This is a genomic window from Microcystis sp. M44BS1 (genome assembly GCF_020244875.1).
Taxonomy (GTDB): domain Bacteria; phylum Cyanobacteriota; class Cyanobacteriia; order Cyanobacteriales; family Microcystaceae; genus Microcystis; species Microcystis panniformis.
On record NZ_JADBVM010000131.1, the window covers coordinates 1 to 48,356 of the forward strand.

At 42.4% G+C, this 48,356-nt stretch carries 33 protein-coding genes and 1 tRNA gene; 18 read left to right on the plus strand and 16 right to left on the minus strand.

Going from position 1 to position 48,356, the window contains the following annotated elements:
• Positions 1–324: REP-associated tyrosine transposase (locus IM515_RS10540; RefSeq protein ID WP_502881972.1), on the plus strand; the 324-nt coding region annotated here is incomplete at its 5' end.
• 16 nt (positions 325–340) lie between these two features.
• On the opposite strand, the gene IM515_RS10545 is transcribed toward IM515_RS10540, so the two are convergent.
• The 3 genes from IM515_RS10545 to IM515_RS10555 form a co-directional block, all read right to left on the minus strand.
• A complete protein-coding gene (locus IM515_RS10545; protein WP_287633279.1) occupies positions 341–652 on the minus strand; it encodes a hypothetical protein in 312 nt (103 codons plus the stop codon).
• 259 nt (positions 653–911) lie between these two features.
• Positions 912–16,316: a putative Ig domain-containing protein gene (locus IM515_RS10550; protein ID WP_287633277.1), complete on the minus strand. Its 15,405-nt coding sequence runs from the start codon at positions 16,314–16,316 to the stop codon at positions 912–914.
• Positions 16,317–16,602: 286 nt separating this feature from the next.
• A complete protein-coding gene (locus IM515_RS10555) occupies positions 16,603–16,764 on the minus strand; it encodes a hypothetical protein (RefSeq protein WP_287697986.1) in 162 nt (53 codons plus the stop codon).
• 217 nt (positions 16,765–16,981) lie between these two features.
• On the opposite strand from IM515_RS10555, the gene IM515_RS10560 reads away from it, so the two are divergent.
• The gene (locus IM515_RS10560) at positions 16,982–17,479 is read left to right on the plus strand and encodes an HNH endonuclease (RefSeq protein ID WP_002759301.1); all 498 of its coding nucleotides are present in this window, start codon (positions 16,982–16,984) and stop codon (positions 17,477–17,479) included.
• On the opposite strand, the gene IM515_RS10565 is transcribed toward IM515_RS10560, so the two are convergent.
• From IM515_RS10565 to IM515_RS10575, 3 genes are all read right to left on the minus strand, one after another.
• Entirely contained in the window at positions 17,476–17,829 is a 354-nt protein-coding gene (locus tag IM515_RS10565; RefSeq protein ID WP_287627176.1) for a hypothetical protein, read from the minus strand. The genes IM515_RS10560 and IM515_RS10565 overlap by 4 nt on opposite strands.
• 90 nt (positions 17,830–17,919) lie before the next feature.
• Positions 17,920–19,029: a hydrogenase formation protein HypD gene (hypD, locus tag IM515_RS10570; protein WP_287627177.1), complete on the minus strand. Its 1,110-nt coding sequence runs from the start codon at positions 19,027–19,029 to the stop codon at positions 17,920–17,922.
• A 115-nt stretch (positions 19,030–19,144) separates the two neighbouring features.
• On the minus strand, positions 19,145–19,408 hold the full coding sequence (locus IM515_RS10575) for a HypC/HybG/HupF family hydrogenase formation chaperone (RefSeq protein ID WP_287627178.1): 264 nt from the start codon (positions 19,406–19,408) through the stop codon (positions 19,145–19,147).
• A 369-nt stretch (positions 19,409–19,777) separates the two neighbouring features.
• On the opposite strand from IM515_RS10575, the gene IM515_RS10580 reads away from it, so the two are divergent.
• Both IM515_RS10580 and clpB read left to right on the plus strand, forming a co-directional pair.
• The gene (locus tag IM515_RS10580; RefSeq protein ID WP_193959084.1) at positions 19,778–21,679 is read left to right on the plus strand and encodes a thiamine pyrophosphate-binding protein; all 1,902 of its coding nucleotides are present in this window, start codon (positions 19,778–19,780) and stop codon (positions 21,677–21,679) included.
• 419 nt (positions 21,680–22,098) lie between these two features.
• Entirely contained in the window at positions 22,099–24,717 is a 2,619-nt protein-coding gene (clpB, locus tag IM515_RS10585; protein WP_287627179.1) for an ATP-dependent chaperone ClpB, read from the plus strand.
• Positions 24,718–25,495: 778 nt separating this feature from the next.
• Here clpB and IM515_RS10590 read toward each other — a convergent pair.
• Positions 25,496–26,440, minus strand: a complete 945-nt coding sequence (locus IM515_RS10590; RefSeq protein WP_287627181.1) for a hypothetical protein — start codon at positions 26,438–26,440, stop codon at positions 25,496–25,498.
• 190 nt (positions 26,441–26,630) lie between these two features.
• Here IM515_RS10590 and IM515_RS10595 point away from each other — a divergent pair, with 190 nt between their 5' ends.
• Positions 26,631–27,587 (plus strand): glycosyltransferase family 2 protein, encoded by a 957-nt coding sequence (locus IM515_RS10595; protein ID WP_287627182.1) that lies wholly within the window; start codon positions 26,631–26,633, stop codon positions 27,585–27,587.
• 125 nt (positions 27,588–27,712) lie between these two features.
• On the opposite strand, the gene IM515_RS10600 is transcribed toward IM515_RS10595, so the two are convergent.
• Both IM515_RS10600 and IM515_RS10605 read right to left on the minus strand, forming a co-directional pair.
• Positions 27,713–28,906, minus strand: coding sequence for a glycosyltransferase family 2 protein (locus tag IM515_RS10600; protein WP_287627183.1), 1,194 nt, complete (start codon positions 28,904–28,906; stop codon positions 27,713–27,715).
• A gap of 9 nt (positions 28,907–28,915) precedes the next feature.
• Entirely contained in the window at positions 28,916–29,791 is an 876-nt protein-coding gene (locus tag IM515_RS10605) for a glycosyltransferase (RefSeq protein ID WP_287695742.1), read from the minus strand.
• 571 nt (positions 29,792–30,362) lie between these two features.
• Between IM515_RS10605 and IM515_RS10610 the strand changes: the two genes are divergently transcribed.
• The 3 genes from IM515_RS10610 (at position 30,363) to IM515_RS10620 (ending at position 33,861) form a co-directional block, all read left to right on the plus strand.
• Positions 30,363–31,379 carry an Npun_R2821/Npun_R2822 family protein gene (locus IM515_RS10610; protein WP_287627185.1) on the plus strand — a complete coding sequence of 339 codons (1,017 nt, stop codon included), beginning with the start codon at positions 30,363–30,365 and terminating at the stop codon, positions 31,377–31,379.
• A 271-nt stretch (positions 31,380–31,650) separates the two neighbouring features.
• Positions 31,651–32,796, plus strand: a complete 1,146-nt coding sequence (locus tag IM515_RS10615) for a glycosyltransferase (RefSeq protein ID WP_287627186.1) — start codon at positions 31,651–31,653, stop codon at positions 32,794–32,796.
• Positions 32,797–33,228: 432 nt separating this feature from the next.
• Positions 33,229–33,861, plus strand: a complete 633-nt coding sequence (locus IM515_RS10620; RefSeq protein WP_287627187.1) for a Uma2 family endonuclease — start codon at positions 33,229–33,231, stop codon at positions 33,859–33,861.
• 137 nt (positions 33,862–33,998) lie between these two features.
• Here the strand turns inward: IM515_RS10620 and IM515_RS10625 are convergent.
• A tRNA-Leu gene (locus IM515_RS10625) sits at positions 33,999–34,079 on the minus strand.
• Positions 34,080–34,152: 73 nt separating this feature from the next.
• On the opposite strand from IM515_RS10625, the gene lgt reads away from it, so the two are divergent.
• Entirely contained in the window at positions 34,153–35,004 is an 852-nt protein-coding gene (lgt, locus tag IM515_RS10630) for a prolipoprotein diacylglyceryl transferase (RefSeq protein WP_287627188.1), read from the plus strand.
• Between the two features lie 12 nt (positions 35,005–35,016).
• The gene (locus IM515_RS10635) at positions 35,017–35,967 is read left to right on the plus strand and encodes a branched-chain amino acid ABC transporter permease (RefSeq protein WP_002757675.1); all 951 of its coding nucleotides are present in this window, start codon (positions 35,017–35,019) and stop codon (positions 35,965–35,967) included.
• A 6-nt stretch (positions 35,968–35,973) separates the two neighbouring features.
• Here the strand turns inward: IM515_RS10635 and IM515_RS10640 are convergent, their stop codons facing one another.
• The 3 genes from IM515_RS10640 to IM515_RS10650 all read right to left on the minus strand — a co-directional run bounded on the left by IM515_RS10640 (position 35,974) and on the right by IM515_RS10650 (position 38,318).
• A complete protein-coding gene (locus IM515_RS10640; protein ID WP_287627189.1) occupies positions 35,974–36,972 on the minus strand; it encodes a Gfo/Idh/MocA family protein in 999 nt (332 codons plus the stop codon).
• Between the two features lie 133 nt (positions 36,973–37,105).
• Positions 37,106–37,381, minus strand: coding sequence for a hypothetical protein (locus IM515_RS10645; protein WP_002757677.1), 276 nt, complete (start codon positions 37,379–37,381; stop codon positions 37,106–37,108).
• 376 nt (positions 37,382–37,757) lie between these two features.
• Positions 37,758–38,318 carry a DciA family protein gene (locus IM515_RS10650; RefSeq protein ID WP_002766932.1) on the minus strand — a complete coding sequence of 187 codons (561 nt, stop codon included), beginning with the start codon at positions 38,316–38,318 and terminating at the stop codon, positions 37,758–37,760.
• A 79-nt stretch (positions 38,319–38,397) separates the two neighbouring features.
• On the opposite strand from IM515_RS10650, the gene IM515_RS10655 reads away from it, so the two are divergent.
• From IM515_RS10655 to IM515_RS10670, 4 genes are all read left to right on the plus strand, one after another.
• Positions 38,398–39,294 (plus strand): hypothetical protein, encoded by an 897-nt coding sequence (locus IM515_RS10655; protein ID WP_287627190.1) that lies wholly within the window; start codon positions 38,398–38,400, stop codon positions 39,292–39,294.
• A gap of 22 nt (positions 39,295–39,316) precedes the next feature.
• Complete coding sequence (locus tag IM515_RS10660) at positions 39,317–39,973, plus strand: PspA/IM30 family protein (protein WP_002766930.1); 657 nt, start codon at positions 39,317–39,319, stop codon at positions 39,971–39,973.
• Between the two features lie 550 nt (positions 39,974–40,523).
• Entirely contained in the window at positions 40,524–41,297 is a 774-nt protein-coding gene (locus IM515_RS10665; protein ID WP_002766919.1) for a PspA/IM30 family protein, read from the plus strand.
• Between the two features lie 381 nt (positions 41,298–41,678).
• Complete coding sequence (locus IM515_RS10670; RefSeq protein WP_287627191.1) at positions 41,679–41,912, plus strand: PspA/IM30 family protein; 234 nt, start codon at positions 41,679–41,681, stop codon at positions 41,910–41,912.
• A gap of 17 nt (positions 41,913–41,929) precedes the next feature.
• Here the strand turns inward: IM515_RS10670 and IM515_RS10675 are convergent, their stop codons facing one another.
• Both IM515_RS10675 and IM515_RS10680 read right to left on the minus strand, forming a co-directional pair.
• The gene (locus IM515_RS10675) at positions 41,930–42,169 is read right to left on the minus strand and encodes a hypothetical protein (RefSeq protein ID WP_002797307.1); all 240 of its coding nucleotides are present in this window, start codon (positions 42,167–42,169) and stop codon (positions 41,930–41,932) included.
• A gap of 35 nt (positions 42,170–42,204) precedes the next feature.
• Entirely contained in the window at positions 42,205–42,429 is a 225-nt protein-coding gene (locus tag IM515_RS10680) for a hypothetical protein (protein WP_287627192.1), read from the minus strand.
• A 513-nt stretch (positions 42,430–42,942) separates the two neighbouring features.
• Here IM515_RS10680 and IM515_RS10685 point away from each other — a divergent pair.
• The 3 genes from IM515_RS10685 to IM515_RS10695 all read left to right on the plus strand — a co-directional run bounded on the left by IM515_RS10685 (position 42,943) and on the right by IM515_RS10695 (position 46,019).
• On the plus strand, positions 42,943–44,091 hold the full coding sequence (locus IM515_RS10685) for a Re/Si-specific NAD(P)(+) transhydrogenase subunit alpha (RefSeq protein WP_002745773.1): 1,149 nt from the start codon (positions 42,943–42,945) through the stop codon (positions 44,089–44,091).
• A 225-nt stretch (positions 44,092–44,316) separates the two neighbouring features.
• On the plus strand, positions 44,317–44,613 hold the full coding sequence (locus IM515_RS10690; RefSeq protein WP_002785583.1) for an NAD(P) transhydrogenase subunit alpha part 2: 297 nt from the start codon (positions 44,317–44,319) through the stop codon (positions 44,611–44,613).
• Positions 44,610–46,019, plus strand: coding sequence for an NAD(P)(+) transhydrogenase (Re/Si-specific) subunit beta (locus IM515_RS10695; protein ID WP_002766910.1), 1,410 nt, complete (start codon positions 44,610–44,612; stop codon positions 46,017–46,019). The genes IM515_RS10690 and IM515_RS10695 overlap by 4 nt, the downstream gene beginning before the upstream one ends.
• A gap of 59 nt (positions 46,020–46,078) precedes the next feature.
• On the opposite strand, the gene IM515_RS10700 is transcribed toward IM515_RS10695, so the two are convergent.
• Complete coding sequence (locus IM515_RS10700; protein WP_043995489.1) at positions 46,079–46,318, minus strand: hypothetical protein; 240 nt, start codon at positions 46,316–46,318, stop codon at positions 46,079–46,081.
• Positions 46,319–46,552: 234 nt separating this feature from the next.
• On the opposite strand from IM515_RS10700, the gene IM515_RS10705 reads away from it, so the two are divergent.
• Positions 46,553–48,025: a leucyl aminopeptidase gene (locus tag IM515_RS10705; protein WP_287627194.1), complete on the plus strand. Its 1,473-nt coding sequence runs from the start codon at positions 46,553–46,555 to the stop codon at positions 48,023–48,025.
• The last annotated feature ends 331 nt before the right edge of the window (positions 48,026–48,356 follow it).

Genomic DNA, 48,356 nt, shown 5'->3' on the forward strand with positions numbered 1-48,356 from the left:
AGATTGCGATTGATTAAAACGTATGTTACCAAGCATTATGCAGAACAATTAGGTGTTAACCGAGAAGTTTCTCAGTCACGAATAAACCGAAGAGAGCGCAATCTTTGGCAGCGTCGTTATTGGGAACATTTGCTTCGAGATCAAAGAGATTTTGCTCTGCATTGTGATTATATTCATTATAATCCCGTAAAACATGGATTATGTGCGAATCCGCAAGATTGGCAGTTTTCAAGCATCCATCGGTTTATTGCTCAGGGAATTTATCCGCCTAATTGGGGGAGCGATGGAATAAAAGAAATACCAACAGCAATTTGGGATGAGTGATTTAATTATCAATATTCTAGTAATAAAATGTAGGGTGCGTTAGACGGTAATAATCTTTGCTTTTGCTTAGATCTAGCAATCCGTCGTAACGCACCAATTTAATAATCAAGTTGGTGCGTGGGGCGCGAATTATTAATTTGTTTTTATCAGAGATAATCGCCGCCAACAAAAACATAAATTGTAGGGTGCGCCATTCGATAGCGTAACGCACCGGTTTAATGATAAAGTTGGTGCGTGGGGCGCGGATTATTAATTTGTTTTTATCAGAGATAATCGCCGCCAACAAAAACATAAATTGTAGGGTGCGCCATTCGATAGCGTAACGCACCGGTTTAATGATAAAGTTGGTGCGTGGGGCGCGGATTATTAATTTGTTTTTTTGCCAGAGATTGTCGCCGCCTAACGCACCCTACAAGATCGGCGATCGCACTAATACACCTGAAACAGTCCAGTAGGGTGCGAAGCGCGATAGCGTAACGCACCAATTTAATGGTGAAGTTGGTGCGTTACGGCGGATTGTTAATTTGTTTTTTTGCCAGAGATTATCGCCGCCTAACGCACCCTACAAGATCGGCGATCGCGCTATATTAAAACCCAATACCCAACCCCTTTGAAATAGGATTGCTTACACCCTGACCATTTGATAATTTGTTTCTCCGAAGTTGTGCTTCCAATAATTTTGTAAGCTCTGGATTTGTACTTATATCGCTAGTAGCCCACTTATATTTTGGGATTCCTGCTCGTTCAAGTGCTTGTCCCGTCCTAGTATTCACAATATATTTTGTCCCATCCTTAACAATAATTCCAACGGGAACATCACTTATCTTAAGTACCCCTTCTCTGATAGCTAATGCAAGCTCATTAATCGTATTAATATTTCTTCCAGCCTTTAGTGAGTATTCCCAAAAACCTCCATATGATATTGTTTCGTAATACCATTTTTGAGCATATACACCACCCGATGCCCCGCCCAATACAATTCTGCCACCAATATAAGATACTAATATTTCAAATAATACTGCTAACGCATTATCAACAGTAGGTTCATAGATGAATGTACCAATAGAATAGCCAAGAAAGAAGGCATTGATTCCATTTAGTACTTCTAACAGTGTGAATTTTCCACTAGGATCAATTCCATTAATTGGATTAGCATTTCCATAAAGATATTTGTGTAGTGTAATCGGATCTTTGTCAAACCCAGGAAAACTATCGCGGCTCACAAACCTTCCTGTACTAACATCTAAATACCTCGCTCTCAAATAATCTAATCCTAAACTTGGATCGCGTTGTTCCCCTGCAAACAAATACAAATTCTTCGTATTTCCTAACTGCTTAATAATCTCCCCAAACGCTTCATAAGCATAACGATCGCTCACCAAACCATTAATATCCGTTAACGCTCTTGTACTTCCCAATCCATCCACATGATAGAAAGAACGCTGACTATTACGCAGTTGAGAAATCAAATCATGTCCATAAACATAACTCGCCTTAATAATCTTACTCGGAGTATATTCTTCCAACACCTGAGCATAATCGCGATTTTTATCCACTAAGAAACGAGTTTCATCGCCGTTAACTGTTTGACTAATTCGGATGCCATCACTATCATATTTATTAGTGACATCATTAACACCATCCCCATTATTATCCAAACCAATTAAGCGATTTTCCGCATTCCATTGATAGTTAACTTTATCCGTTCCAGTGGTCTTAGATAAGGTGTTACCATTATTGTCATAAGTGTAGGTAGTTGTTACCCCATTGGTGACTTCTTTTAATAAACGATCATTCCGATCATACTCATAAGTAGTATTACCTTCTACCGAATCATTGCGGGTTAAACGGTTGCTAACTGGATCATAAGTATAGCTAATCCTGCGGGTTGTTCCATCAATCACTTCCTCTTCTAAGAGACGATAAATATCATCATATTCGTAGTTAACTTTCCGTCCATCTTGTTCGACAACTGCCAGACGATTACCCACCTTATCTAAGGTATAACGGAAACTGTTAATAACGCCATTGCTATTACTGTTTTGGAGATACAGCAGACGATTTAACAAATCATATTCACGGGTTTCTATTGTTCCATTGGGTAGGGTTGTTTTGCTCAGATTTCCAGCTAAATCATAAGTATAAGTTGTTACTCCGTTATTGGGATCTGTGACTGTTTTCAGGCGATTTTGCTCATCAAAAGTATAGCTAGTTTTACCAGAAGGAATGTTAACAGAAGTGCGGTTTCCTGCTGCATCATAAGTGTATTCAATTTTCACCCCATCAGGATCGAGGCGAGATAACAGGCGATCGCGGCTATCATATTGATAGGTTATCGTCCCATTACTATCGGTTTCTGTTGCTCGTTGACCTGTTAAGGTATAAGTATAGACAACTTGTTCATTATTGGGTAAGGCTTTCCTGATTAGTCGGTTGCGTTCATCGTAGATAAATGTAATAATTTCACCGTTAAAATCAGTCGTACTAACAATATTACCTACTTGGTCATATTGGGTGGTAGAATGCTGATTTAGGGGCAATTGGGTAGCAATTCGGCGACCTATACCATCATATTCATACTTAGTAATATTGGCTTTGGCATCTTTTTGAGTGATGAGATTGCCTAGTTCATTATAACCGTATTCAGTGCGATTATTTAGCGCATCAATTACTGCTGTTAATTGCCCTAATGCGTTATACTCATATTTAGTTTTGTTCCCTTCTTGATCGATTTTAGCAATCACCCGACCCGCTTGATCAAAAGTAGTAGAAATGCTGGTATTATCGGCAAAAATTTGACCCGTAGAACGACCTAAATTATCATAGATAAATTCAGTTTTACGTCCCAATGGATCGGTTTGACTAATTTGACGACCTAAAGCATCATAGGTAACAAGTATTCTGGGGTTGTCTGTATCATTATTGGGGGTACTATCAGGAAGAATAGTTTCTGTTCTCCTTCCTGCATCATCATAGATGTAACGAGTAATATTACCCCGTTCATCGACTTCTGCAATAACACGTCCAGCTTTATCATAACGGGTTTCTTGGCGCGGATTGTCGGTGTTATCATTGGGGGTTAAGTCAGGATAAATAGTATAAATTAAACGTCCTAACGCATCATATTGGTATTGGGTAGGTCTTCCTAATTCGTCAATGTCTGCTGTTACTCGATTCGCTGCATCATATTCCTTGCGAGTCCGAGGATTATCACTATCATTATTCGGTGTTGCATCAGGATAAATTGTTTCTAACAGTTGTCCTCCCTCACTATAGACATACTTAGTGACCCGACCTAAAGCATCAATCTCTTTGATTTTTTGTCCTGCTGCATCATAAATTGTTTGGCTAATGTTCCCTTCCGCATCGGTGACTTTAATGATATTACCTTTGCTATCATATTCAGTCTTGGTAACGAGGGTACGAATACCATTAGTAGTAGTTACTTTGCGAGTTTCTGTTAGGCGATTACCATTGCCATCATAAGTATAGGTTATTTCCTGGCCAAGGGGATTAATTTCTTTGGTAATATTGCCTCGGAAATCATATTCATATTTGGTTGTTCCTTCACCAGTGGTTAACTGAGTTAATAATCCATTATTGTTGTAAGCGAGGGTAACAGTTCCATTACTTAATCCAGTGATAGAGAGTAAATTGCCTCGACTATCATAAGTATTGGTAGTAACATTTCCTAGCGCATCAGTTGTCGTTAAAAGGTCATTGTTGCTATTGTAATTATAGCGAGTGACATTACCTAAAGCATCGGTTTCGCTTAATTTATTGCCCTTAGTATCATAAGTATAGGAGAGTTTTTCCCCTTCATGATTGGTTTCACTGAGAAGATTGTTCCTGTCATCATAAGTGCGTTTAATAATGCCACCATTAGCATCGATTTCCGTGATAATATTACCCCTTGCATCCGATTCGTAAGTGGTAGAATTGCCAAGAGGATCTTTAACGCTATAGACAAAATTATCAGGATTGTATTCGAGTTGAACTGCTTTACCTTCCCCATTAAAAACTTTCGTTAAGCGTCCATTTTGATCATATTCATTTTTAATACCAGTTCGTCCCAAGGGATCGATAATCTCATCTAAGTAGTGAGGTTGAGCATTATTATACTTAAACTGAGTGGTATTATTTTCTCGGTCAGTAACTTTAATTAAATCTCCTTTACTATCATATTCATATTTAATCTGTTTACCCATCGGATCGGTAACAGTAGTAATACGACCTTGAGTATCTCTGCCAAAGGTTACTTTTAGTCCATTACTGCTGGTAATTCCCGCATCAGTAAAGGTTAGTTTATCGCTGTTGCGATTGGTAATACTATTAATATCTCCTGTGGTAGCATCAATGTCGTAAACAATGCCTTCTTTGGTGGTTAATTGATAGTAATTACCCCAATCTTGCGGATGGTAATGAGCAAAAGCAGAACCTCCACTAAAGGGAACGACTTGACCATTTTGTCCTCGAGTTAAGACGACTCCTGCTGTTTCTACACTTAAGGTACTGGTAGAACCTTTATCCGCGACAAATGTAGGAATAAATAAGGCACGGTTTCCCATCAGTGCTGTTAAAGGAATACCCATTACTTTCATTGGTTCTAACTTGAAGGTAAATCTTTCCCGTTTACCCCCTGGTAGTGTGATATAAACCGCATCCCCTTCTTTAAAACCCACACTGCGGAAACCTAATTCTTGATAAAGTTCATCTTTGGGTAAACTGGTTCGCACATCGGCATCTCGAAATTCCATGCGCCAACCAAAGCCAAAATCGTCTTTATTATTACTATTTAAAGTGTTATATGTACGGGTTAAAGTAATGGGAATACCACCAACAGGAATCTCTAAATCAGTGAAGGAGAGTTGGAAATTCCCTAGCTTTAAATCCCCACTAACATCTAATAATTCTGCGACTCCATTACCTTTACCATTGACATCGTAGGCAACCAGACGGACTTGATAGGTATCATTAGGCAACAAGGTGGGATCTAATACTCCTAATACGCCATTGGTAACTGGAGTTGTGCCTCGGAACATTTCTTTGAAAGGTGCGCTACCATCAGCCGGAGCAACTTCAAGCGCATAATAAGCTAGGTTAGTATCGTTAACTGTGCCTTTAATGGGTGTGGGTGCGGTAATTTCAAAGTTAGCAATTCCTGATAAGTCTAAACTAACACTAGGTGCTTCCGTATCGGTGGGATCGAGAACATTAACGGTAGTAGTAGCTTCAGCTTTGTTTCCAGCAGCATCAAAGGCTAAAGCTTTAGCGGTAATAACTCCAGGATTTGTCGGTGTGAAAGTAGCGACTCCATTGCTATCAATTACGACGGGAGTATTATTAATGAGTAATTGCAGGTTGGCAATACCGACATTATCTGTTGCACTCACCTGGAAAGAAACTGCTTCCCCTTTATTGGTAAAGTTCTTATTACGATTAATAATAACTTTCGGTGCAGTAGTATCGGGTGCGACGGTGAGATTAAAGCTTTGAGTAACCTTGCCTCCTGCTGCATCGGTAATGGTTAAAGTAATGGCATGGATTCCTGTTTGAGAAGTGGAAGGAGTCCAGCTTAAACGTCCTCTTTCATCTAGGGTTATCCCTTTAGTTTGAGAAGCTGCATCTAAACTATAATTCAGAATACCACCATCAGGATCGGTTGCTTGAATATCATAGCGATAAGGTACGCCAGGAATTGCCCCTGTGGGTGGATTTGTGGAACGAATCACGGGAAGGCTATTCACTTTAGAGGTTAAGGTGTAACCTTGTGTCACCCCCAATCCTTGGGAATCAAAAGCGGCAACGACTACTTTATAATTACCCGTAATTGGTGTGTTCCATTGTACTAAGCCGGTGTTAGCATTAATGGTCATGCCTTGGGGTGATTCTATCAGTTGATAGGTTAATGATTGTCCCTCTGGATCACTCGCTTGAATTTGGTATTGATAGGCACTGCCTACATTCGCCACAAATAGAGGAGTAGAGGTGATATTTGGTGCTTGATTAATTGCTTGGGTTCCCACTACTAACCGATAGGTTTGAGTAGCAGTTGCGCCTTGATTATCGGCTACTAAAACATCAATATCATAGTTACCTATTTGAGTCGGTGTCCATTGAATCTTACCCGTCTGATCAATGGTCATACCGTTGGGTTTACGACCTAAGTTATAGGTTAAAATTCCGTTTTCTGGATCTTTGGCAACAACAGTATAGGTATAGGCTTGATTCGTAACTGTTCGGGTGAGGGGGACAGAGGTAATATTAGGAGGAAGATTAACCCCATTAACAGCCAGGGTAAAGCGTTGGCTGCTGATTGCACCTTGAGTATCTATCGCTTGAATAACTACTTCATGAAGTCCGATTTGATCTAGTTTAGGTTGCCAACGAATTGTTCCCTTAGTAACATCAAGAGACATTCCCTGTGGACGAGTTTCCAAAGACCAGAAAATCGGGTCGCCATCAGGATCATTCCCTACTAGATTATATTGATAAACTTGGTTAATATTGGCTTTTAGGGAAGGGGTAGAGAGAATTTGTGGGGCTTGATTGTTGCTACGTTGACTAACAACAGCAATCGCCCATTCTTGTTCAGCAAATCCACCCCGTCCATCGTTTACTTCAACTTTTACGGTATGATTACCCAATTGATTCGCTTCGGGAGTCCAAGTGATCAATCCTTGTTGATTCAATGTCATCCCTGTGGGGGCAGTTTGTAGATTAATAGTAAGGAGATCGCCATCGGGATCTGAGATATTTAAGGTGTAGAAATAGGATGTTCCTAAAGCAACGCTATTACGGGGTGTAGAGGTAATTTCTGGGGCATGATTCGGCGCAAAAGCCAGTACATTGAGATTATAGGTTTGACGAGTTTCTCCCCCTTTGCCATCACTAGCTATGAGAGTGAAAGTATGCTGTCCGACTTGAGAATTGATCGGAGTCCAGCGTAAGATTCCTGTAGTTGCATCAAGGGTAACACCTGTTGGGGCTGTGTCTAAACGGAAAGCGATCGCATCTCCGTCTGCATCTTGCGCTTGAATGTGGTATTGATAGGGTAGATTAATTACTGTATCTAAGTCAGGGTTAGAGGTAATAATTGGGGCATTATTGAGATTATTTACTATAACTTGGAAAGATTGTAGGCTCACTCCTCCTTTGTTATCTTGTACTCGCAAAGTTACATCATGAATACCGATTTGAGCAAGGGTAGGCTTCCAGACTAAAATGCCTGTGGTTGCTTCAACTGCCATGCCTTCGGGTTTGAGGGGAAGATCGAAGGTTAGAGGATCGCTATCGGGATCTGTTGCTTTAGCATCGTAGCGCAAAAGTTGATCAATTTGAGCGGTTGTGGGGGCTGTAGAGACAAAAGATGGGGATTGATTAGGTTTAATTTCGTTGGTTTTGATATTGCCAAAGTTAATTTTTTCGACAATTTGACCTGATGTTAGAGTGACAGTATGGAAGCTAGGTTGAGGCTCGGATAATGATTCAGTGACGCTGACATCATAGAAACCAACATTATTCCACCATCCCAAACCATCCATTGTTCCTAAGAATAATCTTGTTGCTCCATTAGGGACAATTATCTGGTGTCGTTTACCCTCAGCGTTGAGACCATCTCCAATAAAGAAGACCTGCTTAAGCTGAGGCGCAAGGGTAGAATAATTAATACCTCCAGTTACATTACCCGAATTTCTAAAATCTAATGTAATAGGTGCAGCACTACTATTAGGTTGTCCTAAATCCAGAAATAGCCCAACTAGACTATTGATAGGAGCAAAAAGACCAGAAATTCCATTTTCCGCGCCTCCATCAGTTTGAGCGAATTGAGTTAAATGATTTTGAAAAGTACCAACGGAATTTGTACCATCAGCGTTCGGTGAGAGTAAAGATGGACTCGGCCCATTACCTACTTGTCCGCCAGTGACTTCAAAGGTCAAGATAGAACCGGGAAGCAATTGTAAATTGCGTACAATTGTGGGGGATTGACCGGGTGCAGTATCCTCTATACTTGCTTTTGAGCCATCGGGCATTCCCGCCAACCAAGGATCGCTAATTCCTGTTACTTTAACATTGGTATTGGTAATAATACGGTTGCTTAAATTAGTTGGAAATGTTTGTTTATATCCCTCTGGTACAACTTCCCGCACAATATAATTACCTAGTGTTAAATTCGTAAATCTGTATTGTCCAGTTTCATCTATTTCTAGAGTATTGGGATTGTCGGCAGCAGTTAGCTGAGTTGGTTCATTAGGATCGAGTACCCCATTATTATTTGCATCCAAATACACATTGACACCTGCTAATCCGGGTTCGTTAGTTTGACGATTAATCCTAACTTGATAAGCCCCATCATTGTCTTCATAGGCTCCTGGTTGACCATCAAAATCAAAGCCATCAGCAATACCTAAGAACAGACGAGTTGCTCCTTTTGGTGCAATAAATTGCTGTCGCTGTTCTGTGCCAGTTGTACCATTTCCAATAAAGAATACCTGCCCTAATTCGGGATTAAGGGCGGTAAAGTCAAGTCCTAAACCGCTTGAGGTAAAATTTAGCGTTGAGGGGGCGTTACTATTGGCTGGATTATTATTATTTAAAAATACCCCTACTAAAGCTCCTTCTGGGCCTTGATACCCACTAACTCCTGCTAATTTGAATAAATTACTTCCGTCGGGATTGCTACCATCAGAATTAAAAAATTGACCAGTTCCATTGAAAAAATCAATTTTACCACTTGAATCAAAGGTAAAAACATCTCCTGTGTTAGCGACTAATTCTTCGGGAAAGGTTTCTTGAAAAAAACCGATCCTAACAACACTGTGACGACTTAAAGGAAAGTTTGAATTATTGCTTCCTATAGGTGGAATAGAAACATCATTCCTTCCTGCCAAGAAGATTACATCTGTGCCTCGAACAGTTAAGTTGATTGTGTCGTTTCTAGCATCCCTAATGCCGTTACCGTTTATGTCTTCCCACTTAGTTCCTCGAATTTCTCCTCTACCATTAACAAAAACTTTACTATAACGATTATTTTCTTCATTACATTCATTGACCTGACCCTTCCCTGTTCCATCATCATCAGCTACAACCCAAATATTTTGTAAAGAAGTCCCAGTAACCGTTATACTAACATCCTCAAAGCCACCAATTTCTAATTTTTGGGTCGTTTTAGTTGTCCCTAAAAGCACTCCTCCTGCTTTCGGATCGCCTTTATAAAAAGCAACATTAACCCCAGAAGCCACAAAAATTGAGCCACCATTACCGATTCTTGCTTTTATTGTTGTTTTGCCTGCAACTTCTTCTGTGTGTAGATAAGAAGCGGTTAAATCGGGAGCCGCTAGAGGACTATAGTTCGTCTGAAGATTAAGGCGATAGGTATTGTGAGTCTGCCAACTATTTTGTTCTTTAACTGGAATTGAACCATCATCATTAATATTGGTAATATGATAACTGTGTTGATTCCAAATTTGTCGAGTAGAAACCCAAGTATCATTTAAGTCACCAATGACAAAAATCCCCGTTTGCGAACCAAAAGCATAGTTATTAGCAATAGCCACTATTTCTGCATTACCATCAGCATCGACATCAACAATTAGTGGTAATTCATAAGTTGTTCCCGAACTTTTCGGTAATTGATAAAGAATCTTGCCATCGCTACCATTATAGATTCTTAGATAAAACTCATCTCCATACACAATTTCAGCATTGCCATCACCATTAAAATCAAAAACGGATGAACCCGTTACATTGGAACTGTTATCTTGAGTAACGCTTGTCCATTTAATTGAACCATCTGTTTCTAAAACAACGTATCTATTAGCACCAGCAACGCCGATTTCTGGTTGACCATCACCATCAACATCAGCGATAGTTGGCGCACCACCACGTCCGCCTCCGGGAATACTAATTCCTCCCCATTTCACTTGGCCGGTGTGTTCTAATAGATAAACTTGTCCATTAGAAATAACTACAATTTCAGGGTTAGGATCGCTGTCAAAGTTTCCTATAGCTGGGAAACCATCGCTAATAGAAGCATTCCAATATAATGAACCATTAGCGCGATAGGCACTTCTCCCAGCGATTACTTCTGGACTGCCATCTAGATCGAGATCAGCTACAACCGAAAGAGGACCGGGACCATTATCTCCACGGCCTAATCCTCCCACTGAGTTCCCCTGCCAAATAATTCTACCTTGATTGTCGAGTACCGTTGCTCCGATAATTATTTCTGGTGTACTGTCTTGATTGAGATCAGCAATTGAAGCAGATCCCCAATTGATCCCCCCCCAAACTGCTGGACTACGCCATTTAAACGTCCCATCATGCTCAAAAGCAATTAAAGCATCTCCACTTTCTCCCGTTGCTAAAATTTCCGGTTTTCCATCATTGTCAATATCTCCAACTGCTACTCCTGACGCTCCTCGTACTTCATAAGCAGAATTAGTAACTGTCCAGAGTTCGCTTCCATTGGCTCCACTGATTGCACGCAATTTACCATCAGTTGTATAGTTACTACCCGTAAACGTACTGAAAACAATATCAGGAATTTTATCCCCGTTTAGATCAATGACTGCGGGAGTCATCATTACCTGATTAGAACTTGGTAAAACAGAGAAAGTATTTTTGTTCCACTCGACAATGGGGTTAAATTGTCCAGAGGGTTGAATAATACAATCTTGGCTGCTGAAAGCTAAATTATTGTTTTCATTAGTTTCAGTAATTACCTTATCAGCATCGACAAATCCCCAAATCGGACTGTTGATAAAGCTCAAGAAACCTGACAAATTCGTGGTGACAGTTGTACTTTGACCCGCTTGTAGTGGCGTGTTAACTTTAGCTTCCCCTAAAACAGTATCAATTCCCACATCATAAGCTTGATTAATGTTTCTATCTTCAAAGAAAACGACTTTAAAGCGATCATTTAAATTATTTAACCCTTGATTTTTGATTTGAGCAGAAACTTGTCCCGATACGGTTAAAAGTTGCCCATCTATCACTAGGTCTTCTGTATGAATATCAGCTAAAGTTAAATCAATATTTCTATCGGCTAATTCAATAATAAAACTTTGGGTATCGAATCCTCCTCGACCATCTTCAACTTTTACTTCAACATTGATCGGATTAGATTGAGAAAAAGTAGCCCAAGTAATCAGTCCACTATCAGGATTGATCACCATTCCGGTTGGTTTGTCAATTAAGGAGTAAGTTAATTTGTCTTGATCTGGATCGATGGCATTAACATCATAAAGATAATTATAAGCTTGTAAAGCTTGTTGACTAAAACCACTATAGAGAACATTAGACTGAGAATAATTATAAAAGCCAAATTTACCCGAAGTGTAAGTATTATCGTTAATGGTGACAGAATCTATAATCGTATTTCCTTCTTTAACTGTAATCGTAAATTGACCCGGTACGAAATCAATCGTAAATTTATAGTCTGTTAAATCCTTCCAAGCAACGGTATTGTGAAATAGTTGCTTAACTCGCTGTCCATTGCCATTCGTCGGCCATAAATCGGTTCCTGTTAAGGAAGAATTGGCATCAACAACTTTAATACTCATTCCCCGTTCAGCAAAACCTAACGAGGACTCATTTTGATCAGCTTGTTTCCAATCAAATACATAGAAGTGTTGAGGATCTTGATAGCCAAAAACAAAGCCGATATAGTCATCATCATCACTCGTTCCAACTCTCCAGGTTCCCTCAATTCTGTTATTAGTTACATCAACATTACTTAATAAAATAGAAGCATCAGCGTTAATTTTTTGTTCAACGACTGTATTTCCAGGTTGAATCTGCCAACTAGCATCGGGATCTTGAACGGTTAAATCATATTGAACAATCGTCCATTTCGATAAATCAAATAACTGCGGATTACCACTGCTAGAAATAGGATAAACTTTAGTTACTGGATCAGTAATAATAACAGGTGGCGTATTTCTGGCTTCTTGTTGAACTAAAATTTGATATTTCTGTTCAGCAACTCCTCCTTTTTCATCATTAACTTTCAATTCAACTTCCTGTAATCCTGTTTGATTGGCTGTTGCTGTCCAACGGATTAAACCCGTATTCGCATCGATAGTCATACCATTGGGAGCATTTACCAAACTATAGGTTAATGTATCACTATCAGGATCGGTAGCGATCGCTTGATACTGGTATTCTTGTTTGACTCTCGCATCAACAATAGGAATCGAAGTAATAATCGGGGGACGATTTGGAGGTGGCTCAATCACAGACAGGGTATAATCTTGTTGATCTATCCCACCTCTACCATCGTTTACTTGTACAGAAATACTGTAATTACCAACAGTATTTGTCCCAGGAGTCCAGCTAATTTTGCCAGTATCACTCTCAATAGTCATCCCGTTAGGTGCAGTTAAGAGAGAATAAGTTAGGGTGTCTCCCTCTAAATCTGTAGCATCAGCATCATAGATATAAGGTTTATTAATTAACGCTTCAATATCAGGATCGCTGATAAAATTTGGTGCTGTATTTAACTTTCCTAAAAAGACTAATTTGTATGTGAATTGAACCTCCTGCGGATTCAAGAAAGCCAGTGTTTTACTTTGGGTAATTTCATCGGGATCTAAGGTGTTACTATCCACTAAATCACTAAGATTGTAGTAGGGTAATCCTTCGGGAGTTATGCCAGTTGCTCCCACCACCTGAACAGTAGGATTACTAATCGATTTAATCGCTACTACTAAAGGCGAATCAACTACATATTCTCCCTGATTTCGCACGACAAAATCTGCGTATAGGGTTTTACTATCTTCGTTAAAAGAAGTCCGTAAATATTCGGCATTTAAGCTGCTGTTTATATCTGATAATTGACTAAAATCGATAATTTGATTAATGGCAGCAGCTTTAAGGTTCGGGGTGACAGGAGGTGCAGTTGTTCCATCTCCTGCTAACAGTTGAATATCCCTAATACGCACTGAAGTTTGCGTGTCACTATCATTATTAACTAACCGAAAGATTAAAGTAGCGTCCCCTGGTGTCACTCCCGTTAAATTCACCTTAACCGTCATTCCCGCAATACTTACTCCAGAAGCAACTGCGGAGGGTTGGTTTTCTGTAATATTAAAGAAAGCATCTCGATTAGGTTGAATTGTATGGATTAAAGAATTGCCTTGAGCATCGACTAAAGCGACTTCAAAAGCATCATTAATACTGTCAGAATCAGTAGTATCAAAGTTCAGATCGTTATAGGTAAAACTGAGGAAGGAAGAATCAACAGGAACACTAATAGTTTGCTGGTATTGCTTGCTAAAAATGTTATCTTCTCTCAGAAGAATACTATTGTCGCTGACTGCAATAAGAACAAAACTAATGGTTTGACTATCATTCCCTCCTTTACCATCACTCACAGTATAAACAAAATTGCCACCATTACCATTAACATCTGCTAAAGGTCTGTAAAGCAAAGAAGTTAGAGAATTAATCGAAATCTCATCACCCACATTAATAACTGTGCCATCAGCTAAAGTTATTTTTCCTTTGCTGTTATCAGGTAATTGAGTGACAGAAACCCTTAAAGTATCCCCATCAATATCTGTAGGTGGATTAATATTTAAGGGGATAGGTTGACTATCTTCTGGTAAAGTAATAGTTTTATCGGCATCGGTGACAGGAGGGTTATTAGCAGAAGTATTCTCAGGGGTGATAACAAAACTAATGGTTTGACTATCACTCCCACCTTTACCATCACTCACAGTATAAACAAAATTGCCCCCATTACCATTAACATCTGCTAGAGGGGTGTATAGCAAAGAAGTTAGAGAATTAATCGAAATCTCATCACCCACATTAATAACTGTACCATTACCTAAAGTTATTTTTCCTTTGCTATTATCAGGTAATTGAGTGATAGAAACCGTTAAAGTATCCCCATCAATATCTGTAGGTGGATTAATATTTAAAGGAACAGGTTTACTATCTTCTGGTAAAGTAATAGTTTTATCAGCATCTGTTACCGGAGAATTATTACCAGGGTTTTGAATCGGATTAATGACAAAACTAATTGTTTGACTATCACTCCCTCCTTTACCATCACTCACAGTATAAATAAAATTGCCACCATTACCATTAACATCTGCTAGAGGTGTGTATAGCAAAGAAGTTAGAGAATTAATTGAAATCTCATCACCCACATTAATAACTGTACCATCAGCTAAAGTTATTTTTCCTTTGCTATTATCTGGTAATTGAGTGATAGTAACAGTTAAAGTATCCCCATCAATATCTGTAGGTGGATTAATATTTAAGGGGATAGGTTGACTATCTTCTGGTAAAGTAATAGTTTTATCGGCATCGGTGACAGGAGGATTATTATCAGGTGGATTCGGCGAATTATCATTATCTATAATCGTACCAATTCCCTCACCTTGAATCAGAATAGCATTGGTCACTCCTGTTAAATTGACCGTGAAGGTTTCCGTAGGCTCGCTAATTGTATCGCCCTTCACAGCAACTGCGATATTTTTCTCCACTTCTCCCGGTGCAAACGTCAAAATTCCCGTTGAGGATTCATAATCTGTACCCGCTTGGGCAGTTCCATCCGTCGTCGTAAATTGAGCCGTTACTGTTGTGTTTGTAGGGGCTGATAAACGAACTGTAAAATTAGCAGCTTCAGTTCCTATATTCCCCTCCGTCACTGTGGTATTTTCAATGCTCAAAGACGGTAACTGAATCGGTTCTCCAGTGGGTTCCCCGAAACTGAACCGAAACACTAAATCATTAAAATCGCGATCGCCGCCGCCCCAAAAATCTTCCCAGGCCCAGGTCTGACTATCCTGTTGAGCATGGACATGATTTAAACCATCCTCATTGGCTGCCGCAAAGGAAAAGAAAACCGGCGGGGCATTTTCCCCCTTGGCGATCGCCTGATCTGTTGTCCCATTAGCGACTAGATACCATCCCAGATATTTCCCAGAAGGGACGTTAAAAGTTTTACTATCAAACGCTTTCCCAGAGGCAAAAATCACCTGGTGGCGATCGCCTGACAAGGCCGCATCTAAATAACCCTGATCCCCTGGTTTAATCCCATTAATCTCGCCATCCGGGGTATCAACCAAATAATAACCCATCTCGTTTGGAAAAGTATTATCCTGACTGACAGCCTCCACTGTGAGGGGAACCTGCTGTCCTTTGTCTCCGGGTAAGACAATTCCTGCTTGAGCAATATTAAAAACAACATCGTTAAAATCTTGATCTCCTCCACCCGTCAAATCTTCCCAGTTAAACCGCCAGATTCCGCGACCAAGATGACTACTTTGGGAATGATCAAAGCTATCAGGATTAGCTCCTTTCAGGGAGAAAAAAGCTAACCCAGATTGACCCTGATTTTGTCGATTATTTTCTAACCAATTAGCGCTAGTACTGTTTTGAATCACATAAAACCCTAGACGACTACCCCCCGCAACGGTAAATTCCCGCCAATTTCCCGCTTGATTACCCGAATTGAAGAGAGTTTGCCGGCTGGAACTGCTTAAAGCCGCTTCGGCGAATCCTGGTTCACCGGGGGCGATACCTTCTACCCCACCTAAAGCATCCACCAGAAAGAATCCCACTTCATTATTAAAATCTGCCTCTCGCAATGTCCACTGGACAACCATATTCACCCTTTCTGAGGGATTACCCGGAACGACTAAAACCTCGCCTAAATCATCTAGTTGAGTGACTTGAGGGGTTCCTGTCCAAGAAGTATCTTGGTCTGAAAAGGAGAAATTAGCAGCCTCTGGATTAACTAATAATGGGGTTGATAGCAGAGAGTCACTTTGATTAGCTAAGTTATCACTCACCGTCGCGCTCACGGGAGCAATAAAATTGCTAGGGGAAGATGGGGTGAGAGGTGTGACTTGAGGAACCACCTCTGGCGTTGTCGGAGCCAGCATAGATGGCGCTGTCGCCATCAAAGTCTGATCTACTCCCAAAAGACTTGAGCCATCTTCTAGAAGTATTGGGGGAAGTGTTGGAAAATCCACTTATGCCTTCTGCTTGGATGTCTAGCTTGATTCATTAAATTAATCTTTGTTGGCATCCTAATGGCGTTTCTTTTTACTGTCAATTATATATAAATTATTTGCATATATATATATATATATCATTAGTTTTGCTAATTATATTAAATCCATTTTCAATAATATGATTAGAGTTCTTGCATAATTAATTTTCGAGAGTTCATACTAAATCTGGTTATTAAAAGACTGATTATTTATTCCCCCTTTTGCATGAGTGCCTGTCCTGATATGTAGCCTATACTCAAAGGATTTAGGTTTTTATCAGAGATAATCGCCACAAACAAAAACATAAATCGTAGGGTGCGTTAGCCAAAGCGTAACGCACCAATTTAATATCGTAGGGTGCGTTAGCCAAAGCGTAACGCACCAATTTAATATCGTAGGGTGCGTTAGCCAAAGCGTAACGCACCAATTTAATATCGTAGGGTGCGTTAGCGCAGCGTAACGCACCAATTTAATAATCAAGTTGGTGCGTGGGGTGCGGATTGTTAATTTAGGTTTTTATCAGAGATAATCGCCACAAACACGCACCCTACCAGATCTATACTCAACCGATTTAGTGTAATAGGTTCCAATCCCAGGGATCTGTGTTACCATGCGGGGTAAATTCAAGCGATCTCCAGACACCTATGAGCAAGGTTCTCGTGTTGAATGCCTCCTACGAACCGCTAAATATTACCAGTTGGCGGCGTGCGATCGTTTTGTTGTTGAAAGGAAAAGCTGAATCCCTAGAACATAACGGAAAAGTGGTTTGTCGTGACTTACCCCTACCTTCTGTTATCCGTCTTAGGCAATACGTCCGTGTTCCCTACAAGGAAATTCCTTTAACCCGTCGTAATATTCTCGAACGAGACCATCACACCTGTCAATACTGTCTCTACCGAGGTGAACAATTAACCATCGATCATGTGATTCCCCGTTCTCGCGGAGGGGGTGATACCTGGGAGAATTTAGTGGCGGCTTGTGTGCGTTGTAATGTGCATAAGGGCAATCGTACACCAAAAGAGGCCAATATGTCCCTGCACGCCCAACCTCGTCGTCCCTACAGCAGTCTCCACTTTGAGCTATTAAAGCACACCAGGGGCAATCACAATCACGAATGGCGTAAATATGTCATCGGTATTTAGGGTGAAAAAGGCATGGTGAAACCAAGACCAAAATTGATTCCCATGCCATTATTATTAGTCTGGGTGCGAGGATTGGCAACTCCCGTGCCTAGATAAACTGAACAACCAGCACAGGGGGAATTGACTCGGTAGCGCACCGCCATGGGATCATTGGGATCGGTGATAGTTACTCCCTGATGGTTTAAATCTTTAATTAGATTGGTGACGGGTTTGAAAAAATCGGCGCTGGGGGGTTGACTTGGTTGCAGTTCTAGGGTTTGTTCTTGGGAAGCAAGAACGATTTCCGAAGCGATAACTAGCAGCACAGAGGTAGTTAAGCCAAATAAACCCAGATTATTTTTGATCTTCATCTTTTTTATCACCGAGAGATTGTTAATTTCTTCTGGTGATAATTCTAGCGTTTCCTCACCGGAAAGGAACCTAATCAGTAAAAAAATTTACTAATTTCTACCATACTTATAATAAGCGGCACAAGCACCTTCACTAGAAACCATACAAGTGCCGATGGGATGTTCGGGAGTACAAGCAGTACCAAATACTTTACATTCCCAGGGTTTTAAAACACCTTTAAGAATTTCGCCACACTGACAAGCTTTGTGATCTTTAACACGCTGATTGGGTAGGGTAAATTTTTTCTCCGCGTCAAAATTACTGTACTCATCTCGCAGTTTTAATCCTCCTTGAGCAATTTCTCCTAAACCTCGCCATTCAAACTGATCCCGCAGTTCAAAAACTTGGTTGATTGCCGATAAAGCGACTCTATTTCCTTGATTTTGTACCACTCGATCGTACTGATTTTCTATCTCACATCTCTGCTCATCTAATTGTTTTAATACCATCCAAATTGATTGGAGAATATCCAAAGGTTCAAACCCAGAAACTACCACAGGTTTATGATATTCTTGGGCAATAACTTGATAGGGTTCTGTGCCAATTACCATGCTAACATGACCAGGACCAACAAAACCGTCTAACTGTAAATCTGGGTTATCTAACAAAGCTTTCAGAGCGGGAATAATCACCACATGATTGGAAAATAAACTAAAATTAGTGATACCATCTCTTTGTGCTTCTAGAACAGTTAAAGCGGTGCTAGGAACGGTTGTTTCAAAACCTAATGCTAAAAATATTACTTCTTTATCGAGATTTTCTCTGGCAATTTTTAAGGCATCGCGAGGAGAATAAACCATGCGAATATCATCACCTTTTGCTCGTGCTTGCAGCAGACTCAAATGGGAACCGGGGACACGCATAGTATCGCCAAAAGTTGTCAGAATTACGTTCGGTTGTTGTGCGAGAAAAATGGCATCATCTAAACGACCTCGCGGCATCACACAAACGGGACATCCAGGACCATGAATTAATTCGATAGTTTCCGGAAGTATTGCCTCGATACCGTATCTAAAAATTGAGTGGGTATGACCTCCACAAACCTCCATAATTTTAGTAACTTTTTCCCGCTTTTCAGAGATTCTTATCGATAATTGTTCAATTTGTTGAATTAATCCCGACGCTTTAACTGGATCACGAAATTCATCAACGTATTTCATAGTTTATCCCCTTTAATTATAATTTTTAGCTGTCGGTCGTCAGTAATAATTGCCGTAATTTACCTTTCTTAAGATAGACAATATAATTAACTTAGTATGTGACTACTTAAGAACATTAATTATGATTAAATTCTGCCTCTAATTCCACTAATTGTGTTAATAAATTTAAGGTTTCTTCCGCCTCATCTTCATCGATTCGATTCATAGCAAACCCCACATGAACTAATACCCAATCCCCTACACAAGTATTAGCAGGATGGTCTTCATCAACAATGCAAGTAATATTTACTTCTCTTTTTACACCCCCCACATCGACGAGAGCGAGATGATGGTTTTCATCAATAATTGCCGTAATTTGTCCCGGTATGCCTAAACACATAGTTTTTACCTTGAAAAATCTAGTTTTTGTTAATTATGCGCTGATTTTTGGACTAGAGGTTGCAGTAATATCAACCGAGAATTAGGTCATACTTCATCCCTCTAAGAAAAGCTATACAGTCAAAGGTTATCCTTTTAACTTAGTCCTACCTGCCATTCTGGACTATTGCCCTCAAGAACAGCTTTTTTTCTCCTATCTTTTTTAAGATTTCCCCCGTCCCGGACCGTGGACGCTATCCCAGCAGGGGTAAAACTTTTGTATTAGGGACTACACCAATGATAAGAAATTATTCAATCAATCGATCGGGTGACATTCTAGGCTATGATTTCCCTGACTATAGTTATTTCTCTACATTAAGGAAAATCTACGATGACAACCTTTCCCATCGATTTGAGCGCCTATAAACCCATCAGTCTCGACCCCAGTAACCCCACCCTCACCGACGACCAAAGAAGCGCCCTAAAAGCCAATATCCAACTCTGTCGCGATGCTATCATCTTTTTTACTGCTACGGGTGCGGCCCGGGGTGTGGGTGGACACACCGGCGGCCCCTACGATACCGTCCCGGAAGTGGTGATTCTCGATGCTCTTTTCCGCAGTCAACCTAGTCAATTTGTACCAATCTTCTTCGATGAAGCAGGACACCGCGTCGGTACTCAATATCTCATGTCTGCGTTAGAAGGTTCTTTACCCCCAGAACAATTAATGCACTACCGCGAGGCTAATTCTAAACTCCCCGGACACCCGGAATTAGGATTAACCCCCGGCGTAAAATTTAGTTCTGGCCGTTTAGGACATATGTGGCCCTACGTTAACGGTGTCGCTTTAGCTAACCCCGGAAAAACCGTTTTTTGTTTAGGTTCCGATGGTTCTCAACAGGAAGGCAATGACGCGGAAGCTGCCCGTTTAGCCGTGGCTCAACACATCAATGTTAAGCTAATTATTGATGATAATGATGTGACGATTGCTGGTAATCCTTCCAAATATTTACCCGGTTATGATGTGGCTAAAACTCTCACCGGCCATGGACTAAAAGTGTTAGTGGGAGATGGGGAAGATATCGATAGTTTGTATCGCAATATCTGTGAAGCAATTAATACTCCTGGCCCGATTGCGATTATTAATAAACGTCCCATGTGTCCCGGAATTGAAGGTTTAGAAGGTTCTAACCACGGTCATGATGTGATTTCTGTCCCCTTGGCTTTGAAATATTTAGAGGCAAAAGGACACAGTGCCGCCGTGGAATATCTCAACAGTATTAAGAAGCCTTCTAATGACTATAAATTCCTCGGTTCTGGGGATAAATGGGGTTCTAACCGCAACGTTTTCGGCGAAGCAGTAGTCAGTCTTTTAGGCAAAATGAGCGAGGAAGAACGCAAGGCTAAGGTATTAGTAGTAGATAGCGATTTAGAAGGTTCCTGCGGTCTGAAAATTATCCACGATAAACATCCCGAAGTGTTTATTCCTTCCGGTATTATGGAACGGGGCAATCTTTCGGCGGCTGCTGGTTTTGGTATGGAAAAAGGTAAACAGGGAATTTTCGCCACCTTTGCCGCTTTTCTAGAAATGTGTATTTCTGAAATCACCATGGCGCGTTTGAATTATTCTAATCTTTTATGTCATTTTTCCCATTCTGGTATCGATGACATGGCGGATAATACCTGTCACTTTGGTTTGAATAATTTCTTTGCCGACAATGGACTAGATGACGGTTACGAAACCCGTCTTTATTTCCCGGCCGATGCGGCACAAATGACCGCTTGTGTCGAGGCAACTTTCCATCAACCCGGTTTACGTTTTATCTTCTCGACTCGTTCTAAAACTCCCAATATTCTTGATACTAACGGTCATAATTTCTTTGGCGATGGTTATAGCTTTGTCCCCGGAAAAGATGAAGTAATTCGGGAAGGCACTGCCGGTTATATCATCAGCTTTGGCGATGGTTTATACCGCGCTTTAGATGCAGTGGAACGCTTAAAACAAGAAGGGATCGACGTGGGTTTAATTAATAAACCGACCCTCAATGTAGTGGATGAAGAAATTATCGCTAAAGTTGGTAATTCTCCCTTTGTTTTAGTGGTAGAAGCATTTAACCGTCGCACGGGTTTAGGTAGCCGTTATGGTTCTTGGTTACTCGAACGCGGTTTAACTCCTAAATACGCCTATATCGGTACTCACCATGAAGGTTGTGGCGGTTTATGGGAACAATTCCCCCACCAAGGTATTGACCCAGTTGGTATCATTAGTAAAGTTAAATCTTTAATCGCTTAGAGAGTATTTTAGGGGGAAATTAATCAGTCATCAGTTATCAGTAATCAGTCATCAGAACGTAGGTTGGGTTGAAGCATGAAACCCAACGCCCGATTATGTTACGCTACCGCTAACCCATCCTACAAATAATTGTGCCTCCCTACTTAGGTTTTAGATTCGGCCCTTGTAAACAGTCATCAGTAATCAGTCATCAGTGAACATCTTTAATAATTAAGATTTTAGCTTGGTTGAGAATCCGAGCATTTGTACTAAAATTTCCCAGACGCAGTTTAAATCCCTGACAGCTTATAAACTTTAGCGGCTTAAATCGCACCATTGAGGGGAAATCCCCCTGAACTAGGTACGGTAAGCCCCTAGGAGCCGACAAACCGGTCAATCTAGAATAATCTCTAGGGTATAAAAGTAATCTCTTATAGAAAATGCAGCCAACCAATCCACAACAATTTACAGAAAAAGCTTGGGAGGCAATCGTCAAAACGCCGGACATTGCCAAACAAAACAGCCAGCAACAAATCGAAAGCGAACATCTAATGAAAGCCCTTCTTGAACAGGAGGGATTAGCGGGCAGTGTCTTTAGTAAAGCTAATATTAGTTTAGCCCGTTTGCGGGATCGAACCGATGACTTTATCCGTCGTCAACCGAAAATATCTAACCCCGGCGACTCGATTTATTTAGGTCGTAGTTTAGATAGTTTACTCGATCGAGCGGAAAATTATCGTCGAGAATTTGGAGATGACTTTATCTCGATCGAGCATTTGATTTTAGGTTATGCTAAAGATGATCGCTTCGGTAAAAATATTTTTCAAGAATTCGGACTTACCGAAAGCAAACTCAAGGAAATTATTCAACAAGTCAGAGGTAGTCAAAAAGTGACCGATCAGAATCCAGAAGGCAAATACGAGGCCCTAGAAAAATACGGACGGGATCTGACCCAATTGGCACGGGAAGGTAAATTAGACCCCGTAATTGGACGGGATGACGAAATCCGTCGCACCATTCAGATTCTCTCGCGTCGGACTAAAAATAATCCGGTTTTAATCGGGGAACCGGGAGTAGGAAAAACGGCCATTGTCGAAGGATTAGCCCAGCGGATTATTAACCGTGATGTGCCAGAATCTCTGTTAGATCGGACTCTTATTTCTCTCGATTTGGGTGGCTTAATTGCGGGAGCAAAATATCGCGGAGAGTTTGAGGAAAGATTAAAAGCTGTCCTCAAGGAAGTCACCGATTCCCAAGGCAATATCATCATGTTTATTGACGAAATTCACACCGTTGTCGGTGCGGGAGCCACTCAAGGGGCAATGGATGCGGGCAATTTATTAAAACCAATGTTAGCCCGGGGTGAATTGCGTTGTATCGGAGCCACTACCCTCGATGAATACCGCAAATATATCGAAAAAGATGCGGCGTTAGAAAGACGCTTCCAAGAGGTTTTAGTAGATGAACCAAATGTGGTCGATACTATTTCGATTCTTCGCGGTCTTAAAGAACGTTATGAGGTGCATCATGGGGTGAAAATTGCCGATAATGCTTTAGTGGCAGCGGCACTGCTTTCTAATCGTTATATTAGCGATCGCTTTTTGCCCGATAAGGCCATTGATTTAGTTGATGAAGCGGCAGCCAAATTGAAAATGGAAATCACCTCTAAACCGGAAGAACTCGATGAAATTGATCGCAAAATTCTCCAGCTAGAAATGGAAAGACTTTCCCTACAACGGGAATACGATCCAGCTTCGCGAGAACGGTTAGAAAAGTTAGAAAAAGAACTGGCTAACCTCAAGGAAGAACAATCGGGATTAAATGCCCAATGGCAAGGAGAAAAAGAGATTATCGATAAAGTTCGTGGGGTTAAAGAAGCGATCGAACAAGTTAATCTAGAAATCCAACAGGCCGAACGAGATTATGATTATAATCGCGCCGCCGAATTAAAGTTCGGAAAATTAACCGATCTGCAGCGGCAAATGTCCGCCCTAGAAACCCAATTGGCTGACAAACAAACTACCGGTAAAAGTTTATTAAGGGAAGAAGTTCTCGAATCGGATATCGCCGAAATTATCTCGAAATGGACGGGAATTCCTCTCAATAAATTAATCGAATCGGAAAAAGAAAAACTCCTCAATCTGGAAGACGAATTACACGAAAGTGTCATCGGTCAAGAAGAAGCGGTCACAGCCGTAGCCGAAGCGATTCAACGTTCCCGCGCTGGTTTATCAGATCCCAACCGTCCCACGGCCAGCTTTATTTTCCTCGGTCCGACGGGTGTTGGTAAGACAGAATTGGCGAAAGCTTTAGCACGCAATCTCTTTGACACGGAAGAGGCTCTAGTTCGCATCGATATGTCGGAATACATGGAAAAACACAGCGTTTCCCGTCTCATGGGTGCGCCTCCGGGATACGTCGGCTACGATGAAGGAGGCCAATTAACCGAGGCAATCCGGCGTCGTCCCTACTCTGTCATCCTCTTTGATGAGATTGAAAAAGCCCATCCCGACGTTTTTAACGTTATGTTACAAATCCTTGACGATGGGCGCTTAACCGACTCTCAAGGTCATCTGGTTGATTTCAAAAATACCATCATTATTATGACCAGTAATATCGGTTCTCAATACATTTTAGACGTGGCTGGTGATGAGTCTCGTTACGAGGAAATGCAGGCCCGGGTGATGGAAGCAATGCGGAATAGTTTCCGTCCCGAATTCCTTAATCGTATCGATGAAACGATCATTTTCCATAGTTTACAAAAAGCACAACTGCGATCGATTGTCAAACTACAGATAGCCAATCTCAGCGATCGCTTGATGGAACAAAAATTAGCCCTGAAACTTGCCGATATTGCCCTCGATTATCTGGCAGAAATTGGTTACGATCCAGTGTACGGTGCGCGACCCTTAAAACGGGCAGTACAAAGATATGTGGAAACTCCGATCGCTAAGGCAATTCTCCGCGGCGAATTCAAAGGGGGAGACACGATTTTTGTCGATGTGGCCGATGAAAGATTGACCTTTAAACGGTTAGCTTCCCAAGTAGTAACTGCTTAATTAAGTAGGGTCTGCTGAATAAGTCCCCAGAGGTAATCTAGAAGCGACGAAACTAGCATTTTGCCGGTTTCGTCGCTTAGTTTCTTAATTTTATCTGGTGATCTCGCGTAGCGAGCGCTTTGCGTTCGCCGAGGAAAGTGCAAGGGTTTTGAGTCCCTCGGATCGATTTCTCAAAGTTTATTTCTGGGACTTTTTTTCTAAAAAAGTGCCAAAACTCTTTTCTAGTAAAGCTTCCACCGATATTCAGCAAACCCTAATTAGGGTTTGCGGCAAAAAGTTATTGAAAAGTACAGGTCTCTTAATCAATGATTTTACTTAGCTACAAGCATAAGCTTTAGTTGTTGATTAATCTTTAAGTTATAACTTATCGTAATCATTGACCGAGAAAAAGTGCTGTTTTTCCATTTCAGACATAAAAAAGCCCAAAAAACCTGCCTCAACAGGTTAGAAAGATGATTCTTCGTTACTTGGTATGGTTCGATCGGGTGGCACAAATCGACTAAATCCTTATCTGGCAAGAGACTTAATTGATTAGTTCGCTCTAGCTCAAAAACAATTGACAAAAATCGCTAAATGCCTTTCTATATAAGAGTTCCATCCCTTATAAACCCCGTCCATTGCATAACACAAACTGAAGAGCCGAATTTATTTCGTCAGATCGGAGAGAAACAGGAAAGGATTGAAATTTTGGACTGGTATCATTTAATCGAAAACCTTCAAGGGAAAACTGCTATATCTAAGCAATGTACTGTTCTGATAGCCTTGGCATGATTCAGAGCTAAACCCACAGGTCAAAAATTAAATCATAAAATCCTGCTTGTTTGGCTGGAAAATCACCCCTTTCTATCCTAGCAATAATTGATGGTAAAGCTGCGATGAAAGCAGGGCTTCTCTCTTTCGGGTGTAGACTCCAAGCCCTAGGGTTGGTGAGGTTAATCCTCAGATAATCCGTCTGTTTGAGCTTCTCAGAAATCATAATTTCCCAGGAATCTAATTTTCCCTTTCCAGTCCAGATATTTAGGGCTGTTTTCATACCTTCTGGCCAATTGTTTACAAACTGCTGCCGATATTTATTATACCAGATGATAGGCAGGGGTAATAACTCATCAAACCGGTTACATTTGAGCAAATATAGGCGACTTCCAAAATGTTTAAATTCATAAAAACCTTGAGGATTTAGTTTGCCCATATCTGATTCACAAAACTTACCATCAGAGGTGGGCGGTCCTGTCATAGGACGGACAAACATAATCCGAGGATTTGCTTCCATCAGATCAATTCCTTCAGCAATCCATCTGTAGCCTGGCTCTTGGTACATCATCATATCGCTATCAAAATGAACCAGATAGTCACTCTGACATTCTTCTATCTTAAAAATCGAGCCAAGGATCGGATAGCCTTTATAGTTATGAGTAGGTTTTATGGCACTGCCGAAATGTTTTAGATATAATCGTTCTTGATACTTGGCATCGTAATTAAAATCTACAATCCGGTCAACCACCCCCTTGTGCAGCAAAGTTTGCGCACATTGGCGTAAATCTTCCATCGTACCAATACCAGGACGATCAACTTTTTCCCCACTTAAAGCAGCCGTGTCTATGGCTAACACTTTTTCTTGAAAGGGAAAATTACACATCTTAACTATATGGGGGATAGTAAGCATCATAAATGGTAAGTCGGTCCGCGCTACAAAAAACCAAAGCGAACAAGTGGGAGATGCCATTAATCTTGCCTCTAACCATTTAGATATGGGACGGGGCTTATTATAACATCTTCACAGCTTTTTTTACCCCTTTTGGCAGTTTAAACCCCACCCCAGTTCCTAGTCTTATAGAGTTAGTTGACAAGACTGGGGTTTGTGAGGTAATTTTTTAGAAGATGCCCAACTCGGACGATTTATATCTAAGTATTTTATGACTTTCCCCTTTGTCTCGATTATTATTCCTGTTTTTAATGATGTAGAGCACCTGAAAACTTGCCTAGAAGCTCTTGAGCGGCAAATATATCCTACGGACGATTGGGAGATCGTTGTTGTCGATAACGGGCCCGATGATAGCATTAAAGATTGCGTGGCTCGATTTCCTCGATCCTCTTATCTGGTAGAAACCATCCCCACGCAATTTGCTGCCCGTAACACGGGGATTAGGGAGTGCCGGGGTGAAATCATTGCTTTTACTGATGCTGACTGCCTTCCCGATGCCCACTGGCTGAGAGAGGGGGTAGAGGAGTTGGTCAATACTCCTAATTGTGGTTTGGTTGCAGGTCATATTGAGGTTTTTCCCGAAATCGAAGGCAAGGCCAATGCGGTTGAGCTTTTTGAGATGATCACAGCTTTACCCCAAGAAGAATTAGTTACGAAGATGAAATTTGGCGCAACTGCTAATATTTTTACTTTTAAACAGATTTTTGAAACCGTAGGATTTTTCAATCTCTCTCTTCCCTCGGGGGGAGATTTAGAATGGGGACGGCGAGTCAGTAGAGCAGGTTATCAAGTAGTTTATGCGCCAAAAGCCCTAGTCAAACATCCTGCTCGCAAAACTTGGCCTTCCTTAAGGTCTAGAACCATAAGGGTCATGGGGGGATTGCATCAGATCAATTTAATCAGTTACCCCCATCGGTCTAATTTAAACCGTTTCCGGGGCTTAATCCGTGATATTTGGCGAGATTGGCCTAACCTGAACGATCTTCTGGCTATCTACAAAGATGCCAGAATTCCCAACCAAAGCGATCGGATCAAGGTGGCCTTGGTTACTTTAGCGGTAAAGTGGACGAGGATTTCTGAGAAAGTTAGGCTGTTTTTAGGGGGAGGATTAAAGACGGACTACAATAGAGATTTACAAGCCGTGGGTATTAAGTCAGAAAATATTTGATGTATAGGGGTTTTTCCTCGCCTGAACTAAAGTTCTTATATCCCCTCCTGCCGACCGACTCAAACTTAAGACCCTGTAGCTCATTGACAGGAAACGTTCTATATAGGTAGCGGCACAGGAATTGTTTAAGTCTTATTTAGGGTTGCTAGATGTGATAACTTTTGTTTAATTTTAATCAGGATAGTTTTAATTTTACTCTTGAATAGATTAAAATTTTTGGTAGATATTTGAGATCGGGTGATGAAATTTTCTTCTATCTTAATCCTCAACAACTTAGCTTGATCTTCAGAGATTTTATCTTTTAGGTAACTTAGCATATTTCCTGTGGCATCATCTTGAAAATCTGGAGAAAAAATGTTAGTGTTTCCCTGGACTCGACTGACGAAAATGATCCCCTTAATATAGGCAGTTGCTAGGGTTGCTAAATCTAAATCAGATGGCACAAAGTATTGCAAGATATCTTGGAGAGTCTCCTTACTTTCTGCCGCCGCTAAAGCGACACCATAGTAAAAAAAGACTGCTCGATTACGGATCTGATTGTAGTAAGAAATATCAATGGGGGGATGGACGTTTTCTAGCTGAATCAGGCGCGGATCTTCCCTGGTTAAGCAATCCAAAACCTGTAATATCCCTTTTAAGACCCTGAGTCCTTGCCGACTATGAGAGCTACAATTCTGACGGTATTGAGCTAAAAAATCAGGAATATGCAGCAATTTCTGACGGGATCTGGCGAAGCGAATCCAGATATCCCAGTCTTCACCCCCCGCAGTACCATCGAAATTGAACCAGCCTACTTTTTGCAGAGACTGCGAGCGGATCATGATACCTGCAATCCCCCCCCAAGTATTGTGTTCCAGAATATTGGGCCAGCTAGGAACTTCACTTTGGTCGAGGTGGCCTAATATAGTCTGGCCATCTTCTGCCACCATCCAAACGTTAGAGGCCACAGCGGCTGCTTCAGGGTTTTTGCTTAAGCTTTCTACACACTTGGCCATCATTGACGGGGCGAGCAGATCATCGGCATCTAAAGTGATTAGAAATTCGCCCCTGATCAAAGCGCTGCCGTTTTTCCTGGCCGCTACTTGCCCCTGTTGTTCTTGATATAAATACTTAATCCGCTGGGGATATTTCTGGGTATATTCTTGGACTACCTGATGGGTGTTATCGGTGGAGCCATCATTGATAATAATTATCTCATGGTTTTGATAAGATTGTCTCAAAACAGATTCCACTGCTTGAGCAAGTAGGTGTCCATGCTGATAACAGGGAATTAATACGGAAACTTTGCCAAGCTCAAACAGGGAATCGTTCTCTAGCATATCTGGCACTTATAGGGGTTTAATATCGGGTTTGCCTAATAAACCTTTGAGTTTTTTGCTTAGCTTACTTTTCCAAGTGCGGAAAGTTGTTGTCAGGTGATCGCGGATCACATATTGCCAGCGCCAGGGCCAAGATAAATTCTTCAGCCTGTACTTAAGAAACAGATCGCGATTGGGCATATTTGGCCCGTGACCAAAGCCTGCCCAGTGGGTATATAGTATTCTTTTCCCATTTACCTTGTGAGTATTATCGGCAAACTCTATCTTGAATTTTGCCCACTCGGAGCCCAGATCTGGGATAGCCTCAGTAATGGCTTGGGTTTTCAGCCCCTTAATATCCACACAGTAGTTGACAAAGGGCTGGACAATACAATGGTCGGCAAAATGCTGTCTGATTGTGGCTGCTTGTTCAGCCAACTCTTGAATATCATCTAGGCTAAAAGCCCCCCGGGAAGAGATAAAAGAGCCTGCGTTGAAACCATTTGCCCTATACTCTCGGATCATTTTATCTCTAAACTCCCCCTCTTTATAGACCTGATCGAATATACCCCCATAGTAGTACATAAATTCTAATTCAGAGTTGCTATAGGTTCGGAACAGCTCTTGTAAGCTATCTAGAACAATAATGTCAGAATCTAGAAAGATAAAATGCTCTAGGGGTCCCCAGAAGATGGAAAAAATACGAAATCTGTGATTATGTATATCGTCGATACCCCTTACTTTTGCTCCCACTCCATCTAATAGCTCCAAGTTTATATCGCGATAAAAATTGAAATTGTATTTCTGAGAAATTTTACTGAGTTGGGATATATTATCATTAAAAGGTATAATATATAGAGGGCATTCAGGCTCATAAGTCCTGAGACTTTCTAAGAAAGGAATCATCCATTCCAAAACCTGATCATTAGCTAAACAATATATACCTACTTGTCCAAGCGTCTTCATGGGTTAAGATTTATCAACGAGTTTCCGCTATTCTACTCAGGGAAACCTTTCTTGTCAATGTCAGGGGAAAGGAAAATCCTCAACGCTTACGGTCAAGTAAATTGTGGCCAAGGCTACAAGTCCGTCAAGATACAACGATTTCACTGCCAAGGGTAAAGTTAGTATTTTGTTCGTCCCCTGTTCCCTCCTTTCAAGCCTATCCCTTATAAGTATCTTTCTTAACAATTTTTTCAGTAAGCACTCCAACCCTTATCCTGACTTGATTTCAGTTTTTTCTTTGTCAGTAAGGGTGTCAACCAGGAATATTGCAAATTGTTAACCGAGTCTTGAAAGCCTTATGCTACAAAGGTTTGAAATGTTAAGAAAGATGTGACTAAAGGACAGTTCAAGCCACGAGGACTCTAAGAACAGGCAATATCTCAACCTAATTCGTTGCTAGGTCTTGCCGGAGCCGGTCTCTAAATCGGTTAACTGTGATATAAATATTTTTAGATGCGAGCAGTAGAAACTTATGAGCAACGGAATCTGTACTTTGGCTAACGATCGGGTTTACGATCAGCTAGTGGCTTTGCTGAATAGCATTGAGGCGAATGGGGGAAAAGACTTACCAGTTTGTGTCTACCCCTACGATGACCAAACCGAGGAAATTGCCAAGTTAATCGCTCAACGCCCCCAAGTTGAACTGTATCGCCAGCGGGAGTCGATGGAGAGGTGGGATAATTTTGCCAAGGCAGCCTGGGATTCCCATCCTACAGCCCGCATCAGGTGGCAGCAAGCGGGAAGCAATGGCTATCATCGTTTTGGTACCCATCGTCGCTACTGTGCCTTTGACGGCCCCTTTGACCGATTTGTCTATATGGACGCGGATACCTTACTTTTGTCTCCCATAGACTATTTCTGGGAAAAGCTAGACGATTATGATTGTGTTGTCTACGATTATCAGTATAAAGATCCCTCCCACGTCTATGAAGTTAGTTCGCCAAAGTTACTGAAAATATTCTCCGAAGAACGGATCAAAAAAGAGATTTTCTGTTCAGGAATCTATGCTTCTAAAAAAAACTTATTTGAGGAAGAAAAGAGAAATTGGATTCTGGAACAATTGCGTTCAGGAGAGTCAGAGGTTATCTATCCCATGGCCCCAGATCAGACCCTTCTCAACTATATGATGATGAGAACAGGTACTTCTATATACAATTATGCTTTAAATACTCCTCCAGAAAAGAGAGTAGGTAACTGCGTTACAGATCCCAAATTTGTCGAAAAAGATAATTTACTGTATGACAAAGGATATAGGTTAATTTATCTTCATTATATTGGGATTTCCAGCAGTTTATTTACTAGATGTTGCCAGGGAGAAAATATAGATTTTCCCTATCGCAGTTTATTTTTATATTATCGCTATCTCTACGAACCTGAAAATTATCCTCAATTTAAATCCAGTCCTGTGTGGTACAATCAACCTAAAAGTTTAGGGAAAAGAATGAAGGAAAAATTAAAGAAAATAGTCAGTAGAGTTTTTTCTGGATAATAATTAAGTCGTTAACTCATTCAGGTAATGCCGTACCAGCTAAATCTACTTAACTGGCTCTCTAATTTCGTGGTATCCTAAATACCAATGGTTCTCTTGGGTTCTGCTGGCAAATCGTTCTATATGATACCTATTAGCCGCAACCATGAATGCTCCTAAATCAGGACGAAAACCGGGAAGGTAGGGACAGAAGCTATTTTGTCGAGTAGAGGATAAACAAGAGAGCCAAGCAATTGTTAAAACAAGTATTTCGTATATTGGTGGTTAAAAAATGCTGAAAAAAACTATTGGAGTCTATATGCCCTATTTTATGGGAGGAGGTGCTGAAGCTGTGGCTCTCTGGATACTAGAAGCTTTAAAAGAAAAATATGACTTAACTCTTTTCACCTTTTACTATCCAGACTGGGAAAAGCTAAATAAGTTGTATGAAACATCCCTCAGTCCCAAAGAAGTTAAAGTTGTTTCTGTATTACCAAAAAGTTGGCAAGGCATCTCAGAGTTTCTCATCAGTAATAATCCTCATTTTCGGCAGATATCCATTCATTTAAGCCTGCGTTATTTAAAAGAAAGAGCCAAAAATTATTCCTTGGTGCTATCAGCTTGTAATGCGGCCGATCTAGGCGTACCAGGAATCCAATATATCCATTGGGTTAAAGTCCTTGAAGGTGGTAAAATACACCAGAATATGCCCTACCTAAATATCTCCAATTTTTCTGTAGATAACCTCAAAAAGAATCTATCTATTTCTAACTCTTTTGATGTAGCCAAAGCAGTCAAAGAAGTTTACGGTCTTGATAGTACCGTTATCTATCCTCCAGTGGTCATTCCTGTTAAGGATATTGCTCGGGAGCAAAAAGAGAATGCTTTTGTAATTAGCGGTAGGTTAACAGTAGATAAAAGTCCAGATTTCGGCATTAAAGTCTTAAAAGCAGTGCGGGAGAGAGGATTTTCCATCAAACTCCATATAACTGGGGGTGCTGGGGGAGCTTTTAATAAAAAGTATCAACACTATATTGAACAATTGGTAGCTGAAAATTCCGACTGGATTCAACTGTATAAGGATCTTCCCTATGCAAATTATTGTAATATACTGTACAAATGTAGGTATGGTATCCATCCCAAGAAAGACCAGTTTGGTATCTCCGTAGCCGAAATGGTGAGAGCAGATATCATTCCCTTTGTACAGAAAATAGGAGGTCAAACCGAAATCGTCGGTAAGCACAATACAGAATTGCAATTTAACACTATGGAAGAAGCAGTAGAAAAGATTATTGCAGTAATTAGTAATGAAAAGAAACAGGAAGAGCTTTTAATGTCCCTCTCCCATCAAAAGTCTCTTTTTTCATCAGAGAAATTTCAAAGGGAAATCAGTCAATTTGTGGATAATTATTTCTCTGACAACGTTTCCGAAACCTAGGCAAGAGATTCTAACGCTTGCACATACTATGTGACTACATCATCCCAAGTCCACAGGCGGGGAGCATTAATACTTGTTGCACAAGTATTAATGCTTATAGCTGTCAAAAACTATAAAACCTTAAACTTTAAACCCCAACTAAGTTGAGACCCGTAGTTTTTCTTCCTCTATTTTAAGATGAGTTTTACTCCATAAGTGATCGGCCAAAACGAGAGGCGCGCTATATTGATCACTATTCTAAAATGGAAACAGGGGATTTTTGCGGCTCTCCCCGGTTTGGTGGGTAAAATGTATTCTAAGATACAGTCTTGCGGGCGAGGGAGTGGGACGAACCACAGAGACACAAAGGACACAAAGGACACAAAGATCGATCAATCCTATGTAAGTTAAACTTATCACACAGAACCTAGAAGAGCCTTTTTGCTTGAATCTATGACTGTAACACTGCTCGCACCACCGGCTGAAATAATTCACCTGTCCGGGATTAGCTGGAAAACCTACGAAACGCTGCTCGCCGAAATGAGCGATCGCCGTCTGCGGCTGACCTACAATCGTGGCAATTTAGAAATCATGGCCCCTTCGACCGGACACGAATTTAGTAAAACCCTCATCGGTCGCTTTGTCGAAACCCTAGCGGAAGAATCAGTAGTCCCGATTTATCCCCTTGGTTCTACCACCTTTAAACGCCCTAAATTAAGTGGTGCAGAACCGGATGAATGCTTTTACATTGATAATATTGAGGCGGTTCGGGGGAAAAAGCGACTGGACTTAAATGAAGACCCTGCACCGGATTTAGTCATAGAAATTGATGTCACCAGCAGTTCTCAAAATCGCCTTCAGGTTTATGCAGATCTAGGCGTGGCAGAGGTTTGGGTTTATAATGGGGAATCTCTGGTTATCCAACAATTACAAAATGGCACTTATATCACCTCCCCAACCAGTCAGTTTTTTCCTAATTTACCCATCTTAGAAATTGCTATATTTTTACAACAAGCTGGCCAGACAGATTACCTAGAGTTAGTAAAAGCGTTTCGGAATTGGGTAAGAAGTCAGTTGAAAAAATAAAAGGAAGATTGTTGGACGTTAAATCTCACACCAATCTTCTGAACCAGAGTCTCAAAAATGGAAATTAACAAGTTTTCCTTTGGGGTCGTCGGTCGTCAACACCAAATTAGGTTACACTTCATCGACCCGAAGGTTAATGCGGATGGAGGGACTCGAACCCACACATCAAAGACACTAGAACCTAAATCTAGCGCGTCTACCAATTCCGCCACATCCGCAAATATAGCACTGTACCTGATCATAGCATAAGATACTATAGGAAAGATAAAATTTTTTATTCTTAATAATTTTATGCTCTTAGGTTTTGTCTTTCAGTCTCCTGGCCCCATCCTCTGGGAGATCGGACCGATTTCGGTGCGCTGGTATGGATTTCTCATCGCTATGGCGGTATTATTGGGTGTCACCCTCTCCCAGTACCTAGCTCAAAAAAGAGCGATCAATCCCGATTTAATCGCTGATTTGGCCATTTGGTTAGTAGTGGGGGCCATACCTGCAGCCCGTCTGTACTATGTTCTCTTTCAGTGGCAAGAATACGCGCAAAATCCTGCTGATATTATCGCCATTTGGAAGGGAGGTATCGCTATTCACGGGGCAATTATCGGGGGTTTGCTGGCAGCCCTAATTTTTGCCCGCATTAATCGGGTTTCTCTTTGGCAATTACTCGATCTAGTCGCACCTTCAGTTATTCTCGGTCAAGCGATTGGACGTTGGGGTAACTTTTTTAATTCGGAAGCTTTTGGCAGTCCGACTAATTTACCTTGGAAGTTGTTTATTCCTCCCGCTAGTCGTCCTTTAAAATATATCACCGTCGATTATTTTCACCCCACTTTTCTCTACGAATCTCTCTGGAATCTGGCAGTTTTTGCCCTACTTATCTATCTATTTTTCTGGGGTTTAAAACACCCTAGTAAATTAAAAATTGGCACCCTTACCCTAGTCTATTTTATCTCCTACAGTCTAGGTAGATTCTGGATCGAGGGACTACGCACCGATAGTTTAATGTTTGGGCCTCTGAAAATGGCACAAATAATTAGTTTGGCGGCGATCGCTGTTGGTATTTTCGGTTTATTCTGGTTATATAAACTGCAGCGTCCTTTACCAGATGTGGTGGCGACCGTCAGTTATAATCAAAAGTTACCCTAGCTAACCCTGACAATGGATCTAGTAACGATTTTTCAACAGGTTTTAAACGGTTTATCGATCGGTAGTGTCTATGCTATTTTTGCCCTCGGTTACACTTTGATTTTTTCCATTTTAGGGATTATCAATTTTGCCCATGGCGCAATTTTTACCCTCGGTGCCTATTTTACCTATGCTCTAGCGGGGGGAGTTTTCGGGTTTAATGGTTTATTAGCTAATGCCAAATTACCCTTTTCCTTGCCCTTTTTTTTAGCACTTTTGCTAGGCTGTATCCTTTCAGGTTTCACCTCGGTTCTTCTGGAAAGATTAGCCTTTAAACCTCTCCGGGTACGGGGTTCCGATTCTCTCTTAACTTTGGTTTCTAGCCTAGGAGCAGCCGTGGTGATTGTCAATGTTATTCAATACTTATTCGGAGCAGAAATTTATACTTTTCCCGATGGTATTTATGGCAATCTTCCCCCAGCAATTAATTTTGGTACAGCCGATCGCCCCGTGGCAATTCGCACAATTCAGATTATTATTTTTCTGGTTTCAGCAGTTATGGTAGCTTTACTAACTTATTGGGTTAATTTTACCAAAATGGGCAAAGCTCTACAAGCGGTAGCTGAAGATGTCACCACTGCCAGTTTGTTGGGGATCAATCCCGAAAAATTTATCGTGATTACCTTTTTTATTAGTGGTGCCTTGGCCGGTTTAGCAGGAACTTTAGTCGGTTCTAGTGTTAGTATCGCTGGCCCCTATTTCGGTATTGCTTTCGGATTAAAAGGTTTAGGAGTGATTGTTTTAGGGGGATTGGGAAGTATCCCCGGAGCGGTAATCGGTGGTTTATTATTGGGTATTGCCGAAGCTTTTGTTCCCGCAGAATATTCTGGTTATCGAGAAGCGATCGCTTTTGCTATTCTCTTTATTATGTTGTTAGTTCGTCCCCAAGGTTTACTAGGCAGAAAGTTAATTCAAAAAGTCTAATTCGGTTTAATTAGCCCCGAGAAAAACTGTTTTTCCCGACAAAGAAGATTGATAGGCAGCATAGGCCACTTCTAGGGCATAAAGACTGGCTTGGGGAGTAACATAAAGAGGAACCCGATCGAACAGATAATCTAACACCATGGCGGTATCTTTAGCAAAAAGACCGCGACGGGTTTCCACTTCTAAAGCTTGGCTACCTTCACTATTAATTAACTGCCCTGTTTCCCCTTCAAACATTAAGCTGCCCCCCTCGCCATGAATAGTGAAAGTTCGCTCATTTTGCCAAAAAACTTCCCCTTTACCGTAGGTAACTTCAGCAATTAAGCCATTTTTAAATAATAACTGCGCCTCACACAAACAGGCCAGAAAATAATCAGATTCCGGAGCATTCCAATAACGACAATGACAGGATACGGACTCCACTTCCCCAAATAAATTAGTAAAGCGATGGATACGAGAAAGGGCCGCAATCAAAGGAAACCCGAATAAATCCCGATGAAATGTCCAGCGCCGGGGTGCTGGTCTGCCGGGGGCGATCGTGGTATAACGGGCTAGGTGGATATTGCCGAGGCTGGCTAAATACTGCTGTTGGGTTTGATGCAGTCCCCCCAAAAGTTCAATATGTTCGACGTGCAGTAATTTCTTCTCGGTTTCGGCTAGGGTGATTAATTCTGCTGCCTCTGTCGGGTGAAAAGCCAGAGGATACTCGACGATAACGTGCTTACCGGATTTTAAGGCAGTACGGGCGATCGAGGCATGGGCCTGATTAACGTTGGCAATGACAATCAGATCGAGATCGGGATGGCTGGCCAGGCTTACTGCCGAATCTAGGGCAGAAATTTGGTATTTTTGCGAGAAATTAGCGATCGATTCGGGACTATTACCGCTAAAATGCAGAAGCTGCGCGCGATCATCCGCTTGCAAGCTTTCAGCGCGACGTTGAGCGGCGAACCCTGTGCCAACTATACCAATTTTTAGGGGACGATGAGAAGTCATCAGGGGCATTCTGGCGACGCTTTATCTTGGCAATCAACTCATCTATTATCTCAAAAATAGCGCCCTAAAAGATGTGGAGGGGTGAATTCATATTTTAAATGGGCAACGCCAATTTTTTGCTCCTGTTTAGGCCCCAGATCTTCTAAACCGCGATCGGTTGTCGGGGAGCATGACGACGAGGGGAAACCACCACGGGAGTTGGCGACACTGCACAGGTTAATTCTAGAGACTGTTCTAAACTAACCACCCGATTGAGTTGTTGCCATTCAGCACTAAAAGGAGGCATCGCTAGAGCGCAGGCTTTCCAATGAGCTTCGACGGGAACATCTAGTTGTTGACAAGTGCCACCGCGCCGACCTTGGGTTTGATAGTATCGGCAGTATCGACAGGAAGAAGTAAGAAAGTTTGCGGCTTGCATGGGTTGGCTTTAAAAGGAAGATCATTATAGGGAACTCAAGGGATGACTCTCTTTTTGCTCTGTGTAATATTGTCCTACCCCGTGCCAAGGGTATTTTCCCGACTACCACAGCTAGAACTGATATGCCATATAGTTTTTAGTGATCCCCAAAAAAAATTTTATTTTTAGAATCTTTTAATAGTTACTTTGCAAAAAGCAGCATTGTCTCAAAACTGAGGAGTTAAACTCAGTTGTGGCCGAGGTTATCGGCTCTAGTATCGGCGATAACAAAGCGGGGATCAAGCCTTAGCTGAATAGAATTGATGAATACAGGTTCAATTAAGACAGAAAAGATCGGCCAATTGATTCCTGACTCAAAACCACTCTTTCCACAAGACTATAAAAAAATTGCATCTTTTACCCCGCCCGACTGGGCAAAACAAAAAGCACAACATTGCCAACGCTCAAGCTCTCCGGAGGGACTGGGAGACTGACAACGAGGACAAATCGGCCAAGATCGGGTTCTGTGAACTATTTTCTGGCTCCAACTCTCTAAACTGTCTGGTTGCTGGGGATTTTCCTGCGGTTTTTCTGGGATAACATAACTAGGATGATCTCTCAGGGATTTAGGTGCGATCGCTTCTGGGGGAATTAACTGACTCTCTTGCTGCCAACGGGCAGCAGAAAAGCGGATATCGCTCAGGGGAGTCTCTAACTGACTATTAAGCCGTTTTAATAAGCTATAGCGTTGTAAAGACAATTCCTGTGCTAAAGTGGCGCTACTGGTAGCCACCGATAAAACCCCGCGATTGAGGGAAAAAGGCCGGGTTTGCTCCAGCAGACGGGGATTAATAATTTTTGGCCATAATTGCAGCACTTGATCATAGTGGCGATATTCTTCCCAACCCTCCTGTTGAGTAATAGCCGCCAAAATTTTGGCAAGAGAATGTAAAGACATAGGGAAAATCTAGAGAATACCACGTTAGACTAGGACGAAAAAACCTGCTAACTTTTCAGCATAACCTTATAATACCGTCATGAAATCCGATCGATCCCCATCCTCCCAAGATTTGCCTCTCTCGATCGTCCATCAACCCAGTTCAGCCATTGATCCCGCTCAGGAACCAGAATACCTAGAAGCTTCTATCATTAAAGTCTATCCCCCAGCTAAAAATGTCTTTTTTACTCCTTGGGGTATCCAGGCAATGGTGATCTTTTTAATTGCTAATATTCTCCTCAGTCTCAATCAATGGTTAACCAACACCACCCCCACCCCGAGGAAAGCTGAGAATTCCCCCCTCGAGCAGCGCCAAAATAACTCCCGCCACCTCGATCGATTGATAGCGATCGCTCGTCCGGTAGAGAAAACTCCTCAAACCAGTGCGATCGCTAATATTCCCGCTCCTCCCGTTAAAACTAGCCCGATCGCTAAGATTCCCGCCCCACCAGTGGTTCAGAGTCCCCCCACCGCTATCAATCCGACTAATGCCCTCTTACCGCCCAATCCGCCACCGTCCCTCATACCCGCCCATCAATTACCCGTCAGTAAGATCAAGCAATCTTTACCCGTCGCCCCCCCGGACCCCAGCAACCCGCCAGTATCTTCCCTAGTTTCGGCACCACCGCCACCACCGCCCCAAGTCAACCCCGCCCCCTCGACCGCGGTCATTAACGAACGAATGTTAGAGGAATTGCGTCAAAGAGAAGAATCACCCGCTAATTTACCCTTTTTTCAACGGGAAAAAGCCCGTCGTCTGGCTAATCAAAACCGACAGGATGCCACGGAGTTAATGAAACAGTTACCGCCAGAATTACAAGTATCCCCTTCTCCCTCTCCCAGTAGTCCGGCACCCCCAGAAACAGCCGATCCCTCCCAGTCCCCCGTCCCTAGTTCTATCATTATTGATAGGAGCGGCACTTCGGTAAACTATTAGGGTTGGTATCGGGAGGACGGTAATGGGTTTGTTTGAGCGCATGGGCCAAGCAATTCGCGCCCAAGTCAATAGTCTGATTCAGGAAAATCAAGATCCAGAAAAACTGCTGGAAAAGGCGATCTTGGAGATGGAAGGGGAATTGATCCAAATGCGACAAGCCCTGGCGGCAGCCGTCGCTACCCAGAAACGCACCGAGCGCCAACGACAACAACAGGAAAAAGCGGCTCAAACTTGGCACGAACGCGCCCAATTAGCCCTACATCACGGTAACGAGCAACTCGCCCGCCAAGCTTTGACTCAATGGCAAACCTATCAAAGTCAGATCGCCCCCCTACAAACCTCCCTGCAACAACAGACGGCTATTATACAAAAATTAAAGAAAGAACTCTTGACAATTGAACGCAAATATGCTGAGATGAAAGCACAGAAAAGCCTTTATCTGGCCAGATTGCGATCAGCGAGCGCCAGCCAAAAAGCCCAAGAAATTATGGGCAGTTTGAACAGCAGTCAGATGGGGACTATTTTCGAGAAATTAGAAGCAAAAGTCCTAGAAGCCGAATCCCAAGCCGATTTAATCCAGTATAAAGACCCCTTAGAGCGACAATTCCAAGATTTGGAGGGACAAAAACAAATTGAAGCGGAATTACTCAAGTTAAAACAAGAAAACTTGGATGAGTGATGTGGGGTGTAGGGTGTGGGGTGTATTTTCAGTGAACAGTAATCAGTAATCAGTAATCAGTAATCAGTAAACTCACATCTGACTGATGAATACTGACTGCTGATTGCTTCTGTAGTTGATCAGAAATTTGGGTTGAAAACCCCGTCCTTTTAGGATGGCCTTGTGCTAAAATACCCACAAGTGGTTCCGACCGTGAGAACGTGAGCAAACAGGTTAAACGTCCTACTCCGTGATCTCAAAATTTCTAACAGTCAATGGTGTTTAATTAAGTCCAAACTGTCAGAACCCAAAACAATTAAATACTGTGGGACACACAGAAATTTACGCTTGGGGAGTAGTCTTTAAGAGTGCTTGCCTTATAGGTGTAGTCGGACTAGATATGAAACTGTAAGTCCAAAGCTAACTTAGTTAGTAGAGGCCGGATTCAGCCCAAGAATCTCCGCACTTTTAGGGCGGAGAGTGTCAAATTGGATAATGAGCCGTTAGGCAAGATAGGAAATTTTAAGAACAGTTAACTGATTTAGTACACACCGAGAGGAACAAGAGCGTCATGGGTTTATTCGATCGCCTTAGCCGAGTTGTCCGAGCTAACCTCAATGATATGGTGAGCAAGGCTGAAGATCCAGAAAAAATGCTGGAACAAGCTGTCAGTGATATGCAAGAGGATCTAGTACAGGTACGTCAAGCGGTCGCTAGAGCGATCGCTGAACAACGACAAACGGAACAAAAATACAGCAAAGACCAGTCAGAAGCCAATAAATGGGAACAAAGAGCCAAATTAGCCCTTTCTAAAGGGGATGAAACTCTCGCTCGGGAAGCTCTTAAACGCAAGAAAGATTTCACGGAAACCGCCGCCATTCTCAAAAATCAACTGGATCAGCAAACGGTACAGGTAGAAAGTCTGAGAAAAAACTTGATTGCGCTCGAAAGTAAGATTTCTGAGGCAAAAACCAAGAAAAATATGTTAGTAGCTCGCTCCAGAGCCGCAAAAGCTAACGAAGAACTCCAAAAAACCCTCGGCAGTATCGATACCAGTAGTTCCATGTCCGCTTTTGAGCGCATGGAAGCAAAAGTTATCGAGTCAGAAGCCCGTGGTCAAGCGATCGGTGAAATCAGTGGTGTCGGCATCGAACAGGAATTCGCTAGACTAGAATCCGGTAGCGATGTGGATGATGAATTAGCACTGCTAAAAGCACAAATGTCTGGCGGGGCATTACCCGGTACAGCTTCTAGTCAACCCACTTTACCCCAAGCAACCACCGTCAGGGATTCGGCAGTGGATGCGGAATTAGAGGAATTGCGATCAAAGTTAAAAGAAATGTAAAACCTTGAGAGCGTCGAGACGTATTATCTATGGTACGTCTCTATTTATTAATTTTGTCGTTGAGATAGGGAATAAGCTAAGACGCATTTTAACCGCCTATCCCTAGATTAGTTCTCTCCTCCGACGTCGGGGGGCAAGGGTAGGGTTGATTCATGAATCAACCCTACTATGAATTAACCCTACCATGAATTAACCCTACCATGAATTAACCCTACCATGAATTAACCCTACTATGAATTAACCCTACTATGAATTAACCCTACTATGAATCAACTCTAGGGCAAGGGGGGGTTGGGGGGTGTTGCCTCCTGCATCATCTCAACAAGCAATTTAAATACTTAACATCTTCTTAATTGCTAGTCATAATTAACCATCACTATTATGCGGGATGATTTATCTAATTTACGTTCCTCAATTATCGAAGTAATTACCTTACAAAAAAGAGCCGAACAACAGTACAACCAAGCACAAGCTGAGGTTTTAAAATGGGAAGAAAGAGTTAAACTCGCTCTAGATAAAGGTGATGAGTCTTTGGCACAAGAAGCTAATATAAAGAAAAAACATCCCCCATCTTTTGCGGGTAAAGTGGCGATCAATGTCATTGATCGCCCCTAACCTGAATTTTCACTCGTTTAAGGGTTTGGTTGATCTGGGTCAGAAAGTCGGTGTTTGTTGGCTTCTTCAATGGCTCTCCTTACTTTTTCTCCTCTTCTTTCCGCTTCTCTTACGTGTTGCTCTAATTCTGGAAAGCTATTTTGAGAAGAAATGCTGATAACATTTCGACCTGCTTCTACGGCTAAAAATCCCAGTCCCAAAATCAAGGCAATTCGGACGATAATGCTGTCAATTTTTCGTTTTTCGTTGTCGTTCATAGTTTTAGGCAAATTCTAAAGTATTGACTAAAAATTTAATCAGAGCAATCTTTTCTGGATCGGGCAATTGAGCGGCGACTCGGAATAATATCCGCTGCTTTTGCCTTCTCTAATTCTAAAACCGATTCTACATCTTCTAATTGGGCGGTTAATTCTGCGAGGCTAATATTCAAAAATTTAGCAATTTTGCCAATATTCTTGCGTTTTGGGCAAGAATACCTGCGAAAACAGGTTCCCAATGCCTGAGTCGGTAGAGCCATCGCTCTGGCTAATTCCGATCTGAAAGAGTGGTTAGCTGCGTTGGTACGGCTAAAAGCACAAATGTTACTGGGTAACACTGCCCATCCACCCACCGTCAGGGATTCAGCAGTAGATGCAGAATTAGAGGAATTGCGATCGAAGTTAAAAGAACTGTAAAACTTTGAGATTGTCGAGACGTATTACAGCCCTTCTCATCAATATGAAGTATAGCCTAATCTGGTATCTAGGACAGAATATCGTCTAATGTTAACCGTTTCGGCGTTTCCCAGAACGAAAGCTTTGTACCTCATAATTATAAAAAAAAATCCCAAGCAATGCCGCTCAAAACCCTTTAATTCTGAAGATAATCCTAAGATTCACCCCGAAAAAGAGCCAGAAAGGTGAGGATAGCTAGGATGGAAGTGAAAAGCAATTTTGACTCGAAATTATCCCAGGGGATCGATCGCATTTAACGAAACCCTTACCCTAATAGCATAAGACAAGAGAAGGACTTATTAAGGAGAAACCCAGCCATGAAAATCGGCGTAATCAAAGAAAGTGACCAAGGCGAGGCGCGGGTGGCGCTAGTGCCGGATACCGTCGCCCGTTTAGTCAAGGCGGGATTTGAGGTAATTGTCGAAAATGGGGCGGGAATTAGTGCCAACTTTGCCGATAGTGCCTATAGTGCCGTGGGAGCCGCCCTGAGCGAAAACAGCGAATATATCTATGAAACTGCCGATATTATTCTCAAAGTCGTCCCTCCTAGCGATAGCGAGATCGATCGCCTGAAAGGTGGCGGTATCCTCATCGGCTTTCTCGATCCCCTGCGTCAACCCCGGCGCATTGCCAAATTAGCCGATCGCGGGATCACCGCTTTGAGCATGGAATTAATTCCCCGCAGTAGTCGCGCCCAGAGTATGGATGCCCTCTCCTCTCAGGCTAACCTCGCCGGTTACAAAGCGGTACTCCTCGCCGCCGTGCAGCTGCCGAAAATGTTCCCGATGATGACTACCGCCGCCGGTACGATCGCCCCAGCCAAAGTGCTGGTATTGGGGGCAGGAGTGGCTGGATTGCAAGCTTGCGCCACCGCCCGCCGTTTGGGGGCAGTGGTGGAGGCTTTTGATATTCGTCCCCAAGTCAAAGAAGAAGTGCAGAGTGTCGGGGCGAAATTTATTGAAATGCCCCTAGAAGAAGATACCGTCGCCGATAACGGTTACGCCAAAGAGGTTTCTCTTAGCACACAGGAGCGCATTTGTCAAGCCCTAGCCGAACCAATTAAGCGGGCTGATGTGGTGATCACCACCGCCCAAGTACCGGGGAAACAAGCCCCGCTGCTAGTCACCAAAGAAATGATCGCCACCATGAAAGCGGGGTCGGTAATCGTTGATTTAGCGGCGGAACAGGGGGGAAATTGCGCCTACACCCAACCGGGACGAGAAATCATCGAAAATGGGGTTAAAATCGTCGGAGCCGTTAATCTTCCTGCCACAGTGGCCACCAATGCCAGCCAGATGTATGCCAAAAACCTGCAAATGCTGCTACAGCTTCTAGTCAGCAAAGAGGGCAGTTTAAACCTCGATTTTGCCGATGACATCATTGATAGTGCCTGTGTTACCCACGCTGGCGAAATCCGCAACCAACGCATTAAATCCGCCCTCAGTGAACAGTTATCCGCTTTTTAGCTATCAGGATTCAGGAGTCGGTCGTCAGGAGTCGGTCGTCAGGAGGCAGGAGGCAGGAGATTATTTTTATTTATCCTTCCCACTTCCCATTTCCCCAATCCCCCACTTCCCCAATCCCCCACTTCCCCACTTCCCCACTTCCCCAATCCCCCACTTCCCCAATCCCCCACTTCCCCAATCCCCCACTTCCCTATCCCCAAACCCTATCCCCTATTTCTTTAACCAATGACTGCCCAACTTTTAACCGCTTTAGTGGTATTTGTCCTCGCTTCCTTTGTCGGTTTCGAGGTGATCAATAAAGTTCCTCCCACTCTCCATACACCCCTGATGTCGGGAGCGAATGCAATTTCAGGTATCGCCGTTGTTGGTGCGCTCCTCATCGCCGGAGGCACGGATTGGCACCAATTAACCGTAATTTTAGGGTTAATTGCCGTTATTTTGGCGATGGTTAACGTGGTCGGTGGTTTTGTCGTTACCGATCGAATGCTGCAAATGTTCAAGAAAAAAGAGGCTAAATCATGAATAATGCCCTGATCACAGGGATCGAGTTATCCTATCTACTCGCCGCCATTTTATTTATCATCGGTCTTAAACAATTATCTTCCCCCGCTACTGCCCGTCAAGGCAATTTTCTGGCTGCCATTGGGATGCTAATCGCCGTTATTGCCACCTTAATCAATCAAGAAATCCTCAGCTATGGTTTAATCGCCGTAGCGTTGGTGATTGGCTCAATTATCGGCTTAGTTTCGGCGCAAAAAGTCCCGATGACAGCTATGCCCCAAATGGTGGCGATTTTTAACGGTTTAGGCGGTGCTGCCAGTGCTTTAATTGCCATGGGCGAATACTGGCGTTTACTGCAAAGTGGTGAAAATATTGCCTTTGACTCGATACTGATCGCTATTTTGGGTATATTGATCGGCGGTGTCACTTTTACCGGTAGTGTCCTCGCTTTTGCCAAATTACAGGAATTAATCAGTGGCGCACCCGTAACTTTTCCTTTCCAGCAACCCTTTAACATTCTCTTGCTACTCACCTTTTTAGGGGGTAGTGTCTATCTCTTTTTTGATCCCACCTCGATCGATGTTTTCCTGACCTTGGTGGGACTTTCCCTAATTTTCGGGGCTTTATTCGTGCTTCCCATCGGCGGCGGCGATATGCCCGTGGTTATCTCCCTCTTAAACTCTTTTTCGGGAATTGCCGCCAGCGTAGTCGGTTTTATCCTGATGAATAGTATGTTGATCATCGCCGGTGCTTTGGTGGGTGCGTCGGGGATTATCCTAACTCAGATCATGTGTAAAGCCATGAATCGATCGCTGGCTAGTGTACTATTTGGGGCATTTGGTACAGGTGCTAGTGCCGGAGGTGAAGCGAGCGCCACTTCTAGCCTTGATAAATCGGTTCATGCGATCGATTCAGAGGAAGGGGCCATGATGCTCGGTTATGCGCGTTCTGTGGTGATTGTACCCGGTTACGGCATGGCAGTGGCCCAAGCACAACACGCAGTGCGAGAATTGGCTGAACAGTTGGAAAAAAATGGCGTTGAGGTTAAATATGCTATTCACCCCGTGGCAGGAAGAATGCCAGGACACATGAATGTATTATTGGCCGAAGCTAATGTTCCCTATCCGCAGCTCTACGATATGGATGATATTAATCCTGAGTTTGAGCGCGTCGATGTGGCGTTAATTATTGGGGCGAATGATGTGGTTAATCCCGCTGCCCGTCACGATAAAGCTAGTCCGATTTATGGAATGCCGATTCTCGACGTGGATAAGGCACAGCACACGATCGTGATTAAGCGCAGTATGCGATCGGGTTTTGCCGGGGTAGAAAACGAATTATTCTACAATCCTAAAACCTTTATGCTCTTTGGTAGCGCTCAAGATGTGGTAGCACAATTAGTATCACAAGTCAAGGATTTGTCATAATTCTTAACAAAAAAGACGGGGTGAAAACCCCGTCTTTTTTTTATCCGATTTTCCAGAGTTTAAAGATAATCAAGAACTAATTCCCCTTTGCTCACTTTTTCGGTAATTAAAGTTCTGACTAACTGTAATTCTTCCAGGGTTACTTTACCATCAGACCTCATAGTTAGAGCGATTCTTTCCCTTTCCCCTTGAGTGATCACGCCATCAACACTAGCCTGTTCGATAATAGCTCGCAACTTTTCTAGTTCCTGTTGTTCTTCTGCGGTTAATTCTACTTGATTAGGACGAGATATTTCCATAAAAATTTCTCCTTGAGTGATCAACACAAACTTGGTAATTTTTTCTAAGTAGTGGAACCCATGGCAGTTATCCCCAGTCAGCATCAGCAATCAGGGACAATGATTTTAGCAAGAGCTAGACCTTGATTCTTGACAGGGAGCCACTAAACCTCAATAGATGATCGATGATAACTGATAGAGCTTACAGTATAGTGATTAATAGAAGCAATTTGCAAAGAATTATCGAGATAAAGAATGGATATTCGATCGACTGACACCTCGCTCCTTACTTGGACAGGAGATACTTTAGCCCTAGGTTTACCAGAAGGAGCCATCGAGATTGCAGGAGAATTGGCAGAATTAAACGATAAACTAGGGGGAAACCTAGAGGATCTCATCTCCGAGACGGAATTCGAGGGAAAATTAGGCAGCAGTGCGGCGACTCGTCTAGGTGGTGGTCCGATTCGCAAATTAATCCTGGTGGGATTGGGAAAAACTGCCGATTTCGACCTGCAAACCCTGCGTCTAGCGGCCGCTGCCATCGCTCGTCTGGCCAAACAACAAAAAAGCCAAGCTCTGGCCATCAGTTTACCAGTAGTTGGCAATCAGTCCGCTACTGCTGGAGCAATCGCAGAAGGGCTGCTGCTGGCCAATCATCAGGATACCCGCTTCAAATCCACTAAAGAGGAAAAAGGAGCCAAATTAGAAACCGTCGAGTTATTGGGTTTAGGAGAGCAAACATCAGCGATCGCCAAGGCCGAGCAAATCTGTTCCGGAGTGATTTTGGCCAGAGAATTAGTCAATGCTCCCGCTAACACCGTCACCCCCCTAACCATGGCAGAAACCGCCGAGCAAATTGCCGCCGAATACGGATTAAGTCTCAAAATTCTGGAACAGGAAGAATGCGAAAGCTTGGGCATGGGAGCCTTCTTAGGAGTAGCCAAAGCCTCGGATATTCCCCCAAAATTCCTTCATTTAATCTATAAACCCCAAGGAACCCCGAAACGTAAACTAGCAATCGTCGGTAAAAGTTTAACCTTTGATTCCGGCGGTTTGAATATTAAAGGAGCCGGCAGTGGCATCGAAACCATGAAAATGGATATGGGAGGTGGTGCCGCCACCCTAGGCGCAGCTAAGGCGATCGCGCAATTACGGCCAGAAGTGGAAGTACACTTTATCTGTCCGGCTACAGAAAATATGATTAGTGGTCGCGCTATGCACCCAGGGGACATTTTAACCGCTTCTAACGGCAAAACTATTGAAGTTAATAACACCGATGCCGAGGGACGATTAACCCTGGCCGATGCCTTGGTTTTTGCGGAAAAATTAGAGGTGGATGCGATCGTGGATCTAGCCACTTTAACCGGGGCCTGTGTCGTCGCTTTGGGGGAAGATATCGCCGGTTTATGGAGCAGCGATGAGAGTCTCGCTGCTCAAATCCAAGAGGCCGCTAAATTGGCCGGCGAAAAATTCTGGCCAATGCCTCTAGAAGAAAAATATTTCGAGGGGATGAAGTCTCAAATTGCCGATATGAAAAACACCGGCCCGCGTCCAGGCGGTTCCATTACAGCCGCTTTATTTTTGAAGCAATTCATTAATAATACTCCCTGGCTCCACCTAGATATCGCAGGACCCGTCTGGTCCGATAAGGAAAATGGCGTTAATAATTCCGGGGCCACCGGTTTTCCCGTCCGCACTCTAGTTAATTGGGTAATAGCCAATAATTAAGTTATCGGTAAGCAGTAAGCGGTATTAGGTGAGGAGTATTTTCACTGATTACTGATTACTGTTTACTGATTCCTGAAAAATCTGCCCAAACCCTAACCCCTATTCCCTTCACTCTCGAGAAACTTAACTCAGGCTGAGGAAGCCTCAACCAGTTGAAAGCCAAGGGATTGCGCCTTTTTCGAGAGATTGTTGTTGACATCCTCACCGCCGTAAACGGACGGTGATTCCCAAACCTCACGATTTGGGTTTCTGCTTCTTTCCCTTGCGGGGTTCCGCACCTGCCTTAACAGATTTACTCTGTTCTGGTCTTATGGTCGCTCTACAGACTGAC

Excerpts from the sequence above, each read along its gene's own strand:
- IM515_RS10560 (WP_002759301.1), top strand. The coding sequence starts at position 16,982 with ATGAGCAAGGTTCTCGTGTTGAATGCCTCCTACGAACCGCTAAATATT.
- IM515_RS10565 (WP_287627176.1), bottom strand. The coding sequence starts at position 17,829 with ATGAAGATCAAAAATAATCTGGGTTTATTTGGCTTAACTACCTCTGTG.
- hypD (WP_287627177.1), bottom strand. The coding sequence starts at position 19,029 with ATGAAATACGTTGATGAATTTCGTGATCCAGTTAAAGCGTCGGGATTA.
- IM515_RS10575 (WP_287627178.1), bottom strand. The coding sequence starts at position 19,408 with ATGTGTTTAGGCATACCGGGACAAATTACGGCAATTATTGATGAAAAC.
- IM515_RS10580 (WP_193959084.1), top strand. The coding sequence starts at position 19,778 with ATGACAACCTTTCCCATCGATTTGAGCGCCTATAAACCCATCAGTCTC.
- clpB (WP_287627179.1), top strand. The coding sequence starts at position 22,099 with ATGCAGCCAACCAATCCACAACAATTTACAGAAAAAGCTTGGGAGGCA.
- IM515_RS10590 (WP_287627181.1), bottom strand. The coding sequence starts at position 26,440 with ATGGCATCTCCCACTTGTTCGCTTTGGTTTTTTGTAGCGCGGACCGAC.
- IM515_RS10595 (WP_287627182.1), top strand. The coding sequence starts at position 26,631 with ATGACTTTCCCCTTTGTCTCGATTATTATTCCTGTTTTTAATGATGTA.
- IM515_RS10600 (WP_287627183.1), bottom strand. The coding sequence starts at position 28,906 with ATGCTAGAGAACGATTCCCTGTTTGAGCTTGGCAAAGTTTCCGTATTA.
- IM515_RS10605 (WP_287695742.1), bottom strand. The coding sequence starts at position 29,791 with ATGATTCCTTTCTTAGAAAGTCTCAGGACTTATGAGCCTGAATGCCCT.
- IM515_RS10610 (WP_287627185.1), top strand. The coding sequence starts at position 30,363 with ATGAGCAACGGAATCTGTACTTTGGCTAACGATCGGGTTTACGATCAG.
- IM515_RS10615 (WP_287627186.1), top strand. The coding sequence starts at position 31,651 with ATGCTGAAAAAAACTATTGGAGTCTATATGCCCTATTTTATGGGAGGA.
- IM515_RS10620 (WP_287627187.1), top strand. The coding sequence starts at position 33,229 with ATGACTGTAACACTGCTCGCACCACCGGCTGAAATAATTCACCTGTCC.
- lgt (WP_287627188.1), top strand. The coding sequence starts at position 34,153 with ATGCTCTTAGGTTTTGTCTTTCAGTCTCCTGGCCCCATCCTCTGGGAG.
- IM515_RS10635 (WP_002757675.1), top strand. The coding sequence starts at position 35,017 with ATGGATCTAGTAACGATTTTTCAACAGGTTTTAAACGGTTTATCGATC.
- IM515_RS10640 (WP_287627189.1), bottom strand. The coding sequence starts at position 36,972 with ATGCCCCTGATGACTTCTCATCGTCCCCTAAAAATTGGTATAGTTGGC.
- IM515_RS10645 (WP_002757677.1), bottom strand. The coding sequence starts at position 37,381 with ATGCAAGCCGCAAACTTTCTTACTTCTTCCTGTCGATACTGCCGATAC.
- IM515_RS10650 (WP_002766932.1), bottom strand. The coding sequence starts at position 38,318 with ATGTCTTTACATTCTCTTGCCAAAATTTTGGCGGCTATTACTCAACAG.
- IM515_RS10655 (WP_287627190.1), top strand. The coding sequence starts at position 38,398 with ATGAAATCCGATCGATCCCCATCCTCCCAAGATTTGCCTCTCTCGATC.
- IM515_RS10660 (WP_002766930.1), top strand. The coding sequence starts at position 39,317 with ATGGGTTTGTTTGAGCGCATGGGCCAAGCAATTCGCGCCCAAGTCAAT.
- IM515_RS10665 (WP_002766919.1), top strand. The coding sequence starts at position 40,524 with ATGGGTTTATTCGATCGCCTTAGCCGAGTTGTCCGAGCTAACCTCAAT.
- IM515_RS10670 (WP_287627191.1), top strand. The coding sequence starts at position 41,679 with ATGCGGGATGATTTATCTAATTTACGTTCCTCAATTATCGAAGTAATT.
- IM515_RS10675 (WP_002797307.1), bottom strand. The coding sequence starts at position 42,169 with ATGAACGACAACGAAAAACGAAAAATTGACAGCATTATCGTCCGAATT.
- IM515_RS10680 (WP_287627192.1), bottom strand. The coding sequence starts at position 42,429 with ATGGCTCTACCGACTCAGGCATTGGGAACCTGTTTTCGCAGGTATTCT.
- IM515_RS10685 (WP_002745773.1), top strand. The coding sequence starts at position 42,943 with ATGAAAATCGGCGTAATCAAAGAAAGTGACCAAGGCGAGGCGCGGGTG.
- IM515_RS10690 (WP_002785583.1), top strand. The coding sequence starts at position 44,317 with ATGACTGCCCAACTTTTAACCGCTTTAGTGGTATTTGTCCTCGCTTCC.
- IM515_RS10695 (WP_002766910.1), top strand. The coding sequence starts at position 44,610 with ATGAATAATGCCCTGATCACAGGGATCGAGTTATCCTATCTACTCGCC.
- IM515_RS10700 (WP_043995489.1), bottom strand. The coding sequence starts at position 46,318 with ATGGAAATATCTCGTCCTAATCAAGTAGAATTAACCGCAGAAGAACAA.
- IM515_RS10705 (WP_287627194.1), top strand. The coding sequence starts at position 46,553 with ATGGATATTCGATCGACTGACACCTCGCTCCTTACTTGGACAGGAGAT.